At 68.0% G+C, this 56,235-nt stretch carries 53 protein-coding genes and 1 pseudogene (2 of these 54 running past the window's edge); 34 read left to right on the top strand and 20 right to left on the bottom strand.

From position 1 onward, the window contains the following. Together gshA and ML01_RS31340 are read left to right on the top strand one after the other, a co-directional pair. Positions 1-538 carry the 3' portion of a glutamate--cysteine ligase gene (gshA, locus tag ML01_RS11750; protein ID WP_082674191.1) on the top strand. It extends 1,115 nt beyond the left edge of the window, so the window shows 538 of its 1,653 coding nt (coding positions 1,116-1,653); its start codon lies off the left edge, out of view; it ends in the stop codon at positions 536-538. Between the two features lie 152 nt (positions 539-690). After that, a pseudogene (locus ML01_RS31340) lies at positions 691-1,176 on the top strand (AAA family ATPase); the annotation flags it as partial. 446 nt (positions 1,177-1,622) lie between these two features. Here ML01_RS31340 and ML01_RS11740 read toward each other — a convergent pair. Further along, on the bottom strand, positions 1,623-2,471 hold the full coding sequence (locus ML01_RS11740; RefSeq protein WP_058555582.1) for an SDR family oxidoreductase: 849 nt from the start codon (positions 2,469-2,471) through the stop codon (positions 1,623-1,625). Between the two features lie 241 nt (positions 2,472-2,712). Between ML01_RS11740 and ML01_RS11735 the strand changes: the two genes are divergently transcribed. From ML01_RS11735 to ML01_RS11725, 3 genes are all read left to right on the top strand, one after another. Continuing rightward, positions 2,713-3,087, top strand: coding sequence for an FmdB family zinc ribbon protein (locus ML01_RS11735; protein WP_058555581.1), 375 nt, complete (start codon positions 2,713-2,715; stop codon positions 3,085-3,087). A gap of 143 nt (positions 3,088-3,230) precedes the next feature. Continuing rightward, a complete protein-coding gene (aspS, locus tag ML01_RS11730) occupies positions 3,231-5,009 on the top strand; it encodes an aspartate--tRNA ligase (RefSeq protein WP_058555580.1) in 1,779 nt (592 codons plus the stop codon). 289 nt (positions 5,010-5,298) lie between these two features. Further along, positions 5,299-5,559: a hypothetical protein gene (locus tag ML01_RS11725; RefSeq protein ID WP_058555579.1), complete on the top strand. Its 261-nt coding sequence runs from the start codon at positions 5,299-5,301 to the stop codon at positions 5,557-5,559. Between the two features lie 13 nt (positions 5,560-5,572). Here the strand turns inward: ML01_RS11725 and ML01_RS11720 are convergent, their stop codons facing one another. Continuing rightward, positions 5,573-5,869: a hypothetical protein gene (locus ML01_RS11720; RefSeq protein WP_058555578.1), complete on the bottom strand. Its 297-nt coding sequence runs from the start codon at positions 5,867-5,869 to the stop codon at positions 5,573-5,575. Between the two features lie 296 nt (positions 5,870-6,165). On the opposite strand from ML01_RS11720, the gene nudB reads away from it, so the two are divergent. The 4 genes from nudB to ML01_RS11700 all read left to right on the top strand — a co-directional run bounded on the left by nudB (position 6,166) and on the right by ML01_RS11700 (position 9,345). Next, the gene (gene nudB / locus ML01_RS11715; RefSeq protein ID WP_371258209.1) at positions 6,166-6,672 is read left to right on the top strand and encodes a dihydroneopterin triphosphate diphosphatase; all 507 of its coding nucleotides are present in this window, start codon (positions 6,166-6,168) and stop codon (positions 6,670-6,672) included. Positions 6,673-6,711: 39 nt separating this feature from the next. Further along, on the top strand, positions 6,712-7,881 hold the full coding sequence (locus ML01_RS11710; RefSeq protein WP_058555577.1) for an efflux RND transporter periplasmic adaptor subunit: 1,170 nt from the start codon (positions 6,712-6,714) through the stop codon (positions 7,879-7,881). Positions 7,882-7,911: 30 nt separating this feature from the next. Continuing rightward, on the top strand, positions 7,912-8,586 hold the full coding sequence (locus ML01_RS11705) for an ABC transporter ATP-binding protein (RefSeq protein ID WP_058555576.1): 675 nt from the start codon (positions 7,912-7,914) through the stop codon (positions 8,584-8,586). A gap of 294 nt (positions 8,587-8,880) precedes the next feature. Continuing rightward, positions 8,881-9,345: a hypothetical protein gene (locus tag ML01_RS11700; protein WP_058555575.1), complete on the top strand. Its 465-nt coding sequence runs from the start codon at positions 8,881-8,883 to the stop codon at positions 9,343-9,345. Positions 9,346-9,348: 3 nt separating this feature from the next. On the opposite strand, the gene ML01_RS11695 is transcribed toward ML01_RS11700, so the two are convergent. From ML01_RS11695 to ML01_RS11685, 3 genes are all read right to left on the bottom strand, one after another. Then, a complete protein-coding gene (locus tag ML01_RS11695) occupies positions 9,349-9,588 on the bottom strand; it encodes a hypothetical protein (protein WP_058555574.1) in 240 nt (79 codons plus the stop codon). Positions 9,589-9,650: 62 nt separating this feature from the next. After that, entirely contained in the window at positions 9,651-9,947 is a 297-nt protein-coding gene (locus ML01_RS11690; RefSeq protein ID WP_082674195.1) for a HigA family addiction module antitoxin, read from the bottom strand. Positions 9,948-9,970: 23 nt separating this feature from the next. Further along, positions 9,971-10,252 (bottom strand): type II toxin-antitoxin system RelE/ParE family toxin, encoded by a 282-nt coding sequence (locus tag ML01_RS11685; protein WP_058555572.1) that lies wholly within the window; start codon positions 10,250-10,252, stop codon positions 9,971-9,973. Positions 10,253-10,325: 73 nt separating this feature from the next. Here ML01_RS11685 and ML01_RS11680 point away from each other — a divergent pair, with 73 nt between their 5' ends. The 5 genes from ML01_RS11680 to ML01_RS11660 all read left to right on the top strand — a co-directional run bounded on the left by ML01_RS11680 (position 10,326) and on the right by ML01_RS11660 (position 16,136). Next, positions 10,326-11,531, top strand: a complete 1,206-nt coding sequence (locus ML01_RS11680; RefSeq protein WP_058555571.1) for an ABC transporter permease — start codon at positions 10,326-10,328, stop codon at positions 11,529-11,531. A 75-nt stretch (positions 11,532-11,606) separates the two neighbouring features. Further along, a complete protein-coding gene (locus ML01_RS11675; protein WP_058555570.1) occupies positions 11,607-12,800 on the top strand; it encodes an ABC transporter permease in 1,194 nt (397 codons plus the stop codon). Between the two features lie 91 nt (positions 12,801-12,891). Next, on the top strand, positions 12,892-13,299 hold the full coding sequence (locus tag ML01_RS28685) for a hypothetical protein (RefSeq protein WP_058555569.1): 408 nt from the start codon (positions 12,892-12,894) through the stop codon (positions 13,297-13,299). Between the two features lie 10 nt (positions 13,300-13,309). Beyond that, positions 13,310-14,683, top strand: coding sequence for a KGGVGR-motif variant AAA ATPase (locus ML01_RS11665; RefSeq protein ID WP_058555568.1), 1,374 nt, complete (start codon positions 13,310-13,312; stop codon positions 14,681-14,683). Continuing rightward, positions 14,673-16,136, top strand: a complete 1,464-nt coding sequence (locus ML01_RS11660) for a hypothetical protein (protein ID WP_058555600.1) — start codon at positions 14,673-14,675, stop codon at positions 16,134-16,136. Before ML01_RS11665 ends, ML01_RS11660 begins: the two co-directional genes overlap by 11 nt. 15 nt (positions 16,137-16,151) lie before the next feature. Here ML01_RS11660 and ML01_RS11655 read toward each other — a convergent pair whose 3' ends face one another. Together ML01_RS11655 and ML01_RS11650 are read right to left on the bottom strand one after the other, a co-directional pair. Beyond that, positions 16,152-17,582 carry a DUF58 domain-containing protein gene (locus ML01_RS11655; protein WP_058555567.1) on the bottom strand — a complete coding sequence of 477 codons (1,431 nt, stop codon included), beginning with the start codon at positions 17,580-17,582 and terminating at the stop codon, positions 16,152-16,154. A 180-nt stretch (positions 17,583-17,762) separates the two neighbouring features. After that, positions 17,763-18,755, bottom strand: coding sequence for a MoxR family ATPase (locus tag ML01_RS11650; RefSeq protein ID WP_058555566.1), 993 nt, complete (start codon positions 18,753-18,755; stop codon positions 17,763-17,765). Positions 18,756-19,081: 326 nt separating this feature from the next. Here ML01_RS11650 and ML01_RS11645 point away from each other — a divergent pair, with 326 nt between their 5' ends. The 11 genes from ML01_RS11645 to ML01_RS11600 all read left to right on the top strand — a co-directional run bounded on the left by ML01_RS11645 (position 19,082) and on the right by ML01_RS11600 (position 32,966). Then, entirely contained in the window at positions 19,082-19,759 is a 678-nt protein-coding gene (locus tag ML01_RS11645; protein ID WP_371258211.1) for a GntR family transcriptional regulator, read from the top strand. After that, positions 19,756-20,643 carry a methylisocitrate lyase gene (gene prpB, locus ML01_RS11640; protein ID WP_058555565.1) on the top strand — a complete coding sequence of 296 codons (888 nt, stop codon included), beginning with the start codon at positions 19,756-19,758 and terminating at the stop codon, positions 20,641-20,643. Before ML01_RS11645 ends, prpB begins: the two co-directional genes overlap by 4 nt. Before the next feature lie 91 nt (positions 20,644-20,734). Next, positions 20,735-21,883: a 2-methylcitrate synthase gene (gene prpC, locus ML01_RS11635; RefSeq protein ID WP_058555564.1), complete on the top strand. Its 1,149-nt coding sequence runs from the start codon at positions 20,735-20,737 to the stop codon at positions 21,881-21,883. 184 nt (positions 21,884-22,067) lie between these two features. Further along, a complete protein-coding gene (acnD, locus tag ML01_RS11630) occupies positions 22,068-24,686 on the top strand; it encodes a Fe/S-dependent 2-methylisocitrate dehydratase AcnD (protein WP_058555598.1) in 2,619 nt (872 codons plus the stop codon). Positions 24,687-24,768: 82 nt separating this feature from the next. After that, positions 24,769-25,197 carry a PaaI family thioesterase gene (locus tag ML01_RS11625; protein ID WP_058555563.1) on the top strand — a complete coding sequence of 143 codons (429 nt, stop codon included), beginning with the start codon at positions 24,769-24,771 and terminating at the stop codon, positions 25,195-25,197. A 151-nt stretch (positions 25,198-25,348) separates the two neighbouring features. After that, the gene (gene prpF, locus ML01_RS11620; RefSeq protein WP_058555562.1) at positions 25,349-26,539 is read left to right on the top strand and encodes a 2-methylaconitate cis-trans isomerase PrpF; all 1,191 of its coding nucleotides are present in this window, start codon (positions 25,349-25,351) and stop codon (positions 26,537-26,539) included. A gap of 153 nt (positions 26,540-26,692) precedes the next feature. Next, complete coding sequence (locus ML01_RS11615) at positions 26,693-28,780, top strand: DEAD/DEAH box helicase (RefSeq protein ID WP_058555561.1); 2,088 nt, start codon at positions 26,693-26,695, stop codon at positions 28,778-28,780. Further along, entirely contained in the window at positions 28,777-30,171 is a 1,395-nt protein-coding gene (locus tag ML01_RS11610) for a DNA-processing protein DprA (RefSeq protein WP_058555560.1), read from the top strand. The genes ML01_RS11615 and ML01_RS11610 overlap by 4 nt, the downstream gene beginning before the upstream one ends. 233 nt (positions 30,172-30,404) lie before the next feature. After that, a complete protein-coding gene (locus ML01_RS11605) occupies positions 30,405-30,968 on the top strand; it encodes a copper-binding protein (protein ID WP_058555559.1) in 564 nt (187 codons plus the stop codon). Positions 30,969-31,556: 588 nt separating this feature from the next. Then, positions 31,557-32,123, top strand: a complete 567-nt coding sequence (locus ML01_RS28680) for a hypothetical protein (RefSeq protein WP_156427679.1) — start codon at positions 31,557-31,559, stop codon at positions 32,121-32,123. 90 nt (positions 32,124-32,213) lie between these two features. After that, positions 32,214-32,966 (top strand): hypothetical protein, encoded by a 753-nt coding sequence (locus ML01_RS11600; protein ID WP_058555558.1) that lies wholly within the window; start codon positions 32,214-32,216, stop codon positions 32,964-32,966. Positions 32,967-33,020: 54 nt separating this feature from the next. Here the strand turns inward: ML01_RS11600 and lon are convergent, their stop codons facing one another. Beyond that, complete coding sequence (lon, locus tag ML01_RS11595) at positions 33,021-35,405, bottom strand: endopeptidase La (protein WP_254045228.1); 2,385 nt, start codon at positions 35,403-35,405, stop codon at positions 33,021-33,023. A gap of 201 nt (positions 35,406-35,606) precedes the next feature. Then, positions 35,607-36,467, bottom strand: a complete 861-nt coding sequence (gene rsmA / locus ML01_RS11590; protein WP_058555557.1) for a 16S rRNA (adenine(1518)-N(6)/adenine(1519)-N(6))-dimethyltransferase RsmA — start codon at positions 36,465-36,467, stop codon at positions 35,607-35,609. A gap of 175 nt (positions 36,468-36,642) precedes the next feature. On the opposite strand from rsmA, the gene ML01_RS11585 reads away from it, so the two are divergent. Beyond that, positions 36,643-37,968, top strand: a complete 1,326-nt coding sequence (locus ML01_RS11585) for an AarF/ABC1/UbiB kinase family protein (RefSeq protein WP_058555556.1) — start codon at positions 36,643-36,645, stop codon at positions 37,966-37,968. A gap of 277 nt (positions 37,969-38,245) precedes the next feature. On the opposite strand, the gene ML01_RS28675 is transcribed toward ML01_RS11585, so the two are convergent. From ML01_RS28675 to ML01_RS11570, 4 genes are all read right to left on the bottom strand, one after another. Further along, positions 38,246-38,662, bottom strand: coding sequence for a hypothetical protein (locus ML01_RS28675; protein ID WP_156427678.1), 417 nt, complete (start codon positions 38,660-38,662; stop codon positions 38,246-38,248). A gap of 50 nt (positions 38,663-38,712) precedes the next feature. Beyond that, entirely contained in the window at positions 38,713-38,952 is a 240-nt protein-coding gene (locus ML01_RS11580) for a hypothetical protein (RefSeq protein WP_058555555.1), read from the bottom strand. Beyond that, entirely contained in the window at positions 38,945-39,403 is a 459-nt protein-coding gene (locus ML01_RS11575) for a hypothetical protein (protein ID WP_156427677.1), read from the bottom strand. The genes ML01_RS11580 and ML01_RS11575 overlap by 8 nt, the downstream gene beginning before the upstream one ends. Positions 39,404-39,703: 300 nt before the next feature. After that, positions 39,704-40,180, bottom strand: a complete 477-nt coding sequence (locus tag ML01_RS11570; RefSeq protein ID WP_058555553.1) for an EVE domain-containing protein — start codon at positions 40,178-40,180, stop codon at positions 39,704-39,706. A gap of 180 nt (positions 40,181-40,360) precedes the next feature. On the opposite strand from ML01_RS11570, the gene ML01_RS11565 reads away from it, so the two are divergent. Beyond that, positions 40,361-40,717, top strand: a complete 357-nt coding sequence (locus ML01_RS11565; protein ID WP_058555552.1) for a hypothetical protein — start codon at positions 40,361-40,363, stop codon at positions 40,715-40,717. Positions 40,718-40,761: 44 nt separating this feature from the next. Here ML01_RS11565 and ML01_RS11560 read toward each other — a convergent pair whose 3' ends face one another. Both ML01_RS11560 and hisG read right to left on the bottom strand, forming a co-directional pair. Continuing rightward, the gene (locus ML01_RS11560) at positions 40,762-43,191 is read right to left on the bottom strand and encodes a hypothetical protein (protein ID WP_156427676.1); all 2,430 of its coding nucleotides are present in this window, start codon (positions 43,189-43,191) and stop codon (positions 40,762-40,764) included. 13 nt (positions 43,192-43,204) lie between these two features. Further along, complete coding sequence (gene hisG / locus ML01_RS11555) at positions 43,205-44,077, bottom strand: ATP phosphoribosyltransferase (protein ID WP_058555550.1); 873 nt, start codon at positions 44,075-44,077, stop codon at positions 43,205-43,207. A 328-nt stretch (positions 44,078-44,405) separates the two neighbouring features. Between hisG and ML01_RS11550 the strand changes: the two genes are divergently transcribed. From ML01_RS11550 to ML01_RS11540, 3 genes are read left to right on the top strand one after another with little or no spacing between them, the layout of a single operon-like run. Next, positions 44,406-44,984 carry a RimK/LysX family protein gene (locus tag ML01_RS11550; RefSeq protein ID WP_162268004.1) on the top strand — a complete coding sequence of 193 codons (579 nt, stop codon included), beginning with the start codon at positions 44,406-44,408 and terminating at the stop codon, positions 44,982-44,984. Further along, positions 44,984-46,522: a UUP1 family membrane protein gene (locus ML01_RS11545; protein ID WP_058555548.1), complete on the top strand. Its 1,539-nt coding sequence runs from the start codon at positions 44,984-44,986 to the stop codon at positions 46,520-46,522. Before ML01_RS11550 ends, ML01_RS11545 begins: the two co-directional genes overlap by 1 nt. 15 nt (positions 46,523-46,537) lie before the next feature. Continuing rightward, on the top strand, positions 46,538-47,638 hold the full coding sequence (locus ML01_RS11540; protein WP_254045224.1) for an alpha-L-glutamate ligase-like protein: 1,101 nt from the start codon (positions 46,538-46,540) through the stop codon (positions 47,636-47,638). 161 nt (positions 47,639-47,799) lie between these two features. Here ML01_RS11540 and ML01_RS11535 read toward each other — a convergent pair whose 3' ends face one another. The 5 genes from ML01_RS11535 to ML01_RS11515 all read right to left on the bottom strand — a co-directional run bounded on the left by ML01_RS11535 (position 47,800) and on the right by ML01_RS11515 (position 52,557). After that, positions 47,800-49,116: an MFS transporter gene (locus ML01_RS11535; protein ID WP_058555547.1), complete on the bottom strand. Its 1,317-nt coding sequence runs from the start codon at positions 49,114-49,116 to the stop codon at positions 47,800-47,802. Positions 49,117-49,322: 206 nt separating this feature from the next. Next, positions 49,323-49,742, bottom strand: a complete 420-nt coding sequence (locus ML01_RS11530; protein WP_058555546.1) for a DsrE family protein — start codon at positions 49,740-49,742, stop codon at positions 49,323-49,325. Between the two features lie 158 nt (positions 49,743-49,900). Further along, positions 49,901-51,325, bottom strand: a complete 1,425-nt coding sequence (locus ML01_RS11525) for a PhoH family protein (RefSeq protein WP_058555545.1) — start codon at positions 51,323-51,325, stop codon at positions 49,901-49,903. Positions 51,326-51,445: 120 nt separating this feature from the next. Further along, positions 51,446-51,913 carry a peroxiredoxin gene (locus ML01_RS11520; RefSeq protein ID WP_058555544.1) on the bottom strand — a complete coding sequence of 156 codons (468 nt, stop codon included), beginning with the start codon at positions 51,911-51,913 and terminating at the stop codon, positions 51,446-51,448. A gap of 104 nt (positions 51,914-52,017) precedes the next feature. Then, complete coding sequence (locus ML01_RS11515) at positions 52,018-52,557, bottom strand: glycine cleavage system protein R (RefSeq protein WP_058555543.1); 540 nt, start codon at positions 52,555-52,557, stop codon at positions 52,018-52,020. Positions 52,558-52,762: 205 nt separating this feature from the next. Between ML01_RS11515 and dapA the strand changes: the two genes are divergently transcribed. The 4 genes from dapA to prsT all read left to right on the top strand — a co-directional run. Then, positions 52,763-53,638 carry a 4-hydroxy-tetrahydrodipicolinate synthase gene (gene dapA, locus ML01_RS11510; protein WP_058555596.1) on the top strand — a complete coding sequence of 292 codons (876 nt, stop codon included), beginning with the start codon at positions 52,763-52,765 and terminating at the stop codon, positions 53,636-53,638. Positions 53,639-53,700: 62 nt separating this feature from the next. Next, the gene (gene bamC / locus ML01_RS11505; protein WP_058555542.1) at positions 53,701-54,882 is read left to right on the top strand and encodes an outer membrane protein assembly factor BamC; all 1,182 of its coding nucleotides are present in this window, start codon (positions 53,701-53,703) and stop codon (positions 54,880-54,882) included. Further along, positions 54,883-55,650: an MBL fold metallo-hydrolase gene (locus ML01_RS11500; RefSeq protein ID WP_058555541.1), complete on the top strand. Its 768-nt coding sequence runs from the start codon at positions 54,883-54,885 to the stop codon at positions 55,648-55,650. A gap of 263 nt (positions 55,651-55,913) precedes the next feature. Continuing rightward, positions 55,914-56,235: the beginning of an XrtA/PEP-CTERM system TPR-repeat protein PrsT gene (prsT, locus tag ML01_RS11495; protein ID WP_058555540.1), read on the top strand. 2,549 nt of this gene lie beyond the right edge of the window; 322 of the gene's 2,871 nt are visible here — the first part of the coding sequence; it begins with the start codon at positions 55,914-55,916; its stop codon lies off the right edge, out of view.

Raw genomic sequence — 56,235 nt, 5'->3', positions numbered from 1 at the left:
GCTCTACAGCCTGCTCATCGAGAGCCCGCGCATCGACGCCCGTGAGCGCCGCGCCATCGACGCCAACCAAGTGCTTGCGGCGCACCAAGGGCGAGCACCGGGCCTCAGGCTTCAGGCCGGGGATCGGCAGCCGACGTTGCGCGATTGGGCCGCACGGGTGCTGGACGCCATGGCGCCCCTCGCCGAGCTGCTCGACGATGCCGGTAGCGGCGACCGCTTCGTGGCGAGCCTCAAGGCACAGCAAGCCAAGGTTGTAGACCCGGCGCTCACCCCCTCCGCACGCATGCTCGCCGAGATGCGCGAGCGTGGCGAGGGCTTCGCGGCCTTCGCTCGCCGGCTCACGGAGCAGCACCGCGAGCGCTTCCTGGCCGCCCCGCCATCCGCGGAGCGTGGGGCCTGGCTTGCGGATCTAGCCGCCACCTCGCTCCACCGCCAGCGTGCCATCGAGGCCGCCGACGCCATCGACTTCGACGAATTCTTGCGCCGCTACTTCGCCCAGAGCGAGGCGCATCCGGTGGAGCTGCCGGCGCCGGTGTGAGCCGCCGCGGCCCGGCTCCTGTGGACGAGGTCAAGGAGCTGACGCAGCGCGGCACCCACCTGAGGCTGGAAGACAGTAGCGAGCGGATCAACAAGTGGTAGCTTTGCGGATGGGCAGGCAAAGTTCGGGGGTCGGACTCTCGGAAGTCGCTGATGGCTCTCAAAAAGGTGTCCCAAACTGAGGGATCGCTCGACACCGCGCCGGCACGGACTGGGAGCGCCGGCTTTCAGCCGGCTTCGCGCGCCGGGGGCTCAATGCCCCCGGTGCGCGATCTGCGGCGCGGGCGCCGGGCGGTTGGCCATGCCGCGCCGCCGGGCGGACCACTGCGCATGTGCTCTCTGATCAGCCCAGACGCCGCCGACGCGGCATCGAGCCGCGCCGAGGCGCTCGCGATTGGCGAGGGGCGAGATGCACTCTATCTGGACCTGGAAGAGCGCGACGACCGCAACCGCCTCGCCAACCCGGCCCTGTTCCTTGCGGCCGCCGAGGACCGGCTGGTGATCCTGGACGAGATCCACCGCATGCCGGAGCTGTTCGACACCCTGCGCGGGGTGATCGACCGCGGGCGCCGCAGGCAGAAGGGCAAGGGCCGTTTTCTGATCCTCGGCTCGGCGTCCATCGACCTGCTGCGCCAGTCCGGCGAGAGTCTGGCCGGGCGCATTGCCTACATTGAGCTGACGACGCTGACGGCGTTGGAGATTCCCGGCGACCGCGCGGCGCGGGAACGGCTTTGGCTGCGCGGCGGCTTCCCGGACCCGTACCTGGCCGACAGCGATGCGGACAGTCTGGCGGCTGCGCCGGGACTTCATTCGCACCTACCTGGAGCGCGACGTGCCGTTGTTCGGGCCGCGTATCCCGGCGGCGACGCTGGAGCGGCTCTGGACCATGCTCGCGCATCTGCAGGGTGGGCTGCTCAACGCCTCGCAAGGCGATCGCGGACCTCCGGCCGACGCGGGCCTTGCTGGTGCATGCCGGCGATGATCGTTACCCCATCACCGAACAGGTCGAGGCCATTGGGCTGCGCCTGCTGGCCGAGGAACTGGCGAGCGCGGGCTAGCCAGCGCGCAGCATCCGACCGTCGCGGTCAACCGCCGCCGCCGCGGCTGATGCGCATCAGCGTCGAGTCTAACGCCCGGGTGCCGAGCAGGCGCTTGAGCGTGGCCATGAGATGGGTTGGGAAGGTGACGTAGTAGCGCGGTCGCGGTCGCGGGCTTTCGAGGGCGTGGATGAGCTTGTTCAGCACCGCCTCCGGCGGCAGCGTGAAGGGCTGTGCCGGGCCTTCCGTGGTGAGACGGGCCTCCATCCGAGCATAGGCGTCGCGGTGGACGCTGTGCTCGGCATCGATGGTGCGCAAGTACATCGCATAGCCGTTCTCGCGGAAGCGGCTCAAGATCGGCCCGGGCTCGATGAGGCTGACGTGGATGCCGCTGCCGGCCAGCTCCAGGCGCAGCGTATCGGTGAGCCCCTCCAGCGCGAACTTGCTCGCCACATAGGCGCCGCGGAAGGGCAGGGCGATCAGGCCCAGCACGGAGCTGTTCTGCACGATGCGCCCGTGCCCTTGGGCGCGCATGAGCGGGATGGCGCGGCAGGTGAGCTCGTGCCAGCCGAACAGGTTGGTCTCGAACTGTGCGCGCAGCACGTCCCGCGTCAGGTCCTCCACGGCGCCGGCCTGGCCGTAGGCGCCGTTGTTGAACAGCGCATCAAGCCGCCCGCCGGTGTGTGCCAGCGCGGCATCGAGCCCGGCCGCGATGCTCGCCGGGTCGTCGAGATCGAGCTGTACCGTGGTCAGGCCCTCGTCCGCGAGCCGCGTCACATCCGTCGCCTTGCGCGCGGAGGCGATGACCTGCCAGCCCCGCGCCGCCAGCCCATGCGCGCAGGCGTGGCCGATGCCGCTGGAGCAGCCGGTGATGAGGATGCTGCGTGGTGCTGCCATGTGCTTGAGTCCTCCCGATGGCGGTCGTCAGTCGCCCTTGCGCTAGGTGCCCACCAACTCGGCCTGGGTGAGCACATGGTCTGCCATCGCGGCCGTGAGCTGCGCCTTGGTGGGGCGGTCCAGGCCCGTCAGCAGAGTGGCGGGCGCATTGAGCTTGTCAAAGTAGCGAGTGCTTTGAAAGCGGTGCCCGTAACCCTACCATGTGCGGGTTGTTCGATACCCCCGGTGAGGATTTGCGACCATGCCCATTTACGCCTATCGCTGCGAGAGCTGCGGCCACGAGCTCGATGCGCTACAGAAGCTCAGCGATGCCCCCCTGACCGACTGCCCCGCGTGCGGTGCTGCGGCGCTGAGAAAGCAGATCACCGCCGCCGCCTTCCGGTTGAAGGGCGCCGGCTGGTACGAGACCGACTTCAAGAAGGACGGCAAGAAGAACCTGCATGACGGCGGCGAGAAGCCGGCGGACGCCAAGGACAAGGCGCCCGCAAAGGATACGTCCACGGACAAGCCCGGCACCGCCGGGGGTGCCGACAAGGCCGCCGCCGCCAAGCCGGCCGACAAGCCCGCCGCCAAGCCCGCCGACAAGCCGGCACCGAAGGCGGCCGCCGCGAGCTGAGGTAACCCGGTCGCCCGCCCGCCGTGCCTGCCTTGCGCGGGGGGCGACCGGGCGCTATCTTGATCTGCTTTTTCGGGCGGCGTTGAGCCGCCCGTGTCGTTTTCACGCGCCGGCTCGGCCGGCGCCCAAGGGGACAGACCACCATGCGCAGCCATTACTGCGGCGAGCTTCACGCCGGACTCCTCGACGAGACCGTTCGGCTCGCCGGCTGGGTGCACCGTCGGCGCGACCACGGCGGCGTCATCTTCGTGGACCTGCGCGATCGCAGCGGCCTGGTGCAGGTGGTGTTCGATCCGGACCGCGCGGAGATCTTCGCGCTGGCCGAGCAGTTGCGGAGCGAGTTCGTCGTCGCCGTCGAGGGCCGTGTGCGCCGCCGCCCCGACGGCACCGAGAACCCGCACCTGCCCACCGGCGAGGTGGAGCTGCTCGGGCTCGGGCTCAGGGTGCTGAACCGCGCCGAGACGCCGCCGTTTCAGCTCGACGACTACCACACCGACACCTCCGAGGAGGTGCGGCTGCGCTATCGCTACATCGACCTGCGTCGCCCGGAGATGCAGCATCGCCTGCGCATCCGCTCGCGCATTACGGCCACCATGCGTGCCTTCCTGGACGCCGAGGGCTTTCTCGACATCGAGACGCCCATCCTCACCAAGTCCACGCCCGAGGGCGCGCGCGACTACCTGGTGCCGAGCCGCGTGCACCCGGGCGAGTTCTACGCGCTGCCGCAGTCGCCGCAGCTCTTCAAGCAACTGCTGATGATGTCGGGCTTCGATCGCTACTATCAGATAGCGCGCTGCTTCCGCGACGAGGACCTGCGCGCCGACCGCCAGCCCGAGTTCACGCAGCTCGACATCGAGACCTCGTTCATGGACGAGGCCGAGCTGACGGGCCTGATGGAGCGCATGATCCGCACGCTGTTCCAGCAGGTGCTGGGCGTGGACCTGCCGGACCCCTTCCCGCGCTTGACCTATGCCGAGGCCATGCGCCGCTACGGCTCCGACCGCCCGGACCTGCGCGTGCCGCTGGAGCTGGTGGATGTCGCGGACCTGCTGGGCGAGGTGGACTTCAAGGTCTTCGCCGGCCCGGCGGCGGACCCGGAGGGCCGCGTCGCGGCGCTGTGCCTGCCCGGCGGCGCCGAGCTCTCGCGCAAGGAGATCGACGACTACACCAAGTTCGTCGGCATCTACGGCGCTAAGGGGCTCGCCTACATCAAGGTCAACGAGTGGGCGGCGCAGGGCCGCGAGGGCCTGCAGTCGCCGATTCTGAAGTTCCTGCCCGATGCCGCGGTGACCGGCATCATGGCGCGCACCGGCGCGCAGGATGGCGACCTGATCTTCTTCGGTGCCGACAAGGCCAACGTCGTCAACGAGGCCATCGGCGCGCTGCGCACCAAGCTCGGCCACGAGCGGGGCTTGGCGGAGTCCGGCTGGCGCCCGCTCTGGGTCGTGGACTTCCCGATGTTCGAGCACGACCCGAGCACGGGCCGCTGGGTCGCGCTGCACCATCCGTTCACCGCTCCCAAGGACGACCAACTGGAGCGCCTGGAGTCCGATCCCGGCGGTGTCGAGTCCCGTGCCTATGACCTGGTGCTGAACGGCACCGAGGTCGGCGGCGGCTCCATCCGTATTCATCGCGAGGAGGTGCAGCGAAGCGTGTTCCGGTTGCTCAAGATCAGCGACGCGGACGCCGAGGCGCGCTTCGGCTTCCTGCTCAACGCGCTCAAGTACGGCTGCCCGCCCCACGGCGGCATCGCCTTCGGGCTGGACCGGCTCGTGATGCTGATGACCGGCAGCCCGTCCATCCGCGACGTCATGGCCTTCCCGAAGACGCAGACCGCCTCTTGCCTGCTCACCGACGCGCCGTCAGCCGTGGACGAGGCGCAGCTTAAGGAGCTGGCGCTGCGGATCAAGCTTCGGGCCTGATGTTCAGGGGCTAGGGAGGCTTCACCTCAGACCGACGAGTCGTGCTCATCGCTATCGAAATCGCTATCGGGATCGGGATCGGGATCGGCTGGCACCCGGTTCGATTTCGATTTCGACCCCGATCCCGACGCACCTCGCGAGTCCGACGCCCCGTCGAAACTTGACTCATCAGCAAACATTTGGCGCCGGCAAGCAATCTAGGGGCTAGGGGCGTGCCGGCTTTGTTGCGGGCTGTCATGCGGCCCGCATATCATGCCGCATGATCCTTGTTCAGGAGGAATCCCGAACCATGTTGAAGATGGTAGGCAACAGCGGCCAGTTGTCCCTGGGCAAGCAGTTCGCGGGCCGTTACTTCGATGTCGAGGTGCGCGACGACGGCTCGATACTGCTCAAGCCCATGCGGGTGATCCCGGAATGCGACGCTTGGCTCTACACGGCCGAGATGCGCGAGCGGCTGCAGGCCGCAGATGCCTGGATGGACGACAACCTGCCGTCGGAGACAGACCTGGAGTCGTTGGCAGAACGGCTTGCGAGCAACGGCAAGCATTGACGCGCAGCCCTGCCTATTTCTTGCCGTAGGCGCTGTCGTGGTCCGTATGCAAGGCGATGAAGCGGACGTAATCTCCGTCCCGCCGGACGACAGCGCGGCTGCGCTGCGACAGTCGAATCGTAAAGCGCCCTGGCGCGTCTTTGATCTGTTCCCAGTTCAGCCCGTGGTCCCTGTAGAGCGTGGGCCAGTCCAGCCCGCGCAGCTTGCGCAGGGTCTTGAGGACGGGTTTCAGCTCGCTGACGTCGAGGTTGAACAGATCCGCTTGAAACGCGGGGAAGTTCAGATCTAAGAGCACGCGCTTGGCGGCCATGCTCAGCGGTCTCTCAGCTCGGCGAGACTGCGCCGGACGCCGGCTTCGTGTTTATAGTATTGCCAGAACGGCCAGCCATTCGTTGCGATCGAGCGGCTCGGGGACGCAGAGCGTTCGCCCTTGCTCGCACGCTGGAGCGCGGGAGCCAGCGCCCCCCACAGGTCGGACTTACGATTGACGCCCTCATTGGCCACCCCGGATGAACGATGACTGGCAGTGAAAAATAATAGAGGAGAAGCGCGCTGTCGAGCGGGTGGTGCATTCTGCCGCAGGCCCCGCATGAGGCGCCCGGGGGCATGTCCATGACCTCGGGCTCGCTGGGAGCGGATGGATTTGCCAGTGCGGCGCGCGGCGATGTCGAGCGCGCGAAGCGTCCCATCTCCGTCCTCGTCGTCGTCTTCACCCACGCGGGCGACTTCCTGCTGCTGGACCGCGTGCACCCGCCGCACTTCTGGCAGTCCGTCACCGGCAGCCTGCGGCCGGGTGAGACGCCGCGGTCGGCGGCGCTGCGGGAGTTGCGGGAGGAGACCGGCCTCTGCGGCGGCGGCGCGCTCATGGACCTGCACAGCACGCGGCTCTTTCCCATCAAGCCCGCCTGGCGGGCGCGCTATCGGCCCGGGGTCTGCTTCAACCGCGAGCACTGGTTCGCGCTGCCGCTGCCGGGGCGGCGGCTGATTCGGCTGGCGGCGGACGAGCACAGCGATCATCGCTGGCTGCGCGCAGAGGATGCCGCGCGGTTGGTGGGCTCCTGGACCAATCGCGACGCGATCCGGCTCATCGCGAGCCGCTGCGCGCTGTGCTGACCAGCCGACCTTAGGCACCGGGTCGTCCCCGCCCAGCACGTGCGCATCCCCATCGGCCCAATCCTGATATTGCTGCTCGCGCTCGCCGCCGGGGCGGCCTGGTGGGTCTGGTCGCGCCCGCAGCCGGTGGCTGTGCGCGTCGCCGAGGTCGAGCGCGGGCAGGTGGAGGAGATCGTCGCCAACACCCGCGCCGGCACCGTCAAGGCCTGTCGGCGGGCACGGCTCGCGCCGGCCATGGGCGGGCAGATCGCGGAGCTGCCGGCACACGAGGGCGACCGGGTCGAGGCGGGCGAGCTGCTGCTCGCGCTCTGGAATCGCGACCTGCTCGCGCAAATGCGCCTCGCCGAGCGCGAGGCCGAGGCCAGCATCGCCCGCGCCGAGGCCGCCTGCCTGAACGCCGAGCAGGCCGCCCGCGAGGCCGCCCGGCAGGAGAAGCTGCAAGAGCGCCGCATGGCGAGCGAGGAGGCCATCGACCGCGCCCAGACCGCCGCCGCGGCGGGCCGTGCCGAGTGCGAGGCCGCTCGCGCAACGGCGCGCGTCGCCGCCGCCCGCGTCGGGGTCGCCGAGGCGGAGCTGGAGCGCTCGCGGCTGACGGCGCCCTTCGCCGGTGTCGTCGCGGAGGTCTCGGGCGAGCTCAACGAATACGTCACGCCGTCGCCGCCGGGCATCCCGACGCCGCCGGCGGTGGACCTCATCGACGACAGTTGCTTTTACATCTCCGCACCGATAGACGAGGTGGACGCAGCACGGGTGCGGCTCGGTGACGAGGCACGGGTGACTCTGGACGCCTACGCGGAGCGTGAATTCGTTGGCGTCGTGCGGCGCATCGCGCCCTACGTGCTGGATCAGGAAAAGCAGGCGCGCACGGTGGAGATCGAGGTCGTCATCGCCGAGCCGCCGGACGACCCGCCGCTGCTCGCGGGTTACAGCGCCGATGTCGAGGTCGTCACCGCCGTCGCGACGGCGACGCTGGTGGTGCCGACGGCTGCCATCCAGCCCGGCCTGGGCGCCGAGCCGGACCGGGTCATGGTGCTCGGCGCCGACGGTCTGCTCGCGTCCCGCGACATCGAGACCGGCATCGGCAACTGGGAGCGCACCGCCGTCACCGCCGGGCTCGCGGCCGGCGAGCGCGTGGTGCTGTCGCTGGACCGCGACGGCGTCGAGCCCGGTGCGGCGGCCGTCGCCGAGGACACGGCAGCGCCCGACTGAGGCGCCGCCCGCCGAGCCCGCGTCACGCCCATGATCGAGCTTACCGGCATCGAGCGCCGCTTCCAGGTCGGCGACCAGACCGTCCACGCGCTGCGCAACCTGGACCTGACCCTGGCAGACGGCGACTACGCGGCCGTCATGGGGCCGTCCGGCTCCGGCAAGAGCACGCTCCTGAACATCCTGGGGCTCTTGGACCGCCCCGACGCCGGCAGCTACCGGCTCGACGGCACCGAGACGACGACGCTGCCCGAGGAGCGCCGCGCACGGCTGCGGCGCGAGCGCATCGGCTTCGTCTTCCAGGCGTTTCATCTGATCCCGCGGCTTACCGCCGCCGAGAACGTCGAGCTGCCGCTGATGCTCGCCGGCGCCCCGGTGCGCGAGCGCCGCCGGCAGGTGGCCGATGCGCTCGCCGCGCTCGGGCTGACCCCGCGCGCCGACCACCGTCCGGACCAGCTCTCCGGCGGCCAGCGCCAGCGCGTCGCCATCGCGCGGGCCACGGTCACCCGCCCGAGCCTGCTGCTCGCCGACGAGCCCACCGGCAACCTGGATCGCGCCAGCGGCGCGGAGGTCATCGAGGCGCTGGAAGCCCTCAACAGCCAAGGTCTGACCCTCATCGTCGTCACCCACGACCCGGCACTCGGCGAGCGCGCCCGGCGGCGCATCCAGATGGACGACGGCGCCATCCTCGGCCCGCCGGCCGTCTAGCCGGCGCGGCCCGGGTACGCCGACTTCAGTCGGCCCCTTGGGTGCGCCGACTTCAGTCGGCCCGGGGCAGCGCGACTCCAGTCGCCCGTTACCCTCCCATACGCGCCTAAACTCCGCCTCGACGCACGCACGGGAAGGCTCCGCCGTCCGCCCCGGCTCGGCAACGCTGCGCCCTGCGGGCGGCAGCGCCGCCAAGACCGCGTTGCGGGGCAGAGCCCCGCAACGAGAATGGCGGGATACGCAAAAGACTCCCCGGCAACGTCCACGCTTGACTCAGCACCACCGGAGCCCGCCATGACCCACTGGAACCACCGCGTGATCCGCAAGCCCACCGGCGACGACGACGGCGGCGCCACCTACGCGATTCACGAGGTCTACTACGACGAACAAGGCCGCATCGAGAACTGGACCGCGAGCCCGATGGAGCCCTTCGGCGAGAGTCCGGCCGAGCTGCGCGAGGACATCCGCTGGTTCCTCCAGGCCTGCCGGCGCCCGATCCTGGAGCTGCGCACAGTGGACGGGCGCGAGACGCTGGTGCCCGACGACGACGCGCCGGACATCAACGACGGCCACTACTTCGAGCTGATGGACCGCGCCGCCGTGGCGCTGGACTACATCTACCAGTACCTCGGCAGCCACCCCGTGCTGCGCCGGCACCCGGCGCTGCGGGCGATCTACGACCGGGCCGAGGACGCGCTGGGGGATCTGTATCAGGCGGCCGGGCGGCTGGAATTCGACCCGGCCGCGCGCGAGGCTTAGCGGTCAGTCCCCGTCCACCAACTCCAGCCGGCGCTCGAGGCGCTCTAAGCGTCGCCGCAGATCCGCAATCTCATCGGCGTGCGTGGCATCGAGGGCGTGAAACGCGGAGAGGTGATGCTTGATGGCCGCGATGCCCGTCTCGACACCCGTGAAGCGCAGGCGCATCTCCGCTTGCATGTCGTCGAGCTTCGCGTGGACGCGCCGCAGCATCTCGTGAGTCAGATTCTCGACATCGCTGGGCATGACTGGCCTCCATCTGTCTGTTCTGCATAAGTTAAGCCATTTCGCCGCAAGCCGTCACGCCTTCATGTCGCCCGCGGCCGCACCTCTTGCGCCAGCCGATCGCCGAGCCGCAGGCGGGCTTCTTCCAGGTCGTAGTCGGACTGGAGCCCCATCCAGAAGCCCTCGGAGGTGCCGAAGTAGCGGGCCAAGCGCAGCGCCGTATCGGCGGTAACGGCACGGTTGCCGTGCACGATCTCGTTGATGCGCCGCGGCGGCACACCGATGTCGCGCGCGAGCTGGTTCTGGCTGATCCCGAGGGGCTCCAAGAGCTCCTCCAGCAGCACCTCGCCGGGATGGATGTTGTCGAGCCTTGCATTCATGCTCATGTCTTGGTCAATCGATATCAGTGATAGTCGGTGATCTCGACCTCGTAGGCGTCGCCGTTGTCCCAACGGAAACAGATGCGCCATTGGTCGTTGATGCGGATACTGTGCTGGCCGGCCCGGTCTCGGCTCAGTTGCTCGAGGCGATTGCCGGGCGGCACGCGCAAGTCCTGGAGATTTTGCGCGTTGTTCAGCATGCGAAGCTTGCGCCGGCCGATGCGCTGGGTCTCCGGCGGCAGTCGCCTGACCCGCTCGCCGCGCCAGATGCACTCCGTCTGCTTGTCGGCGAATCCCCGGATCATGGACTGCGAGTATAACGCATCGCGTCATGGCTCGCGGGCGCCCCGGCTGTCTCTGCCAGCGATTCCTCAAGGCATGCTCCCCACCGACACCCTCGCCAGCGCCGCCCGCGCCCTGACCGCACACCCGACCCGTACCTGGCTCACGCTGGCGGCGATGGCCTTTGCGACCGCCGCGGTGGTGCTGTTGTCGGCGCTGGGGGAGGGCGCGCGGCGCTATGTGCTGGACGAGTTCACGCAGCTCGGCACGCATCTGCTCATCATCATCCCGGGCCGCAACGAGACCGCGGGCGGTGCGCCGCCGCTGCTCGGCGAGACGCCGCGGGACCTGACCCTGGACGATGCGCTGGCGTTGCTGCGCTCGCGGCATGTGGCGCGCGTCGCGCCCGTGTCGGTCGGTGCCGCGGAGGTATCGGCGGGCGCGCTCTCGCGCGAGGTGACCATCCTCGGCTCCACGGCGGACTATGCGGACGTGCGCCGGCTCGACATGGCCGCCGGGCGCTTTCTGCCGCTTGGAGACCCGGAGCGCGGCGCGCCGGTGGCCGTGCTCGGACAGACCCTGGCGGAGGAACTGTTCGGCGCCGCCAACCCCGTCGGCCAGCGCGTGCGCATCGGCGACCGGCGCTTTCGCGTCATCGGGCTGCTCGCCGAGGGCGGGGTGTCCTTGGGCAGCAACATGGCCGATGTCGCCGTGATTCCGGTGGCCAGCGCGCAGGCGCTGTTTGACAACCCCGGCCTGTTCCGCGTGCTGGTGCAGGCCGGCGGGCGCGAGTCCCTGGCGGCCGCCGCCGCCGACATCCGCGCCATCATCCGCGCACGGCACGAGGGCGAGGACGACGTGACGGTCATCACCCAGGACGCGCTGCTCGGCACCTTCGACCGCATCCTCGGCGCCCTGACGCTCGCCGTCGCCGGCATCGCCGCCATCAGCCTCGCCGTCGCCGGTGTCTTGATCATGAACGTGATGCTCGTCTCCGTGTCCCAGCGCACCGCCGAGGTCGGCCTGCTCAAGGCCCTCGGCGCGCGCCATCGCGACGTGCTCGGGCTGTTCCTCACCGAGGCACTGCTGCTCGCCGCCGCCGGCACCGTCGCCGGCATCCTGCTCGCCTATGCCTGCGTGTGGACCTTCAACGCCTACTTTCCGGCCTTTCAGCTCGTCGTGCCGGTCTGGGCGCCGCTGGCGGCGGCGGTCGTCTCCATCGGCGCCGGGCTGCTGTTCGGGTTTTTGCCGGCGCGGCGGGCGGCGCGGCTTGATCCCGTGCGGGCGCTGAATGAAGTTTGAAGTTTGAAGTTTGAAGTTTGAAGGGTGAAGGTTGAAGTTTGAAACGTGCACCGCCCAACGAACAGCCGGAAACCCATGCACCCCATCGATGTCGCGCGCTACACCCTGGGCTCCGTCTTCGCCCGCCGCGGCCGCAGCCTGCTGACGCTCTCGGGCATCGCCATCGGCGTCGCCGCGGTGGTGCTGCTGACGGCCATCGGCGAGGGCGTGCACCGCTTCGTGCTGGCGGAGTTCACGCAGTTCGGCACCAACCTCATCGCCGTGAACCCGGGCAAGACGAGCACCATGGGCATGTCCGGCGCCATGGTTGCGAGCGTCCGGCCGCTGACCCTGGCCGATGTCGACGCGCTGCGCCGGGTGCCGGACGTGGAGGCGGTGGTGGGCGTGGTGTCCGGCAACGCCGCGGTGGAGGCGGGCAGCCGCAGCCGGCGCACCATGGTCTTCGGCGCCGGGCCGGAGGTGCCGGCGATCTGGGCCATGCGCCCGGCGCAGGGGCGCTTTCTGCCGGAGGACGGCGCCGGGCGGGCCGTCGCCGTGCTCGGGGCCAAGCTGCACCGCGAGCTGTTCCGCGGGGCGCCGGCGCTCGGCGCGCGCATCCGCATCGGCGGCGAGCCGTTTCGCGTCATCGGCATCATGGAGCCCAAGGGGCAGATGCTCGGCTTCGACCTCGACGACACCGTGTTCATCCCGGTGCAGCGCTCGCTGGCCATGTTCGACCGCGAGGGGCTGATGGAGATCGACCTGCTCTACGACGGCGCCGCGGACAGCGAAGCCGTTGCCGAGCGGGTCAAGGAGCTTTTGATCCGCCGCCACGGCCGCGAGGACTTCACGATAACCACCCAGGACCAGATGCTGGAGGTCTTGGGCTCGGTGCTGGACGTGCTGACGGCCGTCGTCGGCGCGCTCGGTGCCATCTCGCTCGTGGTGGGCGGCATCGGCATCCTCACCATCATGACCATCGCGGTGGCCGAGCGCCGTGCCGAGATCGGCCTGCTGCGGGCGCTCGGCGCCGGGCGCGGGCAGATCCTTGCGCTGTTCCTGCTGGAGGCGACGCTGCTCGCGCTCGCGGGTGGCGCGCTCGGCTTCGCCATCGGTGCCGGCGGCGCCTGGCTCATCGGTGCGCTCATCCCCGCGCTGCCGACCCGCACCGCCTGGGACTTCGTGCTCTTGGCCGAGCTTGCCGCCGTGCTCATCGGCCTTGCCGCCGGCGTGCTGCCGGCGCTGCGCGCCGCCGCGCTCGACCCGGTGGCGGCGTTGCATGAGGAGTAGCATGCGGGCCGGCCTGCCTGACGACCGCTTGAACTACAATGCCGTATCGGTAAGCTCCGTCCATCCCGCTAGCGCTACATAACGACAAGACATGGCCTATTCGATAGACCTTCGGAACGCGGCGCATCGTCATCTCAACGCTGCCAACGCCCTTTTTGACAAGGCCCCGCACGAGGCAGTCTCCGGCTACCTTTACGGCATTGCGGCGGAATGTGCCATCAAAGCGATGATGCAGCAGGCAGGCATGCAGCCACTGGACCGGTCGAAGCGCAGAAAAGATGACCCATTCTTTGCGCACTTTCCGGATCTTCGGATAATGCTGGAGGCGCAGGCTCAAACGCGGCTCGGCGGCACTTTGCGGCGTTTCATTGCGGACCCGAATTTCATGAGCCAATGGGACACGACGATGCGGTATGCGCCCGGCTCCGAGGTGCACTCGAAGTGGGTCGAAAAATGGCGCGAGCAAGCACGTCAAGTCGTTTCCTCCATCGATACCTAAGGGGCTGATTGTGTCCATACGTTTTGACGACAGCCTGCCGATACTCTGCAAGGTCATCGATGATGAGCTTGGCGCGGATGTGCTGGGCGGCGGTGCGACCCTACGCGATGCCGCGGGGCGACTCGCCTTTTTCGCCGGCTCTCCATTGGACGGAGAAACCAACGATCGGGTGAGCGCGGTGCTGCGCGAACAGCTCGGCGAATACGCCCGGACGGACCGCGTCCTGGCTGGGGCGGACGACTTCGGGGCGTCCCGGGTCTTGGAGGATCCTAACGCGCTGTGCCTGTCCGTCGGGGAGCATCGGATTCGGCTGGTCGACCGGCGCATGGTGGGCGCAGACTGGCTGCGAACGCCCGCCGAGGCCTCAGGGCCGCCGCCCCGGCTGGTCTTCGCTAGTCTCAAGGGCGGCGTAGGACGCTCGACGGCATTGGCAGTGGCCGCAGCCGACTTGGCTTCCCGGGGGCTTCGGGTCCTGGCGGTGGACCTGGACCTAGAGGCGCCCGGTCTTGGGCCGATGCTGCTGGAAGATGACACGCTGCCGGCCTTCGGCACCCTGGATGCCTTGGTGGAGAACGGCATCTCGGGCCTCGACGAGCGCTTCCTCGCGGACCTGATTGGTCCCTCGGGGCTTGCCGGCGGGCTCGGGCGCATTGACGTGATGCCCGCCTTCGGGCGGCAGTCCCTCGTCAATGCGGGCGAGATATTGGCGAAATTATCCCGCGCTTATACCGAAGATGTGCGGGCAGAGGGTGGTGTGGCGACATTCCGGGACCAGGTCGCAGAGCTTCTGCAGCGCTTCTCGGACCCAGATCGTTACGACGCAATCCTGATCGACGCCCGCGCCGGCCTGCACGAATCCACCGCGGCCGCCGTGCTCGGTCTCGGGGCTGAGGTGCTGCTTTTCGGTCTCGACGAGCCGCAGACCTTCCAGGGTTTTCGGGCGCTGCTCGCCCACTTGGCGCGCTTTGTGGACCCGGACGCTGCCGCGGCGCCGGAGTGGCTTGCCCGACTCACGGTGGTGCAGGGCAAGGCAACGTCTGCCGAGAGCAGACGGGCCTTCGCGGAGCGTTGCCGGGACTTGGTGGAGGAGATGGGGCTTGGACCGCGCCCGCCCCGCCCGCATGCGGGTGCGCTCGTGCCGGCGGAGCCCTTCAATGATCCGGAATGGGACGAAACCCTGCCGGACGATGCTGTGCTGCAATCGGAAGACTGGGGACTAGGGGAGCCGGTGGCGATCGCCGACGATGGCAATTATCGCGGCTTTGACCCGCTCAGGCGCGGCGATCTGCTCGCCGAGGGCTTGTACCGCGCGACCTTTGGAACATTTCTCGGCCACATACACAGTGCTGTCCCAAGCGCTCGAGAGGCGGGGCATGAAGATTGATGCCGGGAGGTTTCAGGCGATCCGTCGAGCGATTGCCGAGATCCCGGCAGACGTATCCAACGACGCGGTCGGTCAGCATGTCGCTCGTGTCGATGAAATGTATGCGCCTGACACCCACGCCGCCGCATTGGATCCATCCGCGCCGATCGTGCTGGGCGCACGCGGGACCGGCAAGAGTTTCTGGTCTGGCGTGCTGGGGCAGACCGACACCCGCGATGAGGCGTCTGTCGCCTATCCGCGTCTTGGCCTTTCGAAGATCGAGGTCGGCTTCGGATACACGGGTATCGGCGGACCGGACGGCATTGGCGAGGATTCGCTGAATGCGGCCGTGCCGCATGATGCGTCCATTGATGACGCGAAAGCCTTCTGGTGGGCGACGATCCTGGGCGCTGCGGACCGGCGGGGTTCTCTACCTGTTCGGCCTAAGCAGTTTCTTGCGCGGGCAAGAGATCCGGAGGCGCGGGAAGATCTGCTCATTAAGCACGAGCACCAGCTACGGGCTGAGGGCCGCATGCTGCTCGTTGTATACGATGCATTGGATACCGTCGCCAGAACCTGGCCGCGTCGGCGACGATTGACCGAAGCGCTGCTGGAGGTGGTGTGGGCGATGCGGGCTTACCGTTCCATTCGACTTAAGCTCTTTCTGCGGCCTGATCAAATCGAGGATGATGCCTTGCGCTTCGTTGAGCTGCCCAAGCTCAAGACCGGTGCGGTGCGGCTCGAATGGTCGGCGCGGGACCTGTATGGCTTGTTCTATTCGAGGCTTGCCCTTGCGGAAGACGAGGGGGCGCGCAAAGCGTTCAACACGGCGCTAGCGACACTTGGGCTGGCGGCCGGCAGCAGAAAGGGTATCCTGACCCGCCGCTGGTCCCTGGCAAGCGATGCCCGAGACCAGGAGCGGCTCATGTCCTTGCTTGCCGGTCAATACATGGGCAAGGGCACCTACGCCTACAAGAAGGGCAGCACCTACCGCTGGCCCATCGCGCATCTGGCGGATGCCCGCGGCGAGGTCACGCCCCGCAGCTTCCTGGGGATGATGATCGCCGCGGCAAAGTATGGACCGCCGCCAGATGATCGAGTCATTACGCCAGACGGCATTCGCCATGGTTTGCGCGCCGCATCCCGCACCCGGGTCGATCAACTGCACTACGAGTTTCCCTGGATCAAGCGCGTGCTCGCCCCCATGGCCGGGCTGCTGCTGCCCCAGCATGAGGAAGCGGTGTTCGACGTCTGGGGCAACGCAGGAACGATTCGGCGTATCCGACAAGAAGCCGGCAACGGGGACTACCTCCCGCCCTTCCCAGATGACGGACGCGGCGGTCCCCGCGAGCTGTTCGAGACCTTGGAGCGGATCGGCGTCATGTTCCGTCGCGCGGATGGCCGGCTCGACATGCCGGACCTGTTCCGTGTCGCGGCGCGCCTACTCAAGAAAGGCGCAGTAGCGCCGGCGTGAGCTAGTGTCGGTGCTTCACCTCAGATGGACGAGGCTTTCGCCCGGGTTCCGCGGGTCGACTGTGATCGTCCCCGGCCGGCGGTCTGTCTCAGCTTCCGGCGATGCGACCACCAGCACCGTCACCGGCAGTCCGCCGCTGCGCAGTTGCTCGACGAAGGTGCGGCGCGTGTCGTCCCAGCCGAGCAGCACGCACAGGCATGCGCTCTGCTGGGCGGCGCGGGCGGTGACGGTGTCGGCGAGGTGGCGGAAGTGATCGGCGGGCTGCGGCGCGATGCAGGCGAGCAGCTCCAGCATCGTGGCGGTGGTGAGGAGCCCGCGGCCGGCGGTGAGGATGCGCGTGCCGTCGGCGTAGAGCATCAGGTCGAGCAGGCCATCCGGGCCGTTGGGTTGCTCGCCGAGCGGGGCGAGGAGGGAGGCGGCGACGGACACGGCGGCCTCGAAGCGCGCCGGGTCGTCGCCGGGGGTTGGGCAGGTGTCGAGCACCAGGGCCTGGCGGCTGAAGTATTCGTCTCGGTACTCCTTGACCACCGGCTCGCCGGAGCGTGCCCAGGCGGCCCAGTGGATGTGCCGGGGCGAGTCGCCGGGCAGATAGTCGCGCAGCCCAATGAACTCGCGCGAGTCGCCGACGCTCGCGGCCTGCTCGATGCCACCCGGCTGCAGGCGTCGCCGGCCGGGGGGCTTGAGCCGCGGCGCCGGCCAGCGCTTGGGCAGCACCAGCAGGCGGTCGGCGCCGGCATCCGGGCCTGAGAGCGCACGCTCGCGGTGCATCAGACCGAGCAGCTCGGTGCGGGAGACGACGAGCGCATCGAGCGCGAGCCAACCGCGGCGGCTGGGCCGCAGGCGCAGCTCGACCGTCGCGACACCGTCGGCGGCCAGGTCCGGCAACGGCACGGGCGGCTCCGGTGCGGCGCGGCGGCCCTGCTCGATAAGCCATTCCCAGCGCGGATAGCCGAGCAGGCGCTCGACGGGGTTGAGGTCCGCTTCCGTCGGTGCGCGGCTGTCCAGAAAGGTTGCGAGGCGCGGGCGCGGGTCCGGCAGGCGCTCATGCAGGGTCAGCCCGATGGCCGGGCGCCGGCCGGTGTTCTGCACCTCGACCTGATAGACGCAGGGCTGGCCGACGGCGCCGCGCCTCGGCAGCCGGCGCCTGAGCGTGATTTTCGGCAGTGGCAGCCGCGTGCCGAGCCAGGCGATGGCGAGCAGCACGACGCCGAAGGCAAAGGCCTGGTGCGCCGCGGTCATGCGGGTGTCGAGCCCGAACAGCCCGGCCGCGAAGGTCGCCGCCAGCACGCCCTGGCCCGCCGGTGTGAAGCGCCGCCGGAGCCATTCCTGCCCGGCGCTTGCGAGCCGGAGATTGAGCCAGCTCCAGGACTTGATGCCGCGCTCGATGCGCGCGGGCAGCGAGCGGCGCGGGGTGCTCGGGGACGCGGGCGCTGCGCGCTTCGGCATAGTGAACATTTACAAACAAGGCGTACAAATCTTTTCAACGACGAAACACGCGAAACACGCGAAAAGGACGGCGGTCGACCGAGCATTTTTCGCGCTTTTCGCGTGTTTCGTAGTTCCTCTTCAGTCGTCGATGCCTCGGCTTTGGCGACACAAGTGTTTGAGTTGTTTTCGAACCCTCACTTAGTCGGGCAGCGGCACGTCGGCGAGGCACTCGCGCACCACGTCCGCGGCGCTGCGCCCCGCGTAGCGGGCGGCGGGGTCGAGCCCGAGCCGATGGGCGATGACCGGCAGCGCCGCTTCGCGCACCGGCTCCGGCGGCAGGTAGTCCTGGCCGTCGAAGAACGCGAGCGCCTGGCCGATCTTCATCAGGGTCAGTGACGCCCGCGGGCTGGCGCCAAGCGCAACACCGTCGCGCCGCCGCGTCGCCGCCACCAGCGCGACGATGTAGCGCCGGATGGGCTCCGACACCCGTACCTGCTGCACGGCGCGGCGGAGCTTAAGGATCTCCGCCGCCGTCGCGCAGGCCGTCAGCCGGGTCAGCGGATGGCCACCGCGCTGATCGTCGAGCAGCGCGGCCTCGGCCTCCTCGCCGATGTAGCCGAGCCCGAAGCGCAGTGCGAAGCGGTCCATCTGCGCCTCCGGCAGCGGATAGGTGCCGTGCAGCTCAATGGGGTTCTGCGTGGCGATGACGAAGAAGAGCTCATCCAGGGGCTTCAGCTCGCCATCGACGCTGACCTGAGACTCCCCCATGGCCTCCAGCAGCGCCGCCTGGGTGCGCGGGGAGGCGCGGTTGATCTCGTCGGCGAGCAGGATCTGCGTGAACACCGGGCCGGGCCGAAAGTGAAAGGCGTGCTCCGACGGGTCGTACACCGACACGCCCAGGATGTCCGACGGCATCAGGTCCGGCGTGAACTGCACGCGCTTGAAGGTGCCGTGGATGGAGCGGGCCAGGGCCTTGGCGAGCGTCGTCTTGCCGGTGCCGGGCACGTCCTCCAGCAGCACGTGGCCGCCGACGGCCACCGCCGCGAGCAGCCAGCGGATGGCCTGCTCCTGACCGCGCAGCACGGTCGCGAGGTTGTCGCGGAGTCGCGCGTGGATGTCGCGGGCGGCGGCGAAGGGGTCGGACTTGGGCTGGCTTGCCGCCGCGGGGGCAGCGGCCGAGGGTAACGGCATCGGGCTTTCCCGGAGGGCTTCGATGGGCCGCAGTATAGCGAGCCGCTCAGCTTGGGCGGCCGCGCGGAGTTGTCGACAAGATGCGCGCGGTGTCCGTGGGAGCGGCTTCAGCCGCGACAGAGCGGCGCCGATGCGAGTCGCAGATTCGCGGCTGAAGCCGCTCCCACGCCGGCCGTAGCCGCACGCAAGGGCAATGATCTGTATTGTCGACAATCTCTGGCCTTTTGGGTCACAGCGGGCGTATTCTCCGCCACATGACGAGCCTCTTGTCGACAATCCATCTGCGCTCCGAGCAGCAGCCGGAGCGGGCGCCTGCCTCGGCCGGCCTGCGCGACTCCACCGCCGAGCGCGTGTTCGTGGAGCTGCGCCAGGCCATCGTCGAGGGCCGTATCCCGCCCGGCAGCAAGCTGAGCGAGCCCGTGCTGGCGGCCGACTATGCCGTGAGCCGCGCGCCGCTGCGCGAGGCCATCGGCCGGCTGGAGGCGCTCGGGCTCGTGGAGCGGCGCCCGCGCATCGGCGCCCGCGCCGTGAAGCTCACCGGCGCGGGGCTCATGGAGCTGTACGAGATCCGCGAGGCGCTGGAGGGCACCGCCGCGCGGCTTGCCGCCGAGCGCATGTCCGACGCTGCCATCGCGGATCTGCAGGCGTTGATGGCGCGCCATCGCGATGAGGTCGCCCGCGAGCACGGCCAGGCCTACTTCCAGCAGGCAGGGGATCTGGACTTTCATTACCGCATCGTCGCGAGCAGCGGCAACGCGCGGCTCACGCGCATCCTCTGCGACGACCTCTATCACCTGATGCGCATGTACCGCTGCCAGTTCGGCATGAAGAGCGACCGCGCAAGGGAGGCGCTCACCGAGCACGGGCGCATTGTCGATGCCATCGCCGAGCGCGACGGCGAGCTCGCCGAATGGCTGATGCGCCGGCACATCCTGGCCTCCCGGCGCAGCGTCGAGCGCCGCCTCGCCGCCCGCAACCCGACCACCACCGAGGACCGATCATGACCGAGAAGCTGACCGCGGGCGCCAAGCTCCGCCGTGCCGTTGCCGAAGAGCACCCGCTGCAGGTGATGGGCGCCATCAACGCCTATCACGCGCTGCTCGCGGCGCACACGGGCTATCGCGCCGTCTATCTGTCCGGCGGCGGCGTCGCGGCGGGCTCGCTCGGCGTGCCGGACCTCGGCATCAGCAGCCTGGAAGACGTGCTGGTGGACGTGCGCCGCATCACCTACGTCTGCGATCTGCCCCTGCTGGTGGATGCGGACACGGGCTGGGGCGGGGCGTTCAACATCGCCCGTACCGTGCGCGAGCTGATTCGCGCGGGCGCCGCCGGCTGCCACATCGAGGACCAAGTGGCCGCGAAGCGCTGCGGGCATCGGCCGAACAAGGCGGTGGTGCCGCAGGCGGAGATGGTGGACCGCATCAAGGCCGCCGTTGATGCGCGCACCGATGACTTCGTCATCATGGCGCGCACAGACGCGCTGGCGGTGGAGGGCATGGACGCGGCCATTGAGCGCGCCGTCGCCTGCGTCGAGGCCGGTGCCGACATGATCTTTCCGGAGGCGATGACGAGCTTGGAACAGTACGCGCGATTCATCGCCGCGGTGGACGTACCGGTGCTCGCGAACATCACCGAGTTCGGCGCGACGCCGCTGTTTACGACCGGCGAGCTCGCCGAGGTGGGCGTGGCGCTGGTGCTCTATCCGCTGTCGGCCTTCCGCGCCATGAACCAAGCGGCGCTCAAGGTCTACGAGGCGGTGCGCCGCGACGGCACCCAGGCGGGTGTCGTGGACATGATGCAGACGCGCGCCGACCTGTACGAGCACCTGAACTACCACAGCTTCGAGCAGAAGCTCGACGCGCTGTACGCCGAGCCGCCAGCGTCTTGACGCGGGGACATCCACCGCCGGTGGCGGATCGCGCCGTCGCCGCATTGACGAGCATCGCAGGCAACGTAACGTTATCGAGTAGGAGGTAGAGATGAGCGATATCAACGACAAGCCCAAGGCCAAGAAGTCCGTCGCGCTCTCGGGCGTCACCGCCGGCAACACCGCCGTTTGCACCGTCGGTCGCACCGGCAACGACCTGCATTACCGCGGCTACGACATCCTGGACTTTGCCGATGAGGCCGAGTTCGAGGAGATCGCATTCCTATTGATCCATGAGCGGCTGCCCACCCGCGCGGAGCTGGCCGGCTACAAGCGCAAGCTCAAATCCATGCGTGGCCTGCCGACGGCGTTGAAGGCGGCGCTGGAGCAATTGCCGCCGTCGGCGCACCCCATGGACATACTGCGCACCGGCTGCTCCGTGCTCGGTACGCTGGAGCCGGAGAAGGAGACGATGCCGGTGGCTTCGGCGCGTGACATCGGCAACCGGCTGATCGCGTGTTTCGGCTCCATGCTGCTCTACTGGTACCACTTCGCGTACAACGGCAAGCGCATTGAGCTGGAGACCGACGATGACTCCATCGGCGGGCATTTCCTGCACCTGCTGCACGGCGAGACCCCGCCGGAGGCGTGGGTACGCGCCATGCACACGTCGCTCAATCTCTATGCCGAGCACGAATTCAACGCGTCGACCTTCGCCGCGCGCGTCGTCGCCGGCACCAATGCCGACATGTACAGCGCGATTACCGCCGCCATCGGTGCGCTGAGCGGGCCGAAGCATGGCGGCGCCAACGAGGTCGCCTGCGAGATCCAGCAGCGCTATGCGGGCGCCGACGAGGCGGAGGCTGACATTACCGAGCGGGTCGGGCGCAAGGAGATCGTCATCGGTTTCGGCCATCCCGTCTACACCATCGCCGATCCGCGTAATCGGATCATTAAGGCCGTTGCCCAGCGGCTGTCCGAGGCCAATGGCGACATGCTGATGTTCGATGTCGCGGCACGGCTGGAGCACGTGATGTGGGATCAGAAGAAGATGTTCCCGAACCTAGATTGGTTCTCGGCGGTGTCGTACCACCAAATGGGCGTGCCGACGCCGCTGTTCACGCCGATCTTTGTCATCTCCCGCACCGCCGGCTGGGTGGCGCACGTGATCGAGCAGCGCATCGACAAGAAGATCATCCGCCCGAGCGCGGAATACGTCGGGCCGGAGAATCGGCGCTGGGTGCCGATCCACGATCGCTGAGACAGCCCAGCTAGGCTCAAGCGAGGCTGGGGCGTCCGCCCGAGCTGCCAAGCTTGGAGCGCGGCAGCCAGCGATACCGCCCTCGTTCCCGCGCTCCGGCGTCGGAACCCAGCGCAGCCGCTCCAGCGGCCCGCGCGGCGTCATGATGACGTCGCCTCGGCAAATTTCTTGCACCGGAACGATGATGAACACCGACTACCGCACACCGCTGCTCGGCACCGACCTCGATTACTTCGACACCCGCGCGGCGGTGGAGGCGATTCAGCCCGGTGCCTATGCAAAGCTGCCCTACACCGCCCGGGTGCTCGCCGAGCAGCTCGTGCGCCGCTGCGAGCCGGCTCTGTTAACCGACGCGCTGCGGCAGATTCTCGAGCGCAAGCGCGACCTGGACTTCCCGTGGTACCCGGCGCGCGTGGTCTGCCACGACATCCTGGGCCAGACCGCGCTGGTGGACCTGGCCGGCCTGCGCGATGCCATTGCCGACCAAGGCGGTGATCCGGCCAAGGTCAATCCCGTCGTGCCGACGCAGCTCATCGTCGATCATTCATTGGCCGTCGAAGCCCCTGGCTTTGACCCCGAGGCCTTCGCCAAGAACCGCGCCATTGAGGACCGCCGCAACGCCGACCGCTTTCATTTCATCGACTGGTGCAAGACGGCCTTCGACAACGTGGACGTGATCCCGGCGGGCAACGGCATCATGCACCAGATCAATCTGGAGAAGATGTCGCCGGTGGTGCAGGTGCAGCGCGATCAGACCGGTAGGGGCGTCGCCTTTCCGGACACCTGCGTCGGCACCGACTCCCACACCCCGCACGTGGACGCGCTCGGCGTCATCGCCATCGGCGTCGGTGGGCTGGAGGCCGAGACCGTCATGCTCGGCCGCCCGACTATGATGCGCCTGCCCGAGATCGTCGGGGTCAGACTCGCGGGCAAGCGCCAGCCCGGCATCACGGCGACGGACATCGTGCTGGCGCTGACGGAGTTTCTGCGCAACGCGAAGGTCGTCTCGGCCTGGCTCGAATTTTTCGGCGACGGCGCCCGCAGCCTGACCATCGGGGACAGGGCGACCATCTCCAACATGACGCCGGAGTACGGCGCCTCCGCCGGGCTGTTCGCCATCGACGAGCAGACCATCGCGTATCTCAAGCTCACCGGCCGCGAGCCCGAGCAGGTCGAATTGGTCGCGCAGTACGCGCAGACCACGGGCCTGTGGGCGGATGACCTGGCCGCGGCCGAGTACGAGCGCGTGCTGGAGTTCGATCTGAGCAGCGTCGGGCGCACCATGGCCGGGCCGTCCAACCCGCACCGGCGCCTGCCGACGTCGGCGCTCGCCGAGCGCGGCATCGCCGTGGATCTGGACAAGGCGCTGGCCGAGGAGGCGGCAGGCAAGATGCCGGACGGCGCCGTCATCATCGCGGCCATTACCTCCTGCACCAACACGTCGAACCCGCGCAACGTCGTCGCCGCCGGGCTCCTGGCGCGCAAGGCCAATGCGCTGGGGCTGACCCGCAAGCCCTGGGTCAAGACGTCCTTTGCGCCGGGCTCGAAGGTCGCGAAGCTCTATTTGGAAGAATCTGGCCTGCTGCCGGAGCTGGAACAGCTCGGCTTCGGCATCGTCGGCTTCGCCTGCACCACCTGCAACGGCATGAGCGGCGCGCTGGACCCGACCATCCAGCAGGAGATCATCGACCGCGATCTGTACGCGACGGCGGTGCTCTCCGGCAACCGCAACTTCGACGGCCGCATCCACCCCTATGCGAAGCAGGCCTTCCTCGCCTCGCCGCCGCTGGTGGTGGCCTACGCCATCGCCGGCACCATCCGCTTCGACATCGAAAGGGACACGCTCGGCACCGCTGCCGACGGTAAGCCCATCCGGCTCGCGGACATCTGGCCGTCGGACGAGCAGATCGACGCCATCGTCGAGCGCTGCGTGAAGCCGGAGCAGTTCCAGCAGGTCTACACCCCGATGTTCGACCTCGGCGCCCGCGAGCAGGCCGCGAGCCCGCTCTACGACTGGCGCGAGATGAGCACCTACATCCGCCGCCCGCCCTACTGGGAGGGCGCGCTGGCCGGCAAGCGCGCGCTCAAGGGCATGCGCCCGCTCGCGGTGCTCGGCGACAACATCACCACGGATCATCTGTCCCCGTCGAACGCCATCCTGGCGAGCAGCGCGGCGGGCGAGTATCTGGCGCGCATGGGCCTGCCGGAGGAGGACTTCAACTCCTACGCCACGCACCGCGGCGACCACCTCACCGCGCAGCGGGCGACCTTCGCCAACCCCAAGCTGTTCAACGAGATGTGCCGTAATGCAGAGGGCGAGGTGATACAGGGCTCGCTCGCCCGCGTGGAGCCGGACGGCGAGCAGATGCGCATGTGGGAGGCCATCGAGACCTACATGAACCGCGGCCAGCCGCTCTGCATCATCGCCGGCGCCGACTACGGCCAGGGCTCGTCGCGCGACTGGGCCGCGAAGGGCGTGCGTCTGGCGGGTGTCGAGGCGATCGTCGCCGAGGGCTTCGAGCGAATCCACCGGACGAATCTGGTCGGCATGGGCGTGCTGCCGTTGCAGTTTCGCGACGGCGAGGACCGCCACACCTTTCGCATAGACGGCAGCGAGACCTTCGACGTGATCGGCGAGCCGGCGCCGCGGGCCGAGCTGACGGTGGTGATGCACCGCACCAATGGGGAGCGGGTGGAGATCCCGGTCACCTGCCGGCTGGATACGGCCGAAGAAGTCCACGTCTACGCGGCCGGCGGCGTGCTGCAGCGGTTTGCGCAGGACTTTCTGGCGACGGCGGCCTGACGATCGTGCGAGCGGCTGCAGCCGCGACCCCGCCGCGACCCCGCGCGTCGCGGCTGAAGCCGCTCCCAAACACAGGCGAACCATGACCACGAGAGAAGAACTGGCGGCCTTTCTCGCCACCGAGTTCCCGCAGACCAAGGTCACGGTGGAGGCGCTCGGCAACGGCACCGCCCGCGTGCGCCACGCCATCGGCTTCGAGGAGCTTCGGCCCGGCGGCACCGTCTCCGGGCCCGTGCTGATGGGCGTCGCCGATGTCGGGCTCTACGTGGCCATCTGCGGTGCCGTCGGCCTGACCATCGACGTCGCCACCACGAATCTCAACACCAGCTTCCTGCGCATGCCGCCGGGGGATCGGGACATCATCGGCGAGTGCCGGCTGCTGAAGCTCGGCCGTACGCTCATCGTCGGCGAGGCGTCCTTGTTCTCGGCGGGCGACGAGCGGCCCGTCGCGCATGTGGTCGGCACCTATGCGCGGCTGGCGCCGACGCGGCCTGTTCGGTCGGGCTCATGACGCTGTTCTATGGCGGCATGACTCGCGGAGCGCTGCGTAACGAGTGGAGCAGGCCCGCGGAGGCCAGCGCTCAGCCGGCAGCGGCGCGGTGAATCATAAGATATCCAACGACACTTCTTGTTCAGCATCGATCGCGAAGACAGACACCGCAATGCCCCATCCACCCCAAATCCGCATCCCCGCCACCTACATGCGCGGTGGCACCAGCAAGGGCGTCTTCTTCAAGCTGACGGACCTGCCCGAGCCCGCCCAAGTCCCCGGCGCGGCGCGGGATCGGCTGCTCTTGCGCGTCATCGGCAGCCCGGACCCCTACGGCAAGCACACCGACGGCATGGGCGGGGCCACGTCGAGCACGTCCAAGACCGTGATCCTGTCGAAGAGCGCGCGGCCGGGGCATGACGTGGACTATCTCTTCGGCCAGGTCTCCATCGACCAGCCCTTCGTCGATTGGTCCGGCAATTGCGGGAATCTCAGCGCCGCCGTCGGGGCCTTTGCGGTAGCCAACGGCCTCGTGGACCCGGCGCGCATCCCCGAGAACGGCGTCTGTGCCGTGCGCGTCTGGCAGCAGAACATCGCCAAGACCATCGTTAATCACGTGCCGATCACCAATGGCCAGGTGCAGGAAACCGGCGACTTCGAGCTCGACGGCGTGACCTTCCCGGCCGCCGAGGTGCCGGTGGAGTTCGTCAGCCCCATCGACGCCGGCGAGGCGGTGTTCCCCACCGGCAATGTCATCGACGTGCTGGACGTCCCCGGCGTCGGCAGCTTCGAGGTCACGATGATCAACGCCGGCATCCCGACGGTGTTCCTGAACGCCGCGGACTTGGGCTACGACGGCACCGAGCTGCAAGACGCCATCAACGGCGACCCGGCGGCGCTTGCGCGCTTCGAGACCATCCGTGCCCACGGCGCGCTGCGCATGGGGCTGATCGGCGACATCGCCGAGGCCGCCGCCCGGCAGCACACGCCGAAGGTGGCCATCTGCGCGCCGCCGCAGGACTACGTCGCCTCCAGCGGCAAGCCGGTGCGGGCCGCCGACATCGACCTCAACGTCCGTGCGCTGTCCATGGGCAAGCTGCACCACGCGATGATGGGCACCGCCGCGGTCGCCATCGCCAGTGCGGCAGCCATCCCCGGCACGCTGGTCAGCTTGGTCTCGCGGGGGGCAGCCGGCGGCGGTGCGCGCGACAGCGTCACCTTCGGCCACCCCTCCGGCACGCTCAAGGTCGGCGCCGCGGCATCGGAGCAGAACGGCGCCTGGCGCGTCGACAAGGTCATCATGAGCCGCAGCGCGCGGGTGCTGATGGAGGGCTTCGTGCGGGTGCCGGGGGATGCCGTCTGAATTGGCGCAACGGCGCGCTGGATGGAGACGTCCTGCGAATGGGCGCCGGATGATCACTCCGGCACATCAGCAACGGAGCGTGGTTTTCCAGCGTAGAATCTTGCCCTCTCAAGGCCGGTGCAGGACCGGCCGCACAGCGAGGGAGCAAGGAGCATGGCTTATGACGCAAAGCGCGCCGTCGAGTTGCTGCGGCTCGGCAGCGGCAAACCGGGTGCGCAATTCCGGGACGGCCAGGAAGCGGCAATTCGCGCCGCGGTCGCCGGACGGCAACGGCTTCTCGTCGTTCAGAAGACCGGCTGGGGCAAGAGTTTCGTCTACTTCATAGCGGTGAAGCTACTGCGGGAGGCGGGTCTCGGTCCTGCCTTGCTCATTTCGCCGTTGCTCGCCCTCATGCGCAACCAAGTCGCGGCGGCGGAACGGATGGGGCTGCGAGCCGTGAGCATCCATTCCGGCAACCAGGACGACTGGCCCGCCGTCGAGGCGCGGGTTCGGGCGGGAGACGTTGACATTCTGCTAGTGTCTCCGGAACGGCTAGCCAATGAGCGTTTCGGCAGCGAGGTGCTCGGTCCCTTGTCCCCGCACATTTCGCTGCTGGTGGTGGACGAGGCCCACTGCATCTCGGATTGGGGGCACGACTTCCGCCCTCACTACCGACTCTTGGAGCGCATCGTTCGGGCATTGCCTCCCAACCTGCGGTTGCTCGCGACGACCGCCACCGTGAACAATCGAGTCATGGACGACCTACGTGCGGTGCTGGGGCCGGACTTGGCGGTGTCTCGAGGCGATTTGAGTCGGCCGTCGCTCAAGCTTCAGACCATCCGACTTGCCGGCCAGGCTGAGCGCCTGGCGTGGTTGGCCGAGCGCCTGCCTGACCTTCCGGGCAGCGGCATCGTATACACGCTGACGGTTCGCGATGCCGTGCGGGTCGCCGAATGGTTGCGCTCGAAGGGGCTGAATGTGTATTCGTATTCCGGTGAGACCGGCGAGCGTCGCCCCGAGCTCGAGCAGGCGCTGCTCGATAATCGCGTCAAGGCCCTGGTTGCCACGACCGCGCTGGGAATGGGCTTCGACAAACCGGACCTCGCCTTCGTGGTTCACTACCAGTCTCCCGGGTCCGCCGTCGCTTATTACCAGCAGGTCGGGCGCGCTGGCCGTGCACTCGATGCCGCCTATGGGGTACTGCTGAGTGGCAGTGAAGAGGACGACATCCACGATTACTTCATCCGCAGCGCGTTTCCTACTGAAGCGGAGGTCGGAACGGTCCTGGTGGCGCTGGAATCTGCGCCGGGCGGACTGTCTGTTTCGCAGTTGGAGGCGCGCGTCAACCTGAGCCATGGCCGAATCGAAAACACGATCAAGCTCCTGTCTCTTGAATCGCCGGCACCCATCGTCAAGGATCGCGGCAAGTGGCAGCTGACAGCCGCTCTTGTGGGGCCTGGATTTTGGGAGCGGGCACGGCGACTGAGCGATCTTCGGCGCGCGGAGTACCGCCAGATGCAGGACTACGTATCTCTGACATCGGGGCACATGGCCTTCCTGATCAGGGCATTGGACGGCGACCCGGACACCGAGCCGGGATCGCCCGATCTCCCGCTGCTGCCGCGTGCGCCTTCGCCCGGTATTGTGCGGGAGGCATCGGCCTTTCTGCGCCGCACACATCTCTCGATTGAGCCTCGCCGGCAATGGCCTGCAAACGGGCTGCCCACATACGGCGTTCGCGGGCGCATCCGGGACGGCGAGCGCGCCGAGACCGGCAGGGCCTTGTGCGTCTGGCGCGATGCCGGTTGGGGTGAGTCTGTGTATCGGGGCAAGTACCAAGATGCGCGCTTTTGCGACGAGCTGGTCACGGCCTGCGCGGATCTGGTGCGGGCCTGGAAACCCGTCCCCGCCCCAGCCTGGGTCGCCTGCATCCCTTCCCGCCGTCACCCCGACTTGGTTCCTGATCTGGCGGTACGGGTTGCAAGCGCGCTCGGTCTCCCGTTTCATGCGGTTCTTTCGACGACGGCCGAGCGCCCAGAGCAAAAGACGATGGCCAACAGCGTTCAGCAGGCGCGCAACCTGGACGGCAGTTTGGCGACGGCGGCGCCGCTGCCCGCAGCCGTCCGTGGGCGAGCATGCCTGCTCTTGGACGACATGGTCGACTCCCGCTGGACCTTCACCGTGGCTGCCTGGTTGCTCCGGCGCCACGGCTCGGGCCCGGTGTGGCCGCTGGCCCTCGCACTTACCGGACATGACGAATGAGTGCTGCACTCTCTGCCAACACCCAGGCCATCCTGCTCCTCACCGCGCCGCTGATCGTGGGTCGCGAGCGGGACAAGACCGAGCTGCTGACGCCCATGCTGTACAACCGGGTCGCGGTTACCCTGCAAGACCATGGACGTCAGCCCGCCGACCTGCTTGGCGCGGACGGTCAGGCGCTGTGCGCCGAGCTGGCTGAGGTTCTGGCCCCCAAAGTCGATGCCGAGCGTTTGCGCGCGCTGCTGGCTCGCGGATTTCAGCTAAGCCAGGCGTTCGAGCAATGGCAGGCCCGCGCCATCTGGGTCGCAAGCCGCGCGGATGCCGACTATCCCCGCCGACTCAAAGCGCGCCTCAAGGACGAAGCCCCGCCCATTCTGTACGGCTGCGGCGAGCGGGCGCAGTTGGAGCAAGGCGGGCTGGCCGTGGTTGGTTCCCGGCACGTGGATGACGAGCTGATCGCCTACACCGAGGCGGTCGGCCGCCTCACGGCCCGGGCAGGCAGAGCCTTGATCTCCGGTGCCGCTCGCGGCGTCGATCAGGCGGCTATGCGCGGTGCCCTGGAGGCGCAGGGGGGCGCCGTCGGCGTGCTCGCCGACAGCCTCGCCCGGGCCGCCGTTCAGCGGGAGAACCGGGACCTGCTGCTCGACGAGCGACTGGTTCTGATCTCCCCCTATGATCCCGCTGCCGGCTTCAACATCGGCAACGCCATGCAGCGCAACAAGCTTGTCTATGCACTCGCCGACGCGGCCCTGGTGGTCGGGGCCGAGCCCCGGAAGGGCGGCACCTGGGCCGGCGCGGTCGAGCAACTGAAGAAGCACCGAACGATGCCCGTCTACGTCCGTACCGTCGGCGCACCGAGTCCGGGACTCGATGCGCTCCGTGAGCTCGGCGCGAAGCCTTGGCCCGAGCCATCGGTGGCGGAGGATGTTGTGGCGCTTCTGTCGGGTAAGGACCGCATGGATGGGCCAGACTCGCCGACGCCGACACCGCCGGTGCTTGAAGCGCCGCCGTCCGAGCGGTCTCTGTCAACCGATGCTCATGCGGCGGAACAACCCGAGCCGCGCGCCGTTGAGGCGGCGAAGCCCCCGGAGTCCGTCAACGTCGTCGGAGGCGTTGTCGCGAAGGACCGCACATCGGCCGAAGCGTCCGCTGGTGGCTTGGGCCAAACGGCTCTCAATCCGGCAGATGCTTTGTTCGCCACTGTCCGCACGCTGCTGCAGGGTCTCCCGACACCCAAAACGGATGCCGAGATTGCAGCGGAGCTCAATGTGTCGCGCCCCCAGGCAAAGGAATGGCTGGCCCGACTCGTGGAGGAAGGCGTCTTGGAAAAGACGTCGCGGCCGATTCGCTACCGGAGTCCTGAGCAGCCGCGCCAGCGCAACCTGTTCTGCTGACAAGACCCGAGTCCCTCGTTCTCAACCCCGGTTTTGCGAAAGGCGCCTGACCAGGCCAACGGGGGGGCAGAACGGCGTCGCTGCCCGGTCGGAGCAACCGATCAGCGTCGCGATCCTGGACGCGCCGGAGGTCGTGTCGCCGCAATACGCCCGGTTGCGTCCACGGGGCCGTGCAGGTACGCTGCCGCCGCCACGCAGCTTCGCGTGACCACCAGAATTGAGGAGTCGAGACCATGTCTTACAAGCACATTGTCGCCGCCGCCGTTGCGGCCCTGCTCGCCGCGCCCGTCGTCGCGGAGGTGGACCTTCAGAGCCAGCCCGTTGTCGCGGAGGCGATGGAGACCACGATCGAGGGGGAGGTCATGGTGGTGAACACCGACACCCGCCTGATGACTCTCAAGACCGCCGAGGGCGAGTACAAGGTGCTGCACGTGCCGCCGGAGGTGGAGCGGCTCGATCAGATCAAGATCGGCGACATGGTCAGCATCACCGAGACCACCACGGCGCTGATCGAGCTCCAGACCGGCCGCGACGCCGGCGCCATGGGCGCCGAGGGCGACACCGCCGTGGACGCCGCCCCGGGCGAGAAGCCCGCCGGCAGCATCACCGACACCCTGACGCTCTACGGCAAGGTGGTCGGCGTCGACAAGGCGGCCGGCACGGTCACCATCAAGGGTGCCGAGACCACCCGCGTCTTCCCGGTGGAAGACAAGGCGCTGCTCGACGAGCTCAAGGTCGGCGACGGCGTCGTCGCGCGCTTCCGCAACGTCATCAGCGGTGAGGTGACGGTGAAGTAACGGCCGCTTCGCCGTCCGGCGACGCCCGCCCGGGCGCCGCGCCGAGAAGCCGCCTCCGGGCGGCTTTTTCGTGCACGCATCAAATGGAGATGCGAGAACCCGCATGCCCTTGCCTCGAACCCGTCAGCGGTGCGACTAAAGGACGACACGCGCGAAGATCAGTGTTTTCACTATCTCAATGCCCATGCTTAGACGGTGGCAACACCGACGTTCAAGGTTGAGACTTTCCCCGGCAAGAGGGTCCAGGCGTTGGCCAGGCAGTTATTGGCACCGCCCCGCACGGGTATGGCCATGCGGCACCCATCAGCGCGGCAAGCAGTCGGGTAGCGATCAACCGGCCCATCGGCGCTGCGGCCGTGATCACAACTCTGACCTCTGACCTCTGACCACGGCAGCGGCCGATTGCGTTGGGGGGCCATGCTGGCCTGACGCCATCAGGGCTGGAAGCCTTGGCTACGCAAGTCCTCGGCGCTGGTCGGGACGACGATCAAGGCCGGCGCTGCGGCTGGACATGGATATGCGCTCGTCATGCTCGAGCCGCTTCTATTCAACAAGCGACCTATGCTCTGATCCAATCACGGAGTGCGAATGCACGACTCGAAATCTTGCGTCAGTATTGCGGCTGGCCTTGCATTGACGTGCGGGCTTGGCGTCGCACCCGTTGATGCCGAACTGCTCGGTCGGGTCATCAGCGTCAAAGGTGTTGTCCTCGTCAATTCAGGGCATAGTTTTGTGCCGGCACAGATCGGAATGGTGGTGGTCGAGCGGGATCGTCTGTTCGTGTTGGAGGGCAGCAGCGCGACCCTCGCAATGGGACAGGGTTGCACGCTTGATCTGGCCAGCGATGATGCTGTCACATTGACGGCCGATAACCCTTGCAAGCCGGCGGAGACCGGCTCCGACATGCTCACTCAGGCTGCACGCGAAGCGGGCAGTCTGCAAGATGCCGATGCGATTGCAACCGTCGCGGTAAGCCAGGCGGATGAACGCGCTTTGGCGGGAGTCGGAGCCTTGTTCGGTGGAGCCAGCGCGAATGCGGTTGGCCTGGTCGGGCTTGGGCTGGCCGCAGCGGGTGGGCTCGCATGGGCGGTGTCGAACGACGGCCCGGATCGCAGGCCCGGAGTACCCGCCACGCAACCCCCAATCAGTCCATAGTGACATGTTGCTTCGCCGATTGAGCGGCACAGCAGCCGATCCTTGCCGCGGAGCGCCGCACAACAGGAGCAAGCTCATCGCTGCGCCGACATGTTGAAGCCTGTACGCGATTCCCTGTCCGCAATCGCCATTGTCCTGTTAGGAATGATTGGCTGCGCTCAAACGCCGACTGCATTCGAGGGCACTGCGGACCGGCCGGAGGCCGCGCGGAACCAGGGTACGCGGACGGATATCACGGCTGATGAGCAGACGCTCACGCCAGCGGAGCGCCGCTTGCGCCAGCAGAGCGAGGCCTTTCAGCGCACCGTCTGGGAAGGCGCCTTGACGGGCGCAACCGCGGGCTCGGTCTTGGGCGGCTGGTTGGTCGGCGGCATTCGCGGCGCAGTTGCCGCAGGAACGGCCGGTGGCGCCAGCGGGAGCTTGGCAGGCGCCTATGTCGCCCGGAAGCAAAGCGCGTTTGCAACGGCAGAGGATCAATTGGAGGCGATGGTCGCCGACGTGAGGGGCTCCAACCGTGCAGCCGAGTCCCTGATTGCAAGCGCACGCGAGGTGATTGCCCAAGATCGGCATACGATCGCTGCCCTTGAGCAACGGTTTCGCGGGGGCCAGGCGACGCAAGCCGAGCTCGAGTCGGCTCGCAGGCGCGGTGAGGCAAACGCCGTCGCGGTTCGGAATGCCGTCCAGGGTGCAGGCGAGAAGTACGAAATGTTCTCGGGCGCGGAACGTATCTATCGGACGCGGAATCAAACCGCCGATACCCGCGATCTGAAGCGCGAGCTGAATGCGTTCCGACAGCAGATCGGGGTTCTCGATGGCTTGGTTGGGTCTATCGACGCTGCCTGAGTCCGAACGACGCGGGGGCGACCACGATGCTGCAATGGGTCTTGGTCGGAATGCCTATGGCGTGCGCGTCGCGAACAACAACGGCGCCACGTCCGCAAAGCGGTTCACGAAGTGCACGTCGAGCCCCTTCTTGATGTGCTCCGGCACCTCGTCGTATTCGCCCTCATTGTCGGCGGGCAGGATGATCTCCTTGATGCCGGCGCGCCGGGCGGCGATGAGCTTCTCGCGCACGCCGCCGATGGGGAAGACCTCGCCGGTCAGCGTCAGCTCGCCTGTCATCGCAATGCGCCGCACCGGCTTCTGGCGCGCCAGTGACAACAGCGCCGAGGCCATGGTGATGCCGGCGGACGGGCCGTCCTTGGGCGTCGCGCCGGCCGGCACGTGCAGGTGCACGTAGCCGTTCTCGAAGAAGGCGGGATCGGCGCCGAACGCGCGGGCGTGGCTTACGATGTAGCCGTAGGCGATCTCGGCGGACTCCTTCATGACGTCGCCGAGCTGCCCAGTGAGCTTGAAGCCGCGGCCGTATTCATGGGTGCGCACGGCCTCGATGCTGAGCGTGGCGCCGCCCATGGCGGTCCACGCGAGTCCGGTGACGACGCCCGGGCCGCCGAGCTTGCGCTCGTCGCGGAACACGGGGCTGCCGAGATAGTCTTTGAGCTCTGCCTCGGTCACGTCGATGGGCGTCGCCTCGCCCTCCAGCATGCGCACGGCCACCTTGCGCACGATCTTGCCGAGCTGCTTTTCGAGCCGGCGCACGCCGGCGTCCCGGGCATAGCCCTCGATGAGCGCGCGCAGGGTCTTGGTGCCGACCTTGACGGCGGCCTTGTTTAGCCCGGCGCGCTCGAGCTGCCGCGGCAGCAGGTATTTCTTCGCAATCGCCAGCTTCTCATCGGCGATGTAGCCGGAGAGCTGGATGACCTCCATGCGGTCCAACAGCGGCCCCGGGATGCTGTCGGTCTGGTTGGCGGTGCAGACGAAGAGCACCTTGGAGAGGTCGAAGCGCAGATCGAGGTAATGGTCCAGAAAGTCCCGGTTCTGCTCCGGGTCCAGTACCTCCAGCAGTGCCGAGGCCGGGTCGCCGTGGTAGCTGGCGCCGATCTTGTCGATCTCGTCCAGCATGATGACCGGGTTGCGGGTGCCGGCGTCCTTGACCGCCTGAATGAACTTGCCGGGCATGGCGCCGATGTAGGTGCGCCGATGACCCTTGATCTCGGCCTCATCGCGGATGCCGCCCACTGAGAAGCGGTAGAAGCGCCGGCCGAGGGTGTCGGCGATGCTGTGGCCGATGGAGGTCTTGCCGACGCCGGGTGGGCCCACCAGCAGGATGATGGAGCCCGCGATCTCGCCCTTGTGGATGCCAACGGCGAGGAACTCCAGAATGCGGTTCTTGACGTCGTCGAGGCCGTAGTGATCGCGGTCCAGCACACGGCGCGCGCGCTTCAGGTCGAGCTTGTCCTTGCTGTCCACGCCCCACGGCAGGAGCGTGATCCAGTCGAGATAATTGCGCGTGACGGCGTATTCGGGTGAGCCCGTCTCGAGGACGGACATCTTCTCCAGCTCCTCATCGACGCGCTTCTGCGCCTCCTCGGTGAGCTTGAGCTTATCGAGGCGCTGCTTGAATTTGTCCGCCTCGGCGGTGCGGTCGTCCTTGGCGATGCCGAGCTCCTTCTGGATGGCCTTGAGCTGTTCCTTCAAAAAGAACTCGCGCTGCTGTTTGTGCATCCGCTCCTCGACGGTGGCGCGGATCTTCTGCTGCGCGCGGGCGAGCTCCAGCTCGTTGTTCAGCAGCACCAGCACCTTTTCCATGCGCTTCATGAGCGGCACCGCCTCCAGCACCTCTTGCAGTTGGTCCTTGGTGGAGGTGGTCAGGCTGGCCGCGAAGTCCGCGAGGTGCGACGGGTCGTCGGGGCCGAAGCGGTCGAGGAACATCTTCAGCTCCTCGACATAGAGCGGGTTCAGCGGCAACAGCTCCTTGATGGTGTTGATGATGGCCATCGCGTAGGCCTTCACATCGCCCTCGGGCTCCGGGCGCGGCTCCGGCATGTAGTCCGCGCGGACGCTGAAGGGCGCCTTGCGGCCGACGAAGCGCTCGATGCGGAAGCGCTGCAGGCACTCCACCAACACCTGGAGCTTGCCCTCGTCCTCGGCGACGCGATGCACGCGGCAGGCGGTGCCGACGCGGTGAAAGTCGTCCGCGGTGGCCTCCTCGGAGGTCTCGCTGCGGGTCAGCACCACGCCCAGGATCTTGTGCTCGGTCTCGCCCACCTGCATCAGCGTGCTGCGCCATGGCTTGGCATCCATCAGGAGCGGCACGGCCTGACCCGGGAAGAACGGCCGGGAGGCCACCGGCAACACCGGGATCAGCGTCGGCAGTACGTCGGCGGCGCGCGCGAGCTGGATGGGCTCCTGCGCGAAGGCGTTCTCGATGTCGTCTTCCATATCGTCTTCCATATCGTCTTCCATGGTCTCGGGGGCGTCGTCCTCGGGGTCGATGTCGTCGTGGGCGGGGATGTCGTTCATGGCGGGGAGGTCGGGTTGCGATGGTGCGCAGAGGCGGCTTCGCCGCGGTTTGCGTCCGGCTGCCGGGCGCGCGGGCGCCTGCTCGGTAGCCGGCCGAGCACGCGCATGGCCCCGACAATCTCAGGGATTAGGGGAGGGAATGCAACCGGGGGCCGCCCCGTTTGCGTGCGCTGCGGCGGCATTGGCCACGCGCGCGAAATCCGCCACCGAGAGCGCCTCGGCGCGGGCGCCGGGGTCCAGCCCCAGCCCTTCGAGCAGCGCCGCGTCGGCGAGCCCGCGCAGGCTGTTCGTGATGCGCTTGCGCCGTTGCGAGAAGGCGGCGGCGACGATGCGCGCGTGCAGCGCAGGGTCGGCGATGGGGATGGGCGGCGGGCGCAGCGGAACCAGATGCACGACGGCGGAGTCCACCTTCGGTGCCGGCGTGAAGGCGCCGGGGCCGACGCTCAGCACGCGCCGAACCGCGCAACGGCTCTGCACCATCACCGACAGCCGACCGTAGATCTTCTGTCCGGGCGCGGCGGCAAGGCGGTCGACGACCTCCTTCTGCAGCATCAGGTGCAGGTCATGGATGCAATCCGCCTGATCCAGAAAACGGAACAGGAGCGGTGTCGAGATGTTGTAAGGCAGATTGCCGACGAGGCGCAGCCGCGCGCCGGCGGCGGCAGCCGCGGCCGGTAGCAGCGCGCACAGATCGAACCTCAACGCATCGGCCTGGTGCACACGCAAGTGCCCGAGTGGCCCCAGCCGCTCCGCGAGGGGGCCTGCCAGGTCTCGGTCCAGCTCGATGACATCCAACTCCCCGGCGGCCTCCAAGAGCCCCGCCGTCAGCGCGCCGCGGCCGGGGCCGATCTCCACTAGGTGCTGCCCCGGCGTCGGCGCCACCGCCGCGACAATGCGGCGGATGGTGCCCGGGTCGTGCAGAAAGTTCTGCCCGAAGCGCTTGCGCGCGCGGTGCTCGGGCGGGGCGGGGAGCTGCTGCATGCTGTTTCGGGCTCAGGTCGGGGCGGATCGCGGCGCGGCGATGAACGGCGTCGCCGACGCGCATCATCAATGCCAACTCGGCCGCCGGCAAGTACGCTTGCTGTCCAGCTTTTCGCCAGCACTTCAGAGCACACCTTATACAGTCTGGGTCCTAGACCTCGACAGGAGTTAGACGATGACTGCTGATATGACCCGCGACGGCCGCAGCGTGCCGAGCCGACGGCTGAGCCGGCTGTGGCACCTCGGCCGCGCCACCACGGATCTCGCCGCGGGTGTCGGCGTGCGCGGCATGCTGGAGCTGGCCCGCAGCCGTCGCACCGGCGAGGTGGCCCGCATCCAGTTGAGCCCGGGCGCCACGCAGCGCTTCACGGACCGCCTCGCGCGCATGCGCGGGGCCGTCATGAAGATGGGCCAGCTCATGTCCATGGACGGCACCGACGTGTTCACGCCGGAGGCGGCTGCGATCATGGCGCAACTGCGCGACCGCGCCGAGCCCATGCCCATGAGCCAGCTCACGAAGCTCCTGGAACGCGAATGGGGTCGCGACTGGAACAAGCGCTTTAGCCGCTTCGAGTTCAAGCCCGTCGCTGCCGCCAGCATCGGTCAGGTGCACCGTGCGGAGACGAAGGATGGCCGCCGGCTCGCGCTCAAGATCCAGTTCCCGGGCGTGCGCGAGAGCATCGACAGCGACATCGACAACCTGGGCTTTTTTGCCCGCAACTTGGGCTTCGCGCCCAAGGGCATGGACGTGGGTCCGCTGCTGGAGGAGGCCCGCGCACAGCTCCACCAAGAGGCGGACTACAAGGCCGAGGCCGCGTCGCTGATGCGCTACCGCGCGCTGGTGGGCAACGACCCGGACTTTTTCGTGCCCGCCGTGCACGAAGACCTCAGCACCGACCGCATCCTGGCCATGGACTTCGCGGACGGCGTGTCCATCGACCACCTGGCCGAAAGCGACTACAGCCGTGCCGAGCGCGACCGCGCGGCTGGCCTTTTGGTGCGGCTGATGCTGCGGGAGCTGTTCGACTTCGGCCTCGCGCAGACCGACCCGAACTTCGGCAACTATCTGTACGACGCCGCGAGCGGGCGCATCATGCTGCTCGACTTCGGCGCCGCGCTGCCGGTGCCGCGCGAGATCAGCGAGCAGTACCGCGCGCTCGCGCTGGCCGCGCTGGCCGAGGACGACGCGGGGCTCAAGGACGCCTGCATTGCGCTCGGCTACATGGCGCCGGACGTCGACGCCGCCACCGTGCGGGTGCTGCTGGAGATGATCCGGCTGTCGTCCGAGGTGCTACGCCCCGGACTCTACGACTTCGGCACATCGGATCTGTTTGAGCGCATCTACGTCAAGGGCCGCGACATGTTCATGGACGAGGCCTTCAACCACCTGCCCGAGCCCATCACGATTTTTCTGCAGCGCAAGTTCGCCGGCATGTTCATGCTCTGCCGCCGGCTGCGGGCACGGGTGGACCTGCGCGGCATGCTCGATCCGTACCTCTGACCCTTGCGGTGATCCTTCCGGTGCCGGCTTTCGGCCGGCACCGGGACTGCCGGATCCGAGCCGGCAGCGCCCGCGGCTGTGATCCTTGTGCGGCTTGAGTTTGTGCTTGTTGTACCCCCGAGGCGCCGAAATGACCCATGGCGAACCTGGGCCGAAGATCCCGCAATGATCGAGCGACTCGTTTCCCCTCGACGGCCCGCTGGGTCGACGGCCCGCCCGAGGAGCGGCTGGCGGCCGTTGAGCACTTGTGGCGTCTCGGAGCTTTTTCAGGGCGGCTTTACGTACTTGCCATTTCAAAGCGTCGACTATCGACGTGCAGGGTGATGAAATCGTTATCAGGATCAAGGAATGCAATTATCATGTCGAGAGGCTCTCGGAAGTATGAACTGCCAGCGTCTCTGGTGCCGTCAAAGATCGGCTCGGGTAGCATTTCAACCACAACTGCATGGCCTGAATACGTAATCCCGCCTTTATTCCGAAGGCCAGGTTTCCATCTGACCAAGTCCCCCGGCGCAAACTCTGTCCGATCGTTAAAGGCCGCATAACGTTTTAGCAGAAGCTCCTTGCGCTCTTCTTCGGTGATGTCTTCTCTTGCCGCCCTTTGCTTTAGCAGTGCTCTCGCAACGTCAGCACTGATGCGCTTAGCGTGGGAATCGCTGTCCGCGTCCCTCTCGGCTTCTCCTAGGGCAGCCATGATTCTGCTCCTTAGGTCTCGATACGGTGAATCTGACATCTGGTGAGGCCTCATTTCTTGAAGTTGCCTACGAGAATGTTAGAATTTTCCTTGGTGTAGGTTGGGATCTCGTCAAGATCGAAGTCAGACGCATCGCGCTTCAGGATGTGTTCAAGAAGCTCCCATTCGTCTGGAGTATCCTGCTTATCAATGGCTTGGCGAGACAATAAATGCTTCGTTTTCTCGTGGGCGAGAAAACCGAATACGGCAAAGGACAGTCCTACGAAAGTGAACAGAATAATTTCATACATCACGGCTCAACCCCGCAAGGAAAGAAACGTACTTGTAATAGCCGGTGTAGAGGTAAGACATGGCTACTGCGGCAATTTGCGTGTTGATCAAGGCATCGCGGTCTATCTCTTCCTCGCCAAGTACCAGCAAAAGCACGGTGGAAACAGTGACCATGAAAACGATGATCCAAGGGAACAATTTGAATATCAAATCGTCAAACAACTCAAGGTCGAGGTTTTGATTATGCTTACGTTGGAAATGAGCGTCGAAGAAGATCGCGGAAACGAGCGCTAAGCAGAAGGACATTAACGCGCCGCCTTCCATTACCGATCCGAACGCAAAATAGATATCATGTACGAAAAGAGATACGACTGCGTGTAAGACAAGTGGCGCCAGCCCTATTGTGCTTGTCAGCAGCAACCACTTTGCGGTATCGACGGCGGCGATGCGAACGCTTTTGGTTATTGGCATTTTGAATCGACCTCGTCGGCGGGTCTGCTCGACGACTTCTCTGCTGCCTGTTTGCACCCACTTGGTCACATACAGACGGCCTGCGGCTTTTACACTTCCTCAGAATGTTGGCAAGCCTAGCAGGGTTAACGGCAGGCTTTGCGAACAGCAGCGCAGCATACACCTAGTCGCTACCAGGCCGGTGGAACCTTTCTTATCGTCGTACCGTGCAGACATTATAGGGCCGATCAGCGGCGGTTGGTCGCTGCGGATCGATGCCGGGTCACCCCGCCGTCGCTTGCTGGATGGTGTTCGTCCGCCTCACTCCAACCCTAGAATCAACTCCCACTGCGCGTCCGTCACCGGCATCACGGACAGCCGGTTGCCGCGGCGCACGAGCGGGAAACCCGCGAGGGGGCCGTCGGGGTGCTGCTCGGCGAGTGCCTTCAGCTCGGTGAGCGTGATGGTGCGCTTAAGATGGCGGACATAGCGCAGGTCCACCATGAACCAGCGCGGGTGCTCCGGGTCGCTTTTCGGGTCGTGGTACTTGGCGTCGGGGTCGAAGGCGGTGTGGTCCGGGTAGCCTTCGCGGGCGACCTCGGCGATGCCGACGATGCCGGGCTCAGCGGTGTTGGAGTGGTAGAAGAGCACGCTGTCGCCGACCTTCATCTCGTCGCGCATCATGTTGCGCGCCTGGTAGTTGCGCACGCCGTCCCAGGGCTCGGTCCGGTTCGGGCGAGCGGCGAGATGGTCGATGCCGAAGACATCGGGCTCCGATTTCATCAGCCAATGCGCCATGGGGCTCATCTCCTCAGATTCACTCTCGTTCTTGCGGGGCAGGGCTCGGGCCGGCCGGCATCACTGATCCGGCCCGTCCGGCTGCCGACGACGATTTGAGCCGGGCGGCCGCACGACCCATCTCCGGCGCTGATCTACGCAATCTACGCAATCCACGCAAACAGCGGAGACACCGTCAGTATGGAACAACGCCCCGCCATCAAGACCGCGCTGCCGAAGCGCCGCTACGAGATCAGCGACTATAGCGCCACCGTGCTCGGTGACATCGACAGCGATGACCCGCAGCCGTATCGCTGGATTCTCGCCCTGGTGCCCATGGGCAGCCGCGAGCCCACGCTCTACATCTGTGCCCAGAGGGCGGCGCCGGAGCGCGCGGCGAGCGGCGCCTACGACCTGCGCGTCGTCTCCGCGGCGCTGACCGATGTCGTGGACACCGCCGACCATTGGGGAGACCTGGACCATTTCAGCGAACAGGCGCTGGACCTGGCCTGCCAGGTGCTCGGCCTCAAGCACGAGATGGTTGTGAAGCTGATGTGACCTAGCCCCTAGCCCCTAGCCCCTAGCCTCCTAGCCCCTGGCTCCTACCGTGCCAGCAGCAACCGGTCCAACGTGCCGCGATGCTGCTCCACGCGCGCCGCGGTCGCCGCGGCCTCCTCCTCCAGGCTGTGCACGGCGCGACCAAGGTCGCCCACGGCCTGTCTTGCGCCGGCACGCTCCGCCGTCAGTTGCTCGCGGCGTGCGCGCAGTTGCTCGGCCTCGCGCAGCAGCAGTTTCAGTTGGCGTTCCGTGTCGCGGCGGCGCTGGGCCGCGGGGTCGCTGCGGAACCCGAAGCCGCCGCCCCGGGCCGCGGCATGATCCTTCAGCAGCACCCGCAGCGCGCCTTCTCGGGCCTTCAGCTCCTGCTCGCGGAGCCCGATTTGATCGAGCTCGGCACCGAGCGCCGCGGCGCGGTCGTTGCGCTCGCTGCGGCGGGCCTGCACCTCCGCGATCTGCGCCCGCAGCCGCTCGCCGGCGGCGCGCTCCTGCTCCAGCAGCGTGCGGGTCTCGCGGATGCGCACCTCGCGCTGGCGGGCTTCGCGGTCGGCTTGCTCGGAGGTGGCGCGCTGCGCGAGGTCGCGCTCCTTGAGCCGTCGGCGGTCGTCCAGCGCGGCCTGCTTGCGGCGGGACTGATCGCGCGCGCGCTGCTCCACCAGCTCGAATTCGCGCCGGCGCCGGTCCAGCTCGGCCTCGGCGGCGACGCGCTCCCGCTCCCAGGCGGCGCGCCGCTCGGCCAGCTCCGCGTCCACGCGCTTGCGCTCCGCATCGAGGCGCTGCTCCAGCGCCGCGAGCGCCGTGGCGTGGGCCGCCTCGGCCTCGGCGCGGGCTAGGGCAATGCGTTCGAGCTCCGCGTCGGTCTCCGCGCTCAAGCGCCGCTCGGTCTCGCGCGCCTGCACCGCCAGCTCCTGCTCGCGCGCGGCCAGCTCCGCCTCCTGGCGGCGGCGCTCGAGCTGCAGGCGGGCGCCGATGTCGTCGCGGCGACGCTCCAGCAGCTCCGCCTCGTAGCGGGTGTCGGCGACAAGGTGCCGAAGCCTCGCCTCTGCGGCGTGTACGGCCTGGTAGCGCGCGGCGTAGCCCTCCGGGTCGCGTTCCCAGCGCTCCCAGAGCCGCGCGAAGGCCACGGGCGACAGTCGCCGCACCGGGTCCTCCCAGCCGTCGAAGCCGGGGATGTCGGCGAGCCCGCCCGCGAGGTACTTGCGGTACTGGAGTTGTACCGTCTCGCTGTAGTACGCATGCACCGACGAGGGCTCGAACAGCTTGAGCGCGAGCAGCGCGAAGAACAGGATGCCGAGCGCGGCCTGCGCGAAGCCTTCGACCGTCTCGAAGTGCGGCACACCGGCCTCGGTCGGGCTGGTGCGCAGCGCCGCGAGGCCCTTGGACTGCGCGGCGAAGGTGAGCTTGGGCGGCAGCGCCGGCGGCTGCTCGGCGCGGATCTGGCGGGTGATGTCGTCGAGCATCGCCGTCTGCTCCATGCGCACGGACTGCAGCGTGTCGCCGCGCTCGGCGAGGCGCTGCTGAAGCTCGGCGATGGTCGCCTCGATGCCGGCGACGCGGGCGTCGCGCTGCGCCTGGATCTCGCCGAGCTGCGTCTCCAGCTCGTTGGCGCGGGCGTCCCATTTGCGCGCTTCGGGGCCGAACCCCTCCGGCCGGCCCTCACGGCCGAGCAGCTCGTCGCCCAGGCGCTGTCTGGCATCGGCCAGATCCCGGGTCAGCACGTCGATCTGCGGCTGCGATTCCGCCTCGATGCGCTCGCGCCGCTCGCGCTCGGCGGCGAGGCTCGACTCCAGCCGCGCGATGTCCTGCTCCAGCGCCTGCACGCGTCCGGCGAGCCCGGCGTCGCGCTGCGCGGCGCCGGCGCGCACCTGCTCGCGCAGCGTCGCATCGCGCTGCTCGAAGTAGTGCTCCACCTGCTGCTGGTGCCAGGCGGCGATGTCGTCGGCGCGGATGAGCTTCTCGATGAAGGGCGCGGTCACGTACAGCGAGATGCCGACGATGGCGATGCGCACGAGAATGCCGAAATACCAGCGCAGTACCGGGCCGGCCCCGCCGTCGTCCATGGCGTGGCGGCGGCGGTGGGCGAGGGTTGGGCGCTCGGACATGATCAGCGATGCGTCCACGATCCAGACGATCGCGAACAGCAAGAGGAACATGAACACGGCCACCGGCGCGCGCAGCCAGGGCGCCGCGGACGGCACCAGGGACGCGCCGACGGCGCCCCAAACGAAGCCCTCGATGCTGGCCATGAGCATGATCACGATCCAGGCGGAGCCGAGCCAGACGGCCGCCGCCGGCGTCAGCATGCTCCGCCCGTAGGGCCGCAGCGTGAAGACGTCCAAGAGCGACGGGCGCTGCGGGAAGCCGGCGTGCTCGACCGCGTCCAGCTCGGTCCGGCTGCGCCGCAGGGACAGGCGCGGAACAGCGCCGCGGATGCCGTCGGTGAGGCTTTGCAGGGCGTTGCGCATCCGCGCGGTCATGCTGCCGACCACGTCAAACCATCTTGCGGAGCTCGTATTCCAAGATGCCCTCGGCGCCGGCGGCGCAGAGGCTTGGAATCAGGTCCCGCACGGCAGTTGCGTCGACGATGGTCTCCAGCGCCAGCCAGTGCTTGTCGTACAGGTGGCTCACGGTGGGTGCGTGCAGGCTCGGCAGCAGCGCGACGACGGCGTCGAGCTTGTCCGCGGGCACGTTGCACTTGAGCGCGACCTTCTGGCGCGCGGCCAGCGCCGCCTTCAGCATCAGCGCGATCTGCTCGATGCGCGTGCGCCGCGCCGGGTCGGCCATGGCCGTGTGATTGGCGATGAGGCGGGTGTCGGTGATGAGCAGGTCGGCGACGATGCGAAGCCCATGGGCGCGGATGGTGCTGCCGGTTTCGGTGATCTCCACCACGGCGTCCACGAGCCCCTCGACGGCCTTGGCCTCGGTGGCGCCCCAGGAGAACTCCACCTCGGCCTCGATGCCGCGCTCGGCGAGGTAGCGGCGGGTGAAGCCGACCAGCTCGGTGGCGATCTTGCAGCCGGCGAGGTCCTCCACGCGCTCAATGGGCGAGTGCTCCGGCACCACCAGCACCCAGCGGCTCGGGCGGTTGGAGGCCTTGGAGTAGGTCAGCGTGCAGACCTCGGCGACATCGGCCTCGGTCTCCAGTATCCAATCTAGCCCAGTCAGGCCCAAGTCCAGCGTGCCGCGAGCGACGTAACGGGCCATCTCCTGCGCCCGAACCAGGGCACACCGGATGGTCGGGTCGTCGATGTCCGGATAGTAGTTGCGCGCGTGCGGCGTAATGCGCCAGCCGGCTTGGGCGAAGAGGGCGATGGTGGCTTCCTCAAGACTGCCTTTGGGGATGCCGAGCTTCAGCGGGGTCATGGCGAACGCCGGATAATTGCACTTGCAATGGGGCGGATTATGGCCCAATCGCGGACGCAAAGTCGGCCAAAATGCCGATGGGCGTTGGCCTCGGCGCAACAGGTGTTCGGGGGAACTTGCCGAAAAGCAACGTCGGGGCTAGTCTCACCGCGCCAAGGATTTCGCCGCGGAGGGCGCTATGATATGCGGCTGTTGGGAGCCTTTCAGGCGCCGCAGCAGCCTGCCCGTGCGCACCCCGGCCGCCTCGATCCGCATCCGCAACTGTTGCGTTTCCGCAACGATTCCACCCACTCACTGCTACCTCAAGTTGGACGCTGCCGTCATCGCCATGTCCCATCTGCCCGCCGTTGTCGCCCTGCTGATACTGTTCACCGGGTCCGTTGCTGCCACCGATGAGCCTGACCGAGCGAAGCCCGAGCGCTCTGCGCAGGGCGAGGCCCCGGCGCTGCGCGAGGCGGGTTGGCTGCAGAGCATCCGGTTGGAGCCGCACGGCGTGCGGGTCACCGCGAAGCTCGATACGGGTGCGAAGTCGAGCGCCATCCACGCTACTGACGTGGAACGCTTTGAGCGCGGGGGTGTCGAGCGGGTCAAGTTCTCGCTGTTCCAGAAGCACACCGACCAAGACGGCACCAAGATCACCTACGACCTGCCCATCGCGGGCAAGGTGCGCATCAAGCGCGCCGCCGAGAAGGTCACGGATGATCGCATCACGGTGCGCTTGAGCTTCTGCATCGACGGCGAGCTGATGGACGCCGAGTTCAGCCTCGATGACCGCTCCAACCTAAACTACCCCGTGCTGCTCGGGCGTGAGTTCCTGGCGCAGCACTTCCTGGTCAATTCCGCCAAGACCTTCGTCTTCGGTCATGACTGTCCGCAACCCGCGCCGAAACCCGCGGGCAAGAACTGATGAAGTTGCCTTTCTTTGCGCGGCTGTCGCCGCTTGCGATCATCGCGCTGCTGCTGGCCGCGGTCGGCCTTGGCATGACCCTGCTCAAGACCTGGCGCTACGACGTGCCCTTGCTGCCGGAGCTGACGACGACGGTGTGGACCATCGAGGCGCGCATCGGCTTCGTCGGCGAGGGTGGCTCGTCGAAGGTGGAGCTCCGACTGCCGCCGCGCGAATCCATGACTCGCGTCATCGACGAGAATTTCGTCTCCCGCGGCTACGGGCTCGCGATCCTCGAGGCCGACGGCGAGCCGCGCAAGGCCACCTGGACGCTGCGGCGCACGCCGCAGCGCGAGCAGGCGCTGTATTATCAGGTGAAGGTGCGCGGCAGTGCGGTGGCAACGGACCCGTCGGTGCCGCCGTTTCCGCCGGTGCCCGACTACAAGGAGCCGCTCGCGTCCGCGATCCAGGCCGTGCTGAGCCGGGCGCGGGAACAGTCGGCGGACGTGTTCTCGTTCACGGAGCAAACGCTCCTGATGCTCGCCAACAGCGACGACGAGAACGTGAAGGTCATCCGCAACGTCGGCGACCGGCCGAGCTTCGAGCACCTGGTGGCCGAGATCCTGGCCGGGGCCCGCATCCCGGCCCGCATCGCCTACGGCATTCCGTTGCAGCGCCCGCTCGTGGAGGCGGCGCTGACCCCTTGGCTGGAGGTGCACAACGGCAAGGAGTGGCGCGGCTACGATGTCGGCACCGGCAAACCCGGCTATCCACCGGGGTTCTTCATCTGGCGCTATGACAGCAACGACTTAGTCAAGGCGCGCGGCGTGCGCAACGTCGGCAAGGGATTTTCCACCACGCAGATCCGCATACCGCAGATGGATGTGGCCAGTCTCACCGGCGCCGCCTTCGCCGTGCAGCCCTTCGGCATCGATCTGACCCGGCTGCCGGTGTCGGTGCAGAACCTCTACCACGTGGTGCTGATGCTGCCGCTGGGCGCGTTGGTGGTGGCCTTCATGCGGGTCGTCGTCGGCGTGCCGACCTTCGGCACCTTCATGCCGATCCTGATCGCGCTGGCCTTCCGCGAGACGCAACTGGCCTGGGGGCTCGCGCTGTTCCTGGCGCTGGTGCTGGTGGGGCTGTCGCTGCGGCTGATGTTGGCGCAGTTGCGGCTCCTGCTGGTGCCGCGGCTCGCGGCGATCCTGGTGGTGGTGGTCTGTCTGATGCTCGCCGTCACGGTGCTGAGCTTCCGGCTCGGCCTCGAAGCGGGGCTCTCCATCGCGCTGTTCCCGATGGTGATCCTGGCCATGACCATCGAGCGCATGTCCATCGTCTGGGAGGAGCGCGGCTTCGGCGCGACGCTGAAGGAGACGGCGGGCTCGCTGCTGGTGGCCGTCTGCGGCTACTACGTCATGAATGAGCCACACCTGGAGCACCTGATGTTCTACTTCCCGGAACTGCTGCTCTTGGTGTTGTCCGCCACCTTGCTGCTCGGCGCCTATAGCGGCTATCGGCTGACGGAGCTGTTCCGCTTCGGCGCGCTGGCGCGGGCGGGCTGAGCCATGGCCCCCCGGGTGACAGACACCGAGCCCAAGTCGGGCTGGCTCAGGCGCTGGGCGGAGCTTCGCCGCGGCGGCGTGCTCGGCATCAATGCGCGCAACCGCAACTACGTCATGCGCTTCAATCCGCGCAGCAAGTATCCGCTGGTGGACGACAAGCTCACGACGAAACGCCTGGCGTTGGAGGCGGGTCTCGCGGTGCCGGAGCTCTATGCAGCGATACGTTTCCAAGGCGAGCTGATTCACCTCGACCGGTTTCTCAACGGGCTCGATTCCTTCGTCATCAAGCCGGCGCACGGCAGCGGCGGCGACGGCGTGCTGGTTATCACGGATCGGCGCCGCGGGCTCTTCGTCAAGGGCGACGGGCGCGGGCTGTCGCTTGGGGACATCGAGTACTTCGTGTCGAATATTCTGAGCGGCATCCATTCCCTAGGCGGCATCCCGGACGCGGCGATGATCGAGTACCGGGTGCGCTCAAGCCGGCTGTTCGATGCCATCAGCTATCGCGGCGTGCCGGACATTCGGCTCCTGATCTTCCGCGGCATTCCAGCCATGGCCATGATCCGGCTGCCGACCCGGGCCTCCGACGGCAAGGCCAACCTGCACCAAGGCGCCGTCGGTGTCGGCATCGCGCTCCACAGCGGCATCACCGGCCATGGCGTCGTGCGCGACCATGTCGTGGACGAGCACCCGGATTTCGGCACCGGGCTCATCGGGCATCGGATCCCGGACTGGCAGGCGCTGTTGGCCATCGGCGCGCGCTGCGCGGACCTCACCGGGCTCGGCTACTGCGGCGTCGATCTGGTGCTGGACGAGACGCGCGGACCGATGATGCTGGAGGTCAACGCCCGCCCCGGGCTCGCGATCCAGATCGCGAACCAGTGCGGGCTCGAGCACCGGCTCAGGACCATCGAGCGCATGGCGAGCGTGCCGACGGACGTTGATGAGCGGGTCGCGTTGGCGCAGGCACTCGATGCCGATCCGGCGCCGGCCGCGATCATCAGTGTGCCAAAGGCCGTCGGCGCCGCAACCGTGTCGGCGCGTGGGCCGGTCGCTGCTGACGAGGGTGCTGCCGCGGTTGCCGAAGCGGCGGAGCAGCAAGCGGCGCAATCATGATCTAGGGAAACGCCAAAGTATGCGGCGTTTCCCGCCGGGTGGGATGACCGGCCATGTTCAGTGCCGTTACGGCACTGAACATGGAGGAGCCGGGAGACCGCGTCTTCCGGCTCAATCAATCGGTATCTCCCTAGCGGCGCGGGCCCGGGGCGCCGTCGGCCTCAGCCGGGCGTTGCGGTCGCGGTAAGCGAGCGCGGGGCGGCCCTCAGGCGCACGTACAGGCTCGCGAAGAACAAGAGCACGTTGATGCTGCCCACCACGACGAAGGGCGCGCGCGGGTCGACGGTGTCGAAGAGCCGCCCGCCGACGGCGGTGATGATCAGGATGCCCAAGGCGCCGGAGATATTGAAGGCGCCGAGCACGGAGCCGCGTTGGTTGCGGGGGGCCTCTTGGCCGATCAGCGACTGCGCGGCCAAGAACACGCTGATCTGGCCGACACCCTGGAGGATGAAGAAGATCAGTCGATAATCGCCATAGGGATCCTGCAGCAGCACTAGGGCGAGGTTGCCGATGGCCGCCAGCACCATGCAGATGGCGAGACCGGTCACCCGATCCATGCGGTCCAGCAGCGGCCCCATCACCGGCGCCCAGAGCAGCGCCGCGATCTGCGCGATGACGAAGATGAGGGTGCCGTTCATCACGGCCTCGGCGTCGGTCATGCCGGCGGCACGCCCGGCCAGGGTGCCCCAGAGGATCAGGAAAGCGGCGTTGATGGATTGATCGCCGCGGGCGATGAAGGCGGCGGCATAGGCGAGCAGGACGCGGGGGTTGCGGGCCTGCGCAAAGCCGCTCAGGAGCAGGGTACGGACCGACGGGCGCTCCTCACGATGCACGGGCACCCCGGGCTGCAGCCCGAAGCGCACCGCCAGCGCGCCCAGGACGCACAGGCCGGCGACACCCAGATGCGTCAGGATGCCGGCCTCCACGGCGCCGAACCCTTGCAGCGTCAGCACCTCCGGCAGCGAGCCGAAGCCCTGATTCATCACCACGACGCCAAGGCCGCTCAGCACCCCGATCATGGCCACCAGCTTGCCGCGGCAGCGTTCGATGGGATAGTCCACCAGCACGGTGGATAGCGCCCCCGCCACCGCGACGACGCCGATGCCGTAGATCACGCGGTAGCCGAACAGCCATTCCACGGACGGGGCCAGCGGATAGAGCACATAGGTCGCGCCGAGCATCAGAAAGCCGACGGCGAAGACCCCGCGCCGGCTGATCCGATCCACCAGGATGCCGGCGGGCATGAACAGCAGCAGGGTGATGATCTCGGTGAACAAGACCAAGTCACCGGTGATGGTGCCCTGGACCGAGGTCGGGACGCCGAGATGGGCGTTCAGGATGTAAGTCTGCCCTGCGGTGATGAAGGTCATCAGGCCGATGGACAGGAAGGCGGACAACAGAAAGGTGTAGCCATTGAAGCGGCTGACGCCGGCCGCGAGCACGACCGGGCCGATTCTGTAATGGGTCGCGTCGGGCATGGGTGACCTTGCGGTGGGGCGAATGACGTGGCGGCGTTGAATGCCGAGCTCAGAGCGCCGACTGCCGTGCGCCGACAACGACTACTGCCGTCCGGGCTGCGTCGGGCAGGCAATGCATCTGGGCAGGGGCATCGCTTGCCCCGGACCGCGGCAGGGCGTCCGCGCCCGGCGCCGGGGTCGCTGCCGCCGGTGGCGGCGCGCTTGCCTCACGGACGGATGTAAGCATAGCCCTGCGACTGCAATTGGGCGATGCGTGTGACGCCGCCCTGCTCGGCGATCTTGATATCGGCCAGCAGCTCGTCGGGCTCGATGCCCAGGGCGGTCAGCGTGTTGGCGCAGGCCTCGAAGGTGACGCCCTGCGCCTGCAGCGCCGCGACGCCGCCGCGGACCTGATCGACGGCCTCGATGTCGACGAAGCGCTTGACCGCGGGCCCATGCGACACGACCACGATCTCGATGTTCTCGCCGCCGCCGACGCCCTCCAGGTGGTTCTTGACGTTGCTCAGCATGAAGGCGACCTTGTCCTCGTCGGCGACGTGATAGACGACCTGCGGCTTGTCGGCGGCGGCGGCGAGGCCGGCGACGAGCAGGAGCGGCAGCAGCAGCGATAGGGCGAGCAGGCGCATGGTTGTGGTCCTCGGGGCTCTGGCGGTGGTGAGATCACGGTGGTGAGATCACGGTGGTGAGATCACGGTGGTGAGATCGCGGTTGGCCCGCGTTGGTGTTCCGCCCGCGCGCCGGGCCGGCGGCGGCCCGGCGGCGCGGGGCGGCTGCGGCATCCGTGTCACAGGTGCTCGGAGGCGAAGTCCGCGAGGCGTGAGCGCTCGCCGCGGATCAGCGTGATGTGGCCGCTGTGCGGCCAGTCCTTGAAGCGGTCCACGACGTAGGTCAGGCCGGAGGTCGTCTCGGTCAGGTACGGCGTGTCGATCTGCGCGATGTTGCCGAGACAGACGATCTTGGTGCCCGGGCCGGCGCGGGTGATCAGCGTCTTCATCTGCTTCGCGGTCAGGTTCTGCGCCTCGTCCAGGATGATGTACTTGTGCAGGAAGGTGCGCCCGCGCATGTAGTTCAGCGACTGGATGCGCACGCGCGAGCGCAGCAGGTCGTTGGTGGCGGCGCGGCCCCAGTCGCCGGCGCTGCCCTCGGTCTGGGTCAGCACCTCCATGTTGTCCATCAGCGCGCCCATCCAAGGGGTCATCTTTTCTTCTTCGGTGCCGGGCAGGAAGCCGATGTCCTCGCCCACCGGCACCGTCACGCGGGTCATGATGATCTCGCGATAGATGTTGCGATCCAGCACCTGCGCCAGGCCGGCGGCGAGCGCGAGCAGCGTCTTGCCGGTGCCGGCGGTGCCGAGCAGTGTGACGAAGTCGAGCTCGGGGTCCATCAGCATGTTGAGCGCGAAGTTCTGCTCGCGGTTGCGCGCGTTGATACCCCAGACGTTATGCCGCTGCACGCGGTAGTCGTCCACCAGCTCGATGACCGCTTCGGTCTCGCCGCGGAGCTCGCGGACGATGGCCTCAAAGCCCTCGTCGTGCTCCATGTACAGGCACTCGCTCGGGTACCACTCCGCCACATCCGGCCCCTGGATGCGGTAGAAGGTGCGGCCCTGCTGCTGCCAGGAGTCCATCTCCTTCGCGTGGTGGTCCCAGAAGTCGTCGGACAGCGCCGCCATGCCGGTGTAGAGCAGGTCGACGTCGTCCAGCACCCGGTCGTTGGAATAGTCCTCCGCCGGCAGGCCCAGCACCGCGGCCTTGATGCGCAGGTTGATGTCCTTGGAGACGATGACAACGGTGTGGTCCGTCCACTGCTTGCGCAGGCACTGGGCGGTGGCGAGGATTTCGTTGTCCGCCGTGGTGCCGGGCAGCACGGTGTCGAAGTGCTCCGACAGGGGTTCGGTCTGGAAGAAGAGCCGGCCCGCCGGGGGCTCCGTGAAGCCGGAGCCGTGGTCGCCTAGGGGCTGGATCGGCAGGCCGCGGTCGATCTCGGCCTTGTCCGCGTCCTGCATCAACTGGTCGAGGAAGCGGCTCACCTGGCGCACGTTGCGCGCGACCTCCGACACGCCCTTCTTTGCCGCGTCGAGCTCTTCGAGCACGACCATCGGCAGGTAGATGTCGTGCTCCTTGAAGCGGAAGATCGCGGTGGGGTCGTGCATCAGCACGTTGGTGTCAAGGAGGAAGAGACAGGGCTTGTCGTTTTCGCGCTTGATCATATGAGGCTCGCCCGATGGCTCGACGGCCGCGGCAACGTTGCGGGGCCGGTGCCGGCGGCTGACGCCGGCCCGGTGGTGGGGGGAACGGGGCGTGCGCCGCCCCGGGGCGCAGGGGCGGCGTCAGCCGAGCTCGCGCACGGCCGCGAGCACCTCGTCCACGTGCCCCTTGACCTTGACGCCGCGCCACTCCTGGCGCAGCACGCCCTGCTCGTCGATGAGGAAGGTGCTGCGCTCCACCCCAAGCGACTCCTTGCCGTACATCTTTTTCAGCTTGATGACGTCGAACGCCTTGCACAGCGTCTCGTCCTTGTCCGACAGCAGGTCGAAGCCGAAGGCCTGCTTGGCCTTGAAGTTTTCCTGCGCCTTGATGCCGTCCCTGGACGCGCCGACGATGACGGTGTTGAGCCCGGCGAAGTCGGCCAGGGTGGCGCTGAAGTCGAGCCCCTCCTGCGTGCAGCCGGGCGTGCTCGCCTTCGGGTAGAAATAGAGCACGACGCGCTGGCCGCGCAGGTCGGAGAGCTTGAGCGTCTGGTCGCCCGTGGCCGGGAGCTCGATGTCCGGGACGCTGTCGCCGATCGCAACTGACATGCTGTCTGCCTCGTGTGACCGACCGGACCCAGCGGGTCCGGTCCATGCAGGATGGGGTGGGCTGAACCCGGTTTCGGGCGGGCGACGCGCGCCCTGTCGCTGCTTCAAATCTTGAGCGGCTCCAGCACCGCGTCCAGGTTCAACCCATCGCAGTAGTCCATGAACTCCTCCCGGAGCGTCGCGATGTGGGTTGCGGCGGGGATACCGACCGTCATGTGCACGGCGAACATCTGCGTACCGGTGTGCGCCGCGGCGTAGGTGTTGGTCGCCATGTCTTCGATGTTGATCTGCCGCTCGGCGAAGAAGCCGGCCAGGTTGTTGACAATGCCCGGGTGATCCATCGCGATCACGTCCACCGCGTAGGGCAGCTTGTCGGTGCTGCGCTCGCGCTCGCCGGTGCGCTTGCTGACGATGGTGAGCCCGAGCGTGCGCTCGAGCTCCGGCAGCGCGTTCTCGACCTTGGCCAGCGTGTTCCACTTGCCTTCCACCAACAGGATGGCCGCGAACTCGCCGCCGAGCACGGTCATACGGCTGTCTTCGATATTGCAGCCTTGCTCTAGGATCGTCCGCGAAAGGTCGTTGACGATCCCGGGGTGGTCTGCACCAAGGGCTGAAATTACGAGGTACGTCTTTTGAGTGGCCATGGGTTCCGTTCGCTGCATGGGGGGGCCTGATAGCGGGGCCTGCCGACTTCGCGCCGAGTGTATAGCATGGCCTTTTGCCCGGCCAAGGGATGCAACGCACGCGCGGCGGAGCGAAGGTGTTGCGAAGGTGCGGGTTGCCTTGTATCGATGCTGCCGCGCGCGCTAGTATCAGCGGATTCTTGGGGGACTGCACCGGAACGCCATGCTGCTGCGGGGGAGTATTGTCGCGCTGATCACGCCGATGGACGCGATCGGCGCCGTGGACGATGCCGCGCTCGCGCGGCTCGTGGACTTCCATGTGGAGGCGGGCACCGCCGCCATCGTGGCCGTCGGTACCACCGGGGAGTCGGCGACGCTCGACGAGGCGGAGCACTGCGCCGTCATCGCGCGCTGTGTCGCGCTGGCGGCGGGGCGCATCCCGGTCATCGCCGGCACCGGCGCCAACGCCACGGCAGAGGCCATTCGGCTCACACGCTGCGCGGCCGAGGTGGGTGCAGACGCGGCGCTGTTGGTGACGCCCTACTACAACAAGCCGACCCAGGCCGGGCTCATCGCGCACTACCGCGCCATCGCCGACGCCGTGGCCCTGCCGCAGATCCTCTACAACGTGCCGGGCCGAACCGCCTGTGATCTGCTGCCTGAGACCACCGCGGAGCTGACGCGGGTCGAGAACATCGTTGGCCTCAAGGACGCTACCGGCGACCTGACCCGCCTGCCGCGCCTGCGCGAGCTGTGCGGGCCGGACTTTGCGCTCTACAGCGGCGACGACGGCACCGGCTGCGAGTTCATGCTCGGCGGCGGCGACGGCGTCATATCCGTGACCAACAACGTGGCGCCGGCGCTGATGCGGCAACTCTGCGACGCGGCACTCGCTGGCGAGCGCGAGCGCGCCTTGGCCATCAACAACCAGTTGGCGGACCTGCACCGGGCGCTGTTCGTGGAATCCAACCCGATCCCGGTGAAATGGGCCATGGCCGCGCTGGGGCTCGCCCAGCCGGGCATCCGGCTGCCGCTCACCTGGCTCACGCCGGCGCACGAGGCCACCGTGCGGGCGGCCATGCAGCGCGCGGGCGCCCTCTAGACTTTAGACTTTTCCCGGCCGGGCCTGTGGCGACACCCGGCTCGACTGCTGCCACCGGAACCATGCTCAAACGATCGATCATCCCGCCGGGCGCTGTCCCGGCCTGCGTGCTGGCACTGCTGTTGAGCGGTTGCGGTTCCATGCAGGAACTGCTGCCGGACCAGTCGTTGCAGTACAAAGAGCAGCGCGAGTCATCGGAGAATCTGGAGCTGCCGCCGGACTTGGCCGGCGCGAGCTTCGACGACGCGCTGGACATCCCCGGCGCCTCCGGCACCGCCACCTATTCGTCCTATGCCGGCGAGCGGGCCGCACGTGCCGGCATCGCCGCGAGCGGTGCCGTGCTGCCGGAGGTGCAGGGTGTCTCGCTGCGCCGGGGCGGCGATCGCCGCTGGTTGCAGGTGGACGCGCCGCCGCAGGCGGTGTGGCCCGAGGTGGTCGCCTTCTGGCGCCAGCAGGGCATTGTGCTGGAGGAGCAGGACCCGGCCACCGGCATTATGAAGACCGGCTGGCTCGAGAATCGCGCCGAGGTGCGCACGGACTTCATTACGCGCCAGGTGCGTAAGGTGCTGGACGGGATGTACTCCACGTCCACGCGCGATCAGTACCGCGTGCGACTCGACGCCGGGTCCGCCCCGGACACCACCGAGGTCTACTTGACCCATACCGGCATGGCGGAGCGTCTGGTGCGCAACACCGTCGGCGAGGGCGCGACCACGGTCTGGGAGCCGGCGCCGAGCGACCCGGACAAAGAGGCCGTGATGCTGCGACGGCTCATGCTCCATCTGGGCGTGTCCGATCGCGACGCCGAGCGCATGTTGACGGCCGGCGGCGGCTCGGCCGGCGCCGGTGCGGCGGCGCCCACCGCGCGGGCGGCTGGCATCGGCGCCACGCTGGTGGGCAGCGGCCCGTCGGCGGAGCTCGTGATCCCCGGCGAGTACCGTCAGGCCTGGCGGCAGACCGATCTGGCCCTCGATCGCACCGGCTTCGCGGTGGAGGATCGCGACCGCAGCGCGGGCGTGTTCTTTATCCGCTACGACGACGCCGAGCGCGGCCGCGGCAAGCAGGGGCTTACCGACCGGCTCGCCTTCTGGCGCGGCAGCGAGCGTGGCGTCGAGCAATACCAAGTTCGCCTGCAGGACGGCGGCAGCGAGACCCGCGTGCGGGTGTTGGACGCCGCGGGCCAGCCCACCGCCGGCGGCACCGGCGAGCGCATCCTCGCGCTGTTGCAGGAAGAGCTTCGCTGAATGCGCTTTGCGGTGCTCGGCAGCGGCAGCCGGGGCAATGCGACGCTGATCGAGGCCGACGGCACCCGCGTGCTGCTGGACTGCGGATTCCCGCTGCGTGAGATCGAGTCGCGCTTGGCCGCCGTCGAAGCGCGCCCTGCCGAGCTCAGCGCCATCGTCGTGACCCACGAGCACGGCGACCACGTGGCCGGGGTTGCCCGCCTGGCGCTGCGTTACGGCATCGAGGTCTGGGCCTCGCCCGGCACCTGGAAGGGCGCAAGCAAGGCCACCAGCGCGGCCGAGTCGCCGCGGCTGCGGCTGTTTCCGAGCCACACGCGCAAGCTTCGCATCGGCGCCCTGACGCTCTGCCCGATTCCGGTGCCGCACGATGCGCGCGAGCCCTGCCAGTTCGTTTTCGAAGGCGATGGCCGCAGGCTCGGCGTGCTCACCGACACCGGTACCGTGACGCCGCGCATCTGCGAGGCGCTGCGCGACTGCGATGCCCTGATGCTCGAATGCAACCACGACCCCGAGCTGCTGCGCACCGGGCCCTATCCCGCAAGCGTGCAGCAGCGCGTCGGCGGCGCCTTCGGCCACCTGAGTAATGCGCAGGCGGCGGCGCTGCTGGCACGCATCCACCATTCGGGGCTCGGGCGCTTGCTGTTGTCGCATGTGAGCCTGCAGAACAACCGCCCGGAGCTTGCGATTGCGGCCATGCGGGGCGCCGTGAGCGGCATCGAGCCGCAATTCGCCGAGCAGGATCGCTGCTCCGGCTGGCTCGATGTTTGACGGGATGACCCGGGCATGAGATGTGCCGGGTCGCCTATAATCGGCCCATCTGGCACAGGCCCGTGATGACACAGGCCGTCGCATCTGTCGCGCGGTTCTTTGACGCCGGCGGCCCGGTGAGCGCCGACGGCGCGGCCGCCGTCGGAGCAGCCGCGACAATCGCAGCAGCCGCGACGGCGCGCGTGCGACAAGGTCGCGCGCACCGGCTTATCCCTCGGGGAACCATGATTGAGCCCACCCAAACACCAGCGCCGGCACCCGGCGTGCAATCGGTCCATCGCCACTTCGCGCTGGCCATCGCGCTTGCGCTAGCCCTGCTCGCCGCCGCGGCGGTCGCGCAGGAGCAGGGGCCGCTGCTCGGTGAGGCCGAGGGTGCGGCAGCCGCCGCCGAGTACTACGAGCAGGCGCTCGTTGCCCATAACCAAGGCGACGTGCGCTCCGCGTACATCTATCTCAAAAACTCGCTGAAGGAAGACCCGCTGCTGTTGCCGGCGCACCTGCTGCTGGGGCGCATCTACCTGGCCATGGGGCAGGGCGAGAAGGCCGAGAAGCAGCTCCTGATCGCCGACGGTCTCGGCGCGCACC

Origin of the sequence: Thiohalocapsa sp. ML1, from assembly GCF_001469165.1 — a bacterium.
GTDB lineage: Bacteria > Pseudomonadota > Gammaproteobacteria > Chromatiales > Chromatiaceae > Thiohalocapsa.
This window is presented reverse-complemented; position numbering and strand designations above follow the sequence as displayed.

Coding starts and splice junctions, on each gene's coding strand:
- ML01_RS11515 (WP_058555543.1), bottom strand. CDS start 52,557: ATGGCCACTCAAAAGACGTACCTCGTAATTTCAGCCCTTGGTGCAGAC.
- ML01_RS11705 (WP_058555576.1), top strand. CDS start 7,912: ATGATCGAGCTTACCGGCATCGAGCGCCGCTTCCAGGTCGGCGACCAG.
- hisG (WP_058555550.1), bottom strand. CDS start 44,077: ATGACCCCGCTGAAGCTCGGCATCCCCAAAGGCAGTCTTGAGGAAGCC.
- ML01_RS11695 (WP_058555574.1), bottom strand. CDS start 9,588: ATGCCCAGCGATGTCGAGAATCTGACTCACGAGATGCTGCGGCGCGTC.
- ML01_RS11675 (WP_058555570.1), top strand. CDS start 11,607: ATGCACCCCATCGATGTCGCGCGCTACACCCTGGGCTCCGTCTTCGCC.
- prpF (WP_058555562.1), top strand. CDS start 25,349: ATGCCCCATCCACCCCAAATCCGCATCCCCGCCACCTACATGCGCGGT.
- ML01_RS28685 (WP_058555569.1), top strand. CDS start 12,892: ATGGCCTATTCGATAGACCTTCGGAACGCGGCGCATCGTCATCTCAAC.
- ML01_RS11520 (WP_058555544.1), bottom strand. CDS start 51,913: ATGTCAGTTGCGATCGGCGACAGCGTCCCGGACATCGAGCTCCCGGCC.
- ML01_RS11720 (WP_058555578.1), bottom strand. CDS start 5,869: ATGGCCGCCAAGCGCGTGCTCTTAGATCTGAACTTCCCCGCGTTTCAA.
- ML01_RS11550 (WP_162268004.1), top strand. CDS start 44,406: ATGTCCCATCTGCCCGCCGTTGTCGCCCTGCTGATACTGTTCACCGGG.
- ML01_RS11545 (WP_058555548.1), top strand. CDS start 44,984: ATGAAGTTGCCTTTCTTTGCGCGGCTGTCGCCGCTTGCGATCATCGCG.
- ML01_RS11690 (WP_082674195.1), bottom strand. CDS start 9,947: ATGAATGCAAGGCTCGACAACATCCATCCCGGCGAGGTGCTGCTGGAG.
- bamC (WP_058555542.1), top strand. CDS start 53,701: ATGCTCAAACGATCGATCATCCCGCCGGGCGCTGTCCCGGCCTGCGTG.
- ML01_RS11615 (WP_058555561.1), top strand. CDS start 26,693: ATGGCTTATGACGCAAAGCGCGCCGTCGAGTTGCTGCGGCTCGGCAGC.
- ML01_RS11575 (WP_156427677.1), bottom strand. CDS start 39,403: ATGCCAATAACCAAAAGCGTTCGCATCGCCGCCGTCGATACCGCAAAG.
- ML01_RS11580 (WP_058555555.1), bottom strand. CDS start 38,952: ATGTATGAAATTATTCTGTTCACTTTCGTAGGACTGTCCTTTGCCGTA.
- ML01_RS28680 (WP_156427679.1), top strand. CDS start 31,557: ATGCACGACTCGAAATCTTGCGTCAGTATTGCGGCTGGCCTTGCATTG.
- ML01_RS11610 (WP_058555560.1), top strand. CDS start 28,777: ATGAGTGCTGCACTCTCTGCCAACACCCAGGCCATCCTGCTCCTCACC.
- ML01_RS11725 (WP_058555579.1), top strand. CDS start 5,299: ATGTTGAAGATGGTAGGCAACAGCGGCCAGTTGTCCCTGGGCAAGCAG.
- acnD (WP_058555598.1), top strand. CDS start 22,068: ATGAACACCGACTACCGCACACCGCTGCTCGGCACCGACCTCGATTAC.
- ML01_RS11735 (WP_058555581.1), top strand. CDS start 2,713: ATGCCCATTTACGCCTATCGCTGCGAGAGCTGCGGCCACGAGCTCGAT.
- ML01_RS11585 (WP_058555556.1), top strand. CDS start 36,643: ATGACTGCTGATATGACCCGCGACGGCCGCAGCGTGCCGAGCCGACGG.
- ML01_RS11570 (WP_058555553.1), bottom strand. CDS start 40,180: ATGGCGCATTGGCTGATGAAATCGGAGCCCGATGTCTTCGGCATCGAC.
- rsmA (WP_058555557.1), bottom strand. CDS start 36,467: ATGCAGCAGCTCCCCGCCCCGCCCGAGCACCGCGCGCGCAAGCGCTTC.
- ML01_RS11565 (WP_058555552.1), top strand. CDS start 40,361: ATGGAACAACGCCCCGCCATCAAGACCGCGCTGCCGAAGCGCCGCTAC.
- ML01_RS11680 (WP_058555571.1), top strand. CDS start 10,326: ATGCTCCCCACCGACACCCTCGCCAGCGCCGCCCGCGCCCTGACCGCA.
- prpB (WP_058555565.1), top strand. CDS start 19,756: ATGACCGAGAAGCTGACCGCGGGCGCCAAGCTCCGCCGTGCCGTTGCC.
- lon (WP_254045228.1), bottom strand. CDS start 35,405: ATGGAAGACGACATCGAGAACGCCTTCGCGCAGGAGCCCATCCAGCTC.
- ML01_RS11535 (WP_058555547.1), bottom strand. CDS start 49,116: ATGCCCGACGCGACCCATTACAGAATCGGCCCGGTCGTGCTCGCGGCC.
- ML01_RS11625 (WP_058555563.1), top strand. CDS start 24,769: ATGACCACGAGAGAAGAACTGGCGGCCTTTCTCGCCACCGAGTTCCCG.
- ML01_RS28675 (WP_156427678.1), bottom strand. CDS start 38,662: ATGGCTGCCCTAGGAGAAGCCGAGAGGGACGCGGACAGCGATTCCCAC.
- ML01_RS11560 (WP_156427676.1), bottom strand. CDS start 43,191: ATGACCGCGCGGATGCGCAACGCCCTGCAAAGCCTCACCGACGGCATC.
- ML01_RS11740 (WP_058555582.1), bottom strand. CDS start 2,471: ATGGCAGCACCACGCAGCATCCTCATCACCGGCTGCTCCAGCGGCATC.
- aspS (WP_058555580.1), top strand. CDS start 3,231: ATGCGCAGCCATTACTGCGGCGAGCTTCACGCCGGACTCCTCGACGAG.
- ML01_RS11525 (WP_058555545.1), bottom strand. CDS start 51,325: ATGATCAAGCGCGAAAACGACAAGCCCTGTCTCTTCCTCCTTGACACC.
- nudB (WP_371258209.1), top strand. CDS start 6,166: ATGTCCATGACCTCGGGCTCGCTGGGAGCGGATGGATTTGCCAGTGCG.
- ML01_RS11530 (WP_058555546.1), bottom strand. CDS start 49,742: ATGCGCCTGCTCGCCCTATCGCTGCTGCTGCCGCTCCTGCTCGTCGCC.
- ML01_RS11655 (WP_058555567.1), bottom strand. CDS start 17,582: ATGCCGAAGCGCGCAGCGCCCGCGTCCCCGAGCACCCCGCGCCGCTCG.
- prpC (WP_058555564.1), top strand. CDS start 20,735: ATGAGCGATATCAACGACAAGCCCAAGGCCAAGAAGTCCGTCGCGCTC.
- ML01_RS11700 (WP_058555575.1), top strand. CDS start 8,881: ATGACCCACTGGAACCACCGCGTGATCCGCAAGCCCACCGGCGACGAC.
- ML01_RS11500 (WP_058555541.1), top strand. CDS start 54,883: ATGCGCTTTGCGGTGCTCGGCAGCGGCAGCCGGGGCAATGCGACGCTG.
- ML01_RS11605 (WP_058555559.1), top strand. CDS start 30,405: ATGTCTTACAAGCACATTGTCGCCGCCGCCGTTGCGGCCCTGCTCGCC.
- ML01_RS11685 (WP_058555572.1), bottom strand. CDS start 10,252: ATGATCCGGGGATTCGCCGACAAGCAGACGGAGTGCATCTGGCGCGGC.
- ML01_RS11600 (WP_058555558.1), top strand. CDS start 32,214: ATGTTGAAGCCTGTACGCGATTCCCTGTCCGCAATCGCCATTGTCCTG.
- ML01_RS11650 (WP_058555566.1), bottom strand. CDS start 18,755: ATGCCGTTACCCTCGGCCGCTGCCCCCGCGGCGGCAAGCCAGCCCAAG.
- ML01_RS11660 (WP_058555600.1), top strand. CDS start 14,673: ATGAAGATTGATGCCGGGAGGTTTCAGGCGATCCGTCGAGCGATTGCC.